The organism is Teichococcus deserti (genome assembly GCF_001982615.1).
GTDB classification, from domain to species: domain Bacteria; phylum Pseudomonadota; class Alphaproteobacteria; order Acetobacterales; family Acetobacteraceae; genus Pseudoroseomonas; species Pseudoroseomonas deserti.
Map to the genome: position 1 here is coordinate 1 of NZ_MLCO01000019.1, position 54,659 is coordinate 54,659.

Consider the following 54,659-nt stretch of genomic DNA (forward strand, 5'->3'; position numbering starts at 1 on the left):
CTATGAGTCCCAGCTTCAGGACGCTTGCGCGCCGCATCATCGGGAACCCTCCACTGGCCCAAGCCGCCTCCCTAACGCCGGCAGGGCCCGTCGGGCAGGGGGGGTGGGTGAAGTTTCCATGACGGTCCCCCCATGTTTACAGGGCCAGGGTGCGATCTTATGACGAAGCTCCCCGTCGAGGCGCCAGAAGGGCCCGGCGGGCCATGCACAAACGGGAGGGCTTGCAGGCGATGGATACGGACAACGACATCCTCTTCGACCGGCTGGACGGCGGGATCAGCCGCGTCACCTTCAACCGGCCGCAGGCGCGCAACGCCTTCACCTTCGCCATGTATGAGCGCCTGGCCGAATTCTGCCAGCAGGTGGCCGAGGACAAGTCGGTCCGCGCCATCATCCTGACCGGCGCCGGAGAAAAAGCCTTTGCCGCGGGCACGGACATCAACCAGTTCCGCGCCTTCAAGTCCCCCGAGGACGCCATCGCCTATGAGGAGCGGGTCGGCCGCGTCATCGCGACGCTGGAATCCTGCCCCAAGCCGACCATCGCCGCCATCGCCGGCGCCTGCACCGGCGGCGGCGGGGCGCTGGCGGCCGCCTGCGACATCCGCATCGGCGCCGCCAATGCCCGCTTCGGCTTCCCCATCGCCAAGACGCTTGGCAACATTCTGTCGATGGGCGCCTTCTCCCGCCTGGTCGCCCTGATCGGGCCGTCGCGCGCCAAGGAGATGATCTTCACCGCCCGCCTGGTCGAGGCCGAGGAAGGCAAGGCCATCGGCCTGCTGCACGAGGTCCTGCCCGAGGGCGCCGACCTGCAGGCCCGCGCGCTGGAGGTGGCCCGCACCGTCGCCGCCAACGCCCCCCTGACCTTGCGCGCCACCAAGGAGGCGATCAGCCGGCTGCGGCCTGCCATCTCCTCGGAGGAAGGCAAGGACCTGATCCTGATGTGCTATATGAGCCAGGATTTCCGCGAGGGCATGGATGCCTTCCTCAACAAGCGCCCCCCCGTCTGGAAGGGCGAGTAAGGCTTAACGACCGCATGATCCCGCGCCTCGCAGACCTGCCCGCCCCGGCCGCGCCCGCCCTGGCCTTCCTGGACGAGCTGCGTCTGCGCGGCTTCGCGGGTGACATTTCCGCCGGCTTCGACGACCGGTTGATGATGGCCACCGACAATTCCATCTACCAGCGCCAGCCGCAGGCGGTGGTCTTCCCGCGCGGGGTCGAGGATCTGCAGCGGATCGCGCGCGTCAGCGCCGATCCGCGCTTCCATGGCGTGGCGGTCGGCCCGCGCGGCGGCGGCACCGGCACCAATGGCCAGTCGCTGACCGACGGCATCGTCGTCGACGTCTCCCGCCACATGAACCGCATCCTCGAGATCAACGCCGAGGAAGGCTGGGTCCGCGTCGAGCCCGGCCTGGTCAAGGATGCGCTGAACGCCGCCATCAAGCCGCTGGGCCTGTTCTTCGCGCCGGAGTGCTCGACCAGCAACCGCGCGACGCTGGGCGGCATGATTTCCACCGATGCCTGCGGCCAGGGCTCTTGTCTGTATGGCAAGACGCGGGACCATGTCTTGGCGTTGTCCGTCGTGCTGATGGACGGGACGCTGTGGGAAAGCCGGCCGCTGACCGATGCGGAGCTGGCCCCCATCGCCCGCCGCCAGGACATGGTCGGCGCCATCCACCGCGTCGCCGACGGCATCTTCCGTGAACACGCCGCCCTGATCGCCGAGCGCTTCCCGCCGCTGAACCGCTGCCTGACCGGCTACGACCTGGCGCATCTGCGCGACGAGCAGGGCCGCTTCAACCTGAACTCTTTGCTCTGCGGCTCGGAAGGCACCCTGGCGATGATCGCCGAGGCGCGCATCCAGGTCCTGCCCATCCCGAAGCGCAGCGCCCTGGTCAACCTGCGCTACGCCAGCTTCGACGCCGCGCTGCGCGACGCCCAGCTGCTGATGGCGCTCGGCGCCGCCTCGGTCGAGACCGTCGATTCCAAGGTGCTGGGCCTGGCCCGCGGCGACATCGTCTGGTCCGGCATCGCCGAGTTCTTCCCCGACGACCCGGAAGGCGCCGCCGCCGGCATCAACCTGATCGAATTCGTCGGCAATTCCGAGGAAGAGGTCCGCCGCACCCTCGACCCGGTCGAGGAAAAGCTGAAGGCCGAGATCGGCACCGCCGGCCGCCGCGGCTACACCGTCGCCTGGGATGCCGCCGGCGAGCGCATCCAGGGCATGCGCAAGCGCGGCGTCGGCCTGCTCGGCAACATGAAGGGCGACAAGCGGCCGATCCCCTTCGTCGAGGACACCGCCGTCCCGCCGGAGAACCTGGCCGACTATATCGCCGAGTTCCGCGCCGCCCTCGACCGCCGCGGCCTGGAATACGGCATGTTCGGCCATGTCGATGCCGGCGTCCTGCACGTCCGCCCGGCCATCGACATGAAGGCCGAAGGCGCCGAGCAGCTGATCCGCGCCGTCTCCGACGAAGTCTTCCACCTGACGCGGAAATACGGCGGCCTGCTCTGGGGCGAGCACGGCAAGGGCGTCCGCTCGGAATACGTGCCCGAGGTCTTCGGCCCGCTCTACCCCTGCCTGCAGGCGGTCAAGGCCGCCTTCGACCCGCGCAACCAGCTCAACCCCGGCAAGATCGCCGCCCCCGATGGCGAGGCGCTGCTGGCCATCGACCGCGTCCCCATGCGCGGCCAGCTGGACCGCACCATCCCGGCCGGGGTGCGCGCCGCCTATGACGAGGCGCTGCACTGCAACGGCAACGGCGCCTGCTTCAACTACGACCTGCAGGACGCCATGTGCCCGTCCTTCAAGGTCACCGGCGACCGCCGCCATTCGCCGAAAGGCCGCGCCAGCCTGTTCCGCGAATGGCTGCGCCAGCTTTCCGCCGCCGGCATCGACCCGACGCAGGAGGCCGCCCGCCTGGACCGCGGCGCCAGCCTGCGCGACTGGCCGGCCCGCCTGCGCGCCACCCTGGCGCTGAAGCGCGGCGAGGAAGACTTCTCGCATCAGGTCAAGGAAGCCATGGATGGCTGCCTGGCCTGCAAGTCCTGCACCGGGCAATGCCCGATCAAGGTCGACGTGCCGAGCTTCCGGGCCAAGTTCCTGGAGCTCTATCACGGCCGCTACCTACGCCCGCTGAAGGACCACCTGCTTGGCCAGATGGAGCGCGCGCTGCCCTTCGCCGCCCGCATGCCCGCCTTGGCCAACTTCGCCCTTGGCAGCCCGCTGGGGAAGGCGATCGGCAAGAAGCTGGGACTGGTGGACGCCCCGCTGCTGACCGGCATCGACCTGCTGCGCCAGGCCGCCCGCCGCGGCGTCCTGCTGGCCTCCCGCGAGGCCCTCGCCGCCATCCCCGCCGCCGAGCGCGAGCGCCACGTCGTCATCGTCCAGGACGCCTTCACCAGCCATTTCGAGACCGGGCTGGTGCTCGACCTGGCCGAGGCCCTGAGCCGCCTGGGCTTCACCCCCTGGCTGGCGCCCTTCCGCCCCAACGGCAAGCCGCTGCATGTCCACGGCTTCCTCGGCGCTTTCCGCCGCCAGGCCGGCGCCAACGCCGCCATGCTGCGCGAGCTGGCGGCCACCGGCATCGGGTTGATCGGCCTCGACCCCTCGATGACGCTGGCCTATCGCAGCAGCGACTATGCCGGCCTCGACGCGCCCGAGGTGCTGCTGCCGCAGGAATGGCTGGCCCGCCGCCTGGCCCTGCTGCCCCAGCTGCCCCCCGGCGAAGGTTTTTCCCTGCTGCCCCACTGCACCGAGCGGACCAACGCCACGGCGTCGCTGAAGGACTGGCAGGCCGTCTTCATGCGCCTGGGCACGCCGCTCACCATCCTGGCCTCCGGCTGCTGCGGCATGGCCGGCACCTACGGCCATGAGGCCGACCACCAGGAAACCTCCGCCCAGCTCTACGCCCTCAGCTGGCAGAAGCACGTGGCCAAGCACGGCGACCGCCTGCTGGCCTCCGGCTATTCCTGCCGCAGCCAGGTGAAGCGGCTGGACAAGCAGCTTCTGCAGCACCCGATCCAGGCGCTGCTGGCGCGCCTCCAGCAGGCGCCGGGCGAACAGCTGCCGAAGGCAGCGTAAGAGCCGGGGGGGAGAATGAATTCTTCCCCCCGGAACCCCCCATCATCTTTTTCTGCAAGGCTGCCGCAGTCTCCCGAATAGGCGGGACGCGGCAGGAAAAACCCAATGAGCGATGAATACATCTACGACGAAGCCACCGGCGAATGGCGCCCCGCCAGCGAGGTCGCCGCCGCGGCCGAAGCCGCGAAGCCTCAGGCCAGGGACGCCTCGGGCAACCTGCTCGCCGACGGCGACGCCGTCACCCTGATCAAGGACCTCAAGGTCAAGGGCACCAGCCAGACCGTGAAGCAGGGCACCGTCATCCGCTCCATCCGCCTGACCGACGACCCGGAGCTGATCGACTGCCGCCACGACACCATCAAGGGCCTGGTCCTGCGCACCGAATTCGTGCGGAAGAAGTAGCTCAGGCCTCCAGGAAGGCCCGCACCAGCCGGGCCCGCGCGCTGCTCCGCTGCCACAGCACGCCGATGCGCCGCGGCGGGCAGGGCCGGGGCAGGGCGATCCGCGCCAGCTTCAGCCCCGCCGGCCAGGGCGGCGCCCAATCCGGCACCAGCGCCACCCCCAGCCCCCGGTCGACCATCACCGCGATCGCATCCAGCGCGTCCAGCTCATAGCGCTCCCGCGGCCGGATCCGCGCCTCGCGCAGATAGCGGTCGGCGATCCGCCCGCCCCATTGGTCGCGGTCGTATCGGATGAAGGGCTGCGTCGCCAGCAGCCCATGCGGCTCGGCGCCCGCCATCGCCTCCGGCGCCAGCAGCACCAGCGGTTCTTCTCGTAAAAGGTGCCAGGCGCAGCTCTTGGGGGGAGAAAAATCGGGCTGCACGATCAGCGCCGCATCCAGCTCCCCCACCAGCACGCGGCGATACAGCTCGGCCGAGATGCCGGGCGAGATATGCGCCTCCATCCCCGGATAGCGTGCCGCCATCCGCGCCAGCAGCCCCGGCAGCAACCCGGTCAGCCCGGTGGCGATGGCGCCCAGCCGCAGCTCGCCCGCCAGCCCCTCGCCGGTGGCGGAATCCCGCAGGTCCCGCACCTCGCGCAGCAGCGCGCGCGACCGATCGAGGATCGCGAGGCCAGCCTCAGAGGGTGCGACCGCCCGCCCGGCGCGCAGCAGCAGCCGCGCCCCCAGCTCCTCCTCCAGCGCGCGGATCCGCTGGGCCAGGGCGGCGGGGGTGAGGTTGAGGCGGCGGGCGGCGGCGGCGATCGAGCCCTCCTCGACCACGGTGACGAAGCTGTCCAGGAATCGCGTGTCCATCGTAAAGGAAAACTATCTTCCGAAAGCAGGAAAGGAAGGGTTTTCTGATGGGGACGCAGCCCGCACACTGCGCCCCATCGCGGCCATCGGCCGCCTCAGGACGGACAGGGCAGAAACATGGATCTCGGATTGAAGGGGAAGGTCGCCCTGGTGCTGGGCGCCGGCGGCGGCCTGGGCAGCGCCATCGCGGCCAGCCTGGCGGCCGAAGGCGCCAGGCTGGCGCTCGCCGATGTCAGCGCCGACAGCCTGGCCCGCACCGAAGCCGCGGCGAAGGCCGCCGGCGCCGAGGCCATCAGCCTGGTCTGGGACCTGGCCGACCTCGCCGGCGTCGAGACCAGCGTCGCCCGCATCGAGGCCGAGCTCGGCCCGGTCGCCATCCTGGTCAACAACACCGGCGGCCCGCCGCCGACCCCGGTCTCCGGCCAGGACCCGGCCGTCTGGGCCAAGCACTTCAACGCCATGGTGCTGTCGGTCATCGCCCTGACCGACCGCGTCCTGCCGGGCATGAAGCAGGCCGGCTGGGGTCGGATCATCACCAGCACCTCCTCCGGCGTGGTGGCGCCGATCCCCAATCTCGGCCTGTCCAACGCGCTGCGCTCGACCCTGCTCGGCTGGTCGAAGACCCTGGCGCGCGAGGTCGGCGGCCACGGCATCACCGCCAACATCATCCTGCCCGGCCGCGTCGCCACCGACCGCATCAAGTTCCTCGACGAGCAGAAGGCCAAGCGCGAAGGCCGCCCCGTCGAGCAGGTCTCGGCCGAGAGCACCGCCACCATCCCCGCCGGCCGCTACGGCCGCCCCGAGGAATACGGCGACACCGTCGCCTTCCTGGCCTCGACCCGCGCCTCCTACATCAACGGCTCGGTCATCCGCGTGGATGGCGGGCTGATCGCCAGCATCTAAGGGTTAAAAAGCATGTCCGTCGAAGTCGCTCCGCTCGACCAGAAGATCATCGACACCCTTTCCGGCATCTCCACCGCCACCCTGACCACGGTGCTGCTGAAGAAGGGCCTGCGCAACGTCTGGATGCGCGGGACGAAGCCGCTGAAGCCGGGCCAGCCGCGCCTGGTCGGCCGCGCCTTCACCCTGCGCTTCGTCCCCGCCCGCGAGGACCTGGCGACGCCCGCCAGCTGGTCCAACCCGATCTCCACCCGCAGCGCCATCGAGGCGATGCCGGAGGGCGTCATCGTCGTCGCCGACGCCATGGGCAGCACCGATGCCGGCATCTTCGGCGACATCCTCTGCGCCCGCATGGCGAAGAAGAACGTCGCTGGCCTGGTCACCGACGGCGTGGTGCGCGATGGCGCCGGCGTCATCGGCACCGGCCTGCCGGTCTGGTGCCAGGGCAATGCCGCGCCGCCGTCGGTGGCCGCGCTGACCTTCATCAACTGGCAGGAGCCGGTCGGCTGCGGCGGCGTCGCCGTCTTCCCGAACGACGTCGTGGTGGTCGATGACGACGGCGCCGTGCTGATCCCGCAGGCGATCCTGGAGGAGATCACGGCGCTGGCCGCCGAGCAGGAAGCCCAGGAAAGCTGGATCATGGGCGAAGTCGAAAAGGGTGCGTCGCTGCCCGGCCTGTATCCGCCCAACGCGGAGAACAAGGCCCGCTACGAGGCTTCTCGTAAGAAGTAATGTCTGTCCGCTCCGCCCGGCGCTGCCGGGCGGAGCGGCGCGAATGGGGCAGGGGGCCATTTCCCCTGCGCTGAAAGAACACCTGGAAGCAGGCACGGCTCCCGCCGATGAGGGGCTGGCCCGCTGCCGGGACCGGGAAAAGGAAAACCGTTCATGACTGTCACCCGCCGCAGCCTGGCTGCGCTGGGCGCCGCGAGCCTGCTCGCGCCGCGCATCGCCTCCGCCGCCGCCTGGCCGGCCGAGCGCCCCATCGTCTGCTACGTGCCCTTCCCGCCGGGCGGTGGCGTCGACCAGATGGCGCGCGTCTTCCTGCCGCATGTGCAGCGGCATCTGCCCGGCGCCACCTTCATCGTCGAGAACCGTCCCGGCGCCGGCAGCCAGATCGGCATGGAGGCGACCTTCAACGCCAAGCCGGACGGCTATGTCATCGGCGCGGTCACCTCGCCGGCGATGATGACCATTCCCTATGAGCGCCAGGTGCGCTACCGCGTCGCCGACTTCTCCTACCTCGCCAATGTCGTCGACGATCCGGGCGGGCTCTGGGTCAAGGCGGACTCGCCGATCAAGGACCTGAACGACCTGATCGCGCGCGCCAAGAAGGACCGCGGCGCGCTCAGCTTCGGCACCACCGGCATCGGCTCCGACGACCATCTGGTGATGCTGGAGCTGGAGCAGGCGCTGCCCGGCGTCGAGTTCAGCCACGTGCCCTTCAATGGCGCCGCCCCGCTGCAGACGGCTGTGCTGGGCGGCCATATCGATGTCGGCTGCTTCAATGTCAGCGAGGGCAATCCGGGCTTCCGCGACGGCCGCTTCCGCTGCCTGGCCCAGGCCGGCGCGGCACGCGACCCGGCGCTGCCGGAGATCGCGACCCTGACCGAGCAGGGGGTGAAGGTGGTGGCCGGCGCCCAGCGCGGGTTGGTGGCGCCCCCGGGCCTGCCGCCCGAGGTTTCGTCTCGCCTGGCCGACGCCTGCGGCAAGGCGCTGGCCGATCCGGCGTTCCTGGCCGATGCGCAGCGCCTGGCGCTGCCGGTCAAGGGCGCGGTGGGCGAGGATTATCGTCGGCAGGTGCTGAGCCTGGCCAACCGGCTGCAGGAGATGTGGTCCCGCAAGCCCTGGAAGGATCAGTAACCTTCCGGGATGGGGCAGCGGCGACGCCGCTGCCCCATGCGGGTCTCAGACGGCCTTGCGCAGGTTCGGCGAGGCCTTGAAGCGCACCGTCTTGCCGGCCTTGATCTTCACCGCCTCGCCGGTGCGCGGATTCATGCCCTTGCGCGCCTTGGTCTTGCGCACCGTGAAGGTGCCGAAGCTCGGCAGGGTGAAGCCGCCCGACTTCTTCATTTCCTTGACGATGGCAGCGATCAGGTCGCCGGCCGCGCGGTTGGCGGCAACGCCCGTGCAGCCCGTGGAATCCTGCAGGACCTGGGAGATGAAGGCTTTGGACATGCTGGTTGTGACTTTCGTTCTGTCTGGCGTGTGTCTGGCGAGTTGATTGATGTTTTTTTGTCGGAAGACGGCAAGTAACGGTTGCGGTGCTTAGCAACCCTTTGCGCGCATTTCTAGGACCAGACTGCAACTTCGGCGAGGCGGAAGCCGAAGTTTACGCGGCAGGCCGGCGACCAGAGGCCGCCGGCCCGGACAGAAAGTCAGATCGCCTGGGCCAGCGGGCTGGCTGCCTTCCAGGCCCGCATCCGCTGCAGCGCCTCCTCCAGCACCGCCTCCCGCTTGCAGAAGGCGAAGCGGACGAAGTGCTTCGGCGCGTCGGCCCCGGCATAGAAGGCGGAGACCGGGATGGCGGTGACCTTGGCGGTCTCCGTCAGGTGGCGGCAGAAGGCGATGTCGTCGCCGGCGAAGCCCAGCGGCGTGAAGTCGCAGGTGATGAAGTAGCTGCCCTGGGTCGGCAGCACGCCGAAGCCGAGCTCGACCAGCCCGGCCGCCAGCAGGTCGCGCCGCGCCTGCAGCTCGGTCGACAGGCTTTCGAAGTAGGCATCGTCCTTGGCCAGGCCCACCGCCACCGCGCGCTGCAGGTTCGGCGCGGTGGTGAAGGTCAGCATCTGGTGCGCCTTGGCGACATTGGCCGCCAGGCTGCGGTCGGCGGTGATGTAGCCGACCTTCCAGCCGGTCAGGCTGAAGGTCTTGCCGGCCGAGCCGATGCGCATGCAGCGCTCCCGCATGCCCGGCAGCGTCATCAGCGGGATGTGCTTCCAGCCATCGAAGGTCAGGTGCTCATAGACCTCGTCGCAGACGGCATAGGCGTCGTGCCGCTGGCAGAGCTCGGCGACATAGGCCAGCTCGGCGGCGGTGAAGACCTTGCCGGCCGGGTTCATCGGCGAGTTCAGCAGGATGGCCTTGGTCTTCGGCCCGAAGGCGGCGGCGAGCTCCGCCCGCGGCAGCTCCCATTTCGGCGGGCTGAGGCGCACCACCCGCGGCACCGCGCCCAGCAGCTTCACCACCGGCAGGTAGGTGTCGTAGAGCGGCTCGAGCAGCACCACCTCGTCGCCCGGGTTGATCACCGCCATCAGCGAGGCGGCCAGCGCCTCGGTCGCGCCGGAGGTCACCACCACCTCCGCGTTGGGGTCGATCTCCAGCCCGTAGAAGCGCCGATTCGCCGCCGCCACCGCCTGGCGCAGCTCGGGCAGGCCGGTCAGTGGCGGATACTGGTTGCGGTTGTCGAGCAGCGCCTCGGCGGCGGCGCGCACCACATCCTCGGGCCCCTCGTAGTCGGGGAAGCCCTGGCCGAGATTGATCGCGCCGTGCTGCACGGCCAGCGCCGACATCACGGTGAAGACGGTGGTCCCGGTGGCGGAGAGCAGGTCGTTCTGCGGCTTCATGGGCGGATGTCTGTCCAGCACGGCCCCGACGCGGGGAGCGCAGGGGAACAAGGCGGCCCGCTGCTTCAGGGGCACCGCCCCCCGCCCCGGCCCCGGGCGCGGGAGGATAATGCTGGCGCGGCGCAGGGGACGCAACCTTGCTGCGTGCATGCCTGCCACTTCTGCAGGCAGCCTGCCTCAACTCCGGGCGAAGCAGGGCCTGGAGGGGCTTGCAGGGGGTGGAAAAAGCCGCTGCCCGGCATTGCCGGGCAAGGCCATGGCATGCAACACACCACTCAAGCCGCGCCGGGCCGGACACCAGCCTCCGGACAGCGCGGAAGACCCGGGAGGAAGGAAGGACGGTGCCAGCCTTTCCGGGCTGTGCCGTGGACGGAGCCGATGAAAAAGATCGAGGCGATCATCAAGCCCTTCAAGCTCGACGAGGTGAAGGACGCGCTGCACGAGATCGGGCTGCAGGGCCTGACCGTGGTGGAGGCGAAGGGGTTCGGCCGCCAGAAGGGGCATACCGAGCTGTATCGCGGCGCCGAATACGTCGTCGACTTCCTGCCGAAGGTGAAGATCGAGGTGGTCTGCTCCGACGACCTGGCCGAGCGCGCCATCGAGGCCATCCAGGCCGCGGCCCGCACCGGCCGCATCGGCGACGGCAAGATTTTCGTCTCCGACGTGCAGGAAGTCATCCGCATCCGCACCGGCGAGCGCGGCGAGGACGCGGTCTGACCGCGCGCGCGCCAGGCGGCGGCCGCCCTGGGCTCGGGGGAGCCTGAGGCGCGGCCATCGCGGCGCGACAGCTTTCCGGCCGCCCCGGCGCCCCGCGCCAGGCCGGCCGGCCAGTGTCGAGGCAGGACAGCGCCGATCGCGGCCGCTGCTGCCCCGCGGCCGGGAACACCCCGCGCCGCGTGACTACCGAGAGTGTCTTAGGGAACAGGACCACACACGATGGCGAAGAAGCCCGCAGCTGCCGTAGCGCCCAGCGCTGTCTCCAAGGTCATGGACATGATCAAGGAGAACAGCGTCGAGTACGTGGACTTCCGGTTCACGGACCCGAAGGGCAAGTGGCATCACACCGCCCAGCACGTCTCCACCATGGAAGAGGAGATGTTCACGGACGGGATCATGTTCGACGGCTCCTCGATCGCCGGCTGGAAGGCGATCAACGAGTCTGACATGATCCTGATGCCGGACGCCGCCTCGGCCTGCATGGATCCGTTCTCGGCCAAGCCGCAGCTGATCCTGTTCTGCGACATCATCGAGCCCTCGACCGGCCAGTCCTATTCGCGTGACCCGCGCTCGACGGCGAAGAAGGCCGAGGCCTACCTGGCCTCGACCGGCATCGGCGACACGGCCTTCTTCGGCCCGGAAGCCGAGTTCTTCATCTTCGACAACGTCAAGTTCGGCACCGGCGGCAACTTCGGCCACTACTCCCTCGACAGCATCGAGGGCCCGGGTGCCAGCATGAAGGACTACCCGGAAGGCAACATGGGCCATCGCCCGGTGGTCAAGGGTGGCTACTTCCCGGTGAACCCGGTCGACAGCGAGGTCGACCTGCGCGCCGAGATGCTGTCGACCATGATCGAGATGGGCGTCGCCGGCGAGAAGCACCACCACGAGGTGGCGCAGTCGCAGCATGAGCTGGGCACCAAGTTCGGCCCGCTGGTGCAGCAGGCCGATCACATGCAGATCTACAAGTATGTGATCCACAACGTCGCCCACAGCTACGGCAAGTCGGCCACCTTCATGCCGAAGCCGATCTACGGCGACAACGGCTCGGGCATGCATGTGCACCAGTCGATCTGGAAGGCCGGCAAGCCGATCTTCGCGGGCAATGGCTATGCCGACCTGTCCGACTACGCGCTGTGGTACATCGGCGGCATCATCAAGCATGCCAAGGCGCTGAACGCCTTCACCAACCCGTCGACCAACTCCTACAAGCGCCTGATCCCGGGCTTCGAGGCCCCCGTGCTGCTGGCCTACTCGGCCCGCAACCGCTCGGCCTCCTGCCGCATCCCCTATGCGACCAACCCGAAGGCCAAGCGCGTCGAGGTCCGCTTCCCGGATCCGACCGCCAACCCCTACCTGGCCTTCGCCGCCATGCTGATGGCCGGCCTCGACGGCATCAAGAACAAGATCCATCCGGGCGACGCCATGGACAAGGATCTGTACGACCTGCCGCCGGAAGAGCTGAAGGGCATCCCGACGGTCTGCGGCTCGCTGCGCGAAGCCCTCGAGGCGCTGGCCGCCGACCACGAGTTCCTGCTGGCCGGCGACGTCTTCTCGAAGGACCAGATCGAGAGCTACATCGATCTGAAGTGGCAGGATGTGTACAAGTTCGAGCACACCCCGCACCCGGTCGAGTTCGAGATGTACTACTCGGTCTGATCGTTCCACGATCAGCGCCGGAAGCCGGGGGAGAGCAATCTCCCCCGGTTTTTTGTGCCTTGATGGCGGGAAGAGAAGGCAGGGCAGGTCGGGGGAATGAATTCCCCCGAACCCCCATCTTCTTTCTGATGACCGGCCTTGGCCGGACTTGCGCTTCAACGGCACTCACATCAGGGCGTCATGGCGGGACGCCGCGTGCATAAAAAAACAGCACGACCGCAAAGGTCGTGCTGTGAACCGGCCGTTTCACGTCCCGTTGCCACGTGGACATGGCAATCTGACAGAAAGAAGAAGGGGTCCAGGGGAATTCATTCCCCTGGCCTGCCCCTGTCTTCTCTTTCCCTGTCTAACCTCTACGCCTCCGCCAGATGCTTCGCCCCATGCTTCAGGGAGTAATCGCTGATGCGGATGCCGAGCCCCGGCATGTCCGGCACCACCACTTCGCCGTTGGCCTGCGGGATGCGCTCCTCGAGGACGTCCTCGGTCAGCACGTGGTGCGGCATGTAGAACTCGCAGCCCAGCGAGATGCCGGGCGTCGCCGCGATCAGCTGGGTGCCGGCGGCGAGCGCGATGCCGCCTTCCCACAGCGTGCCGCCATAGCCGGGCAGGCCGGCCGTGTCGGCGATGGCCATCAGCGCCTGCGCCTTCAGCATCCCGCCCACCTTCATCAGCTTCACGCTGATGGCGTCGGCGGCCTGGCGGCGGATGATCTCCATCAGGTCGGTGGCGTCGAAGCAGCTTTCATCGGCCAGCACCGGCGTGTCGAGGGCCGCGCTGAAGCCGGCCATGGCGTCGAGGTGACGGCGCGGCACCGGCTGCTCGATGAAGGTCGGGCGGAAGCGGTCGACGTCGCGCAGCACGGTCATGGCGCGGAACGGCTCCAGCGCCTGGTTGTAGTCGAGGCGCAGGTCGATGCGGTCGCCGAAGGCGTCGCGCATCGCTTCCAGATGCGCCATGTCCTCGGCATGCGGCTTCACGCCGGTCTTCACCTTGAACAGGCGGTGGCCCTCGGCGACCATCGCGTGCATCCGCGCCAGGTCGGCGTCGAAATCGGGATCGGCGATGGAGAAGGAGAGGGGGATGGTGTCGCGCACGCGGCCGCCCAGAAGCTCCGACACGCCGAGCCCGGTCTGCCAGCCGAGGATGTCCAGCATCGCCATCTCGACGGCGACCTTGGCTTCCGGATGGCCGGTCAGGGCGCGGTCCATCTTCGCCATCAGGCTGCGCAGCCGGCGCACCGGCGCGCCCATGACGATCGGGCGCAGATAGAGGTCGAGGCCCAGGAAGGCGGCTTCCGGCGTCCCGGTGAAGACCTCCCACGGCGCAGCCTCGCCCCAGCCGACGGTGCCGTCGCTGGCGGTCAGCTGCAGCAGCACGCGACGCACGCTGCCCTTGACCGAGCCAACGCCCTGGGCGCGGGCCATCTTGATCGGGCTTTCGACCAGGAAGACACGCATGCGCTCGATGGTGGGACCGGCATTCATGGGCGATCAGGCCTCGCGCTGGCGGTGGAAATGGGAGAGGAAGGCCTGCGTCGCGGCCTCCCGCGGGGAGTCGATCACCTGGCGGGCGGGGCCGTCCTCCAGGATGACGCCGTCGCGCAGGAAGACGACGCGGTCGGCGACCTCGCGGGCGAAGGCGATCTCGTGGGTGACAATGACCATGGTCATGCCCTCGGCCGCCAGCGCCTGCATGACGCCCAGCACCTCGCCGACCAGCTCGGGGTCGAGGGCGCTGGTCGCCTCGTCGAACAGCATCACCGCCGGTTCCATCGCCAGCGCACGCGCGATGGCGACGCGCTGCTTCTGGCCGCCGGACAGGCGCGACGGATACTGCTCGGCCTTGTCGGACAGGCCGACCTTGGCCAGCAGGCTGCGCGCCAGGGTCTCGGCCGCCGGGCGGGCCATGCGGCGGACGGTCAGCGGGCCTTCCATGACATTGGCCAGGACGGTCATGTGCGGGAACAGGTTGAACTGCTGGAAGACCATGCCGGTGGCGGCACGGAACTTTGCGAGCGCCTGGGTGCCCGGCAGCCTGGCGCTGCTGCCGAAGGCGAAGCTGAGCTCGCCGACCCGCACGCGGCCGCCATCGGGCACCACCAGCAGGTTCAGGCAGCGCAGCAGCGTCGACTTGCCGGAGCCCGAGGGGCCGATCAGCGCCACCACCTCGCCGCGCGCGACCTTCAGGTCGACGCTGCGCAGCACGGTGTTCTCGCCGAAGGTCTTGCTGAGGGCTGCGACCTCGATCATGGGCTGTTCGCTCATCGCCATTCCCCTCAGTCGGCCCGCGCCAGGCGGCGCTCCAGACGGTTGACCAGCAGCGTCAGCGGGAACAGCACGACGAAGTAGATCACGGCGACCACGGTGTAGATCTCGAGCGGGCGGTAGCTGTCATGCGCCGCCGCCTGGCCCTGGTAGAGCAGGTCGGGCACGGCGAGCACCGAGACCAGCGAGGTGTTCTTCAGCTGGATGATCGACTGGTTCATCAGCGGCGGCACCATGCGCTTCAGCGCCTGGGGCAGCACGATGCGCCGCATCGACTGGGCCGGCGTCATGCCCAGCGCCAGCGCCGCCTCGCTCTGGCCGGTCTCGATCGAGGCGATGCCGCCGCGCACGATCTCCGAATAGAAGGCGCCGCCGTAGAGCGAGAGCGCCAGGATGCCGGCGGTCGTCGCCGTCATCTCGATGCCCGCCAGCATCGGCAGGGCGTAGTAGAACCAGACCAGCTGCACCAGCACGGGCGTGCAGCGGAACACCTCGACATAGCCCTGGGACAGCCAGCGGAGCGGCGCGAAGGAAGAAAGCCGCGCCAGGCCCGAGACCAGCCCCGCCAGCAGCCCGAGCACCACGATCGCCAAGGTGAAGGCCAGCGTCACGCCGAGCCCGTTCACGAAGAGCCAGCGGTAGCTCCAGACGACGGCGAAATCCCATTGGTACATACGTCGATCCCGTAAAGGCGCGCCGCCGGGACGGAGGTCCCCGGCGGCGCGTGGCAGTCAGTCCGTCAGGCGAAGGTCAGAGCGTCACGCCGGGCGGGAAATCGGCCTCGGAGATGCCGACCAGCTCCATGTTGGTGACGATGGCGCTGCGCACCGCGCCCAGGCCCTTGTTGAACTCGATCCAGGTGTTGACGTAGTCGCGCCAGGTCTTGTCGGCCTCGCGGCGGAAGCCGGCATTCGACGTCGTGGCGAAGATCGGCGTCGGCACGGCGACGCCGCCCAGCGACGGGATCTTCTTCGCCGCCGCCATGGCGAGGATCAGCACCAGGCACTGCGCGTCGGCGCGGCCGGACTGCACCGCCATGGTGGCCTCGTCGGCGCTCTTGAAGCGGGAGACAGTGGCCTTGGGCAGCAGCCGCGTCACCACCTGGTCCTGCGAGGAGCCGGTGTCGACGGCGATCTTCACCTCGGGCCTGTTCAGCTCGTCCCAGGTCTTGGGCTGGAAGCCGCGCTTGACCAGGAAGGAGAAGGCGTTGCTGAAGCAGGGGACGGAGAAGTCCACCACCAGCGCCCGCTTCGGCGTCGGGTTCAGGCCGAAGAAGATGTCGATCTTGTTCGACTGCAGGTCGAGGACCGCGTTGCCCCAGGTGGTCTCGGTCAGCTCGAGCTCGCACTCCAGCTCCTCGGCCAGCATCTTCAGCAGGTCGATGTAGAAGCCGCGCCACTGACCGCTGGCCAAGTCCTTGTGGTAGTAAGGGGCGCCGCCCGGCACCGCGGCGCTGCGCAGCTTCTTGGTGCGGCGGATGCGCTCGAAGGTCGATTCGCCCGGCGCGCCCTGCGCCACGGCGGGCGCCGCGGAAGCCGCGGCCATCGCCACGGCCAGGCCGGCCGCGCTGCCCATCATGCGACGTGAAACCATGGTCAGTCTCCATGTTGCGGCAGCCCGGCCCGGATTCCCGGTGCGCGAGCCTGCCGATTGCCCAAAAGCATCCCCGTGGCGGCGGCTTTGCCAACACTCTTAGCGGGATGATGCAGTGGTGGGGAGGGAGACTGAGAGGCTTAAGAAAAAGAAAGGCTGGAGAAAAAGAAAGGCCGGGGGAAGGAATTCCCCCGGACCCCCATCTTTTTTCTGTCAGTCGGCGTCCGCGAAAAACGCCTAGTTGGCTTCGGCCAGCTCCAGCAGCGCGCGGCCATCGCGGCGCGCGCGCGCCACCTGGGTGCGGCCGCAATCGGGCGAGCCCAGCACGTCGGAGGCAGGGTTGACCACCTGCAGCTTGGCATCGACCCGGCAGACCAGCTTCATCGAGGCCGCCCCGCCACCATTCCAGCGCCGCAGCGCGTCGGTCCAGTTGCCGGTGGTCTCGTAATGCATCCGCAGGTACCGCGCGGCCCAATCGGCCGAACGCTCCGGATCCAGCGGCCAGTCGCTGCCGTTGCGGGCATGCACCCGGGCATTGACCTGGACGCAGCCCGCCATCACCGAGGCCCGCGCCGGCGCGCGCACCAGCAGGGCCCGCGCTTCCGACCGGCTGTCGGGATAATAGGCCCGGCCACCGATGCTCAGCGCATGCGCGTGAAGGCCGGATTCCGCCAGAGCGACGGAGACCAGCAGCCCCTCGGGCAGGTCGTATTTCACTTCAGCCGCACGCACCGCCTCGAGGCATGCATTGCGGGGACCGGCCTCGGCCGGCTTGCTGAAAGCGACGGGAGCAGCGAGCAAGGCGGCTCCCAGAAAGAACATCCCCAACCACCTTCTTGGTGGTGCCTTGCGGGGTCGCGTGGTGCCTCTCTGGCGAGGCGTGAAGGCGCTCCGTGCCGAATGGACCGGGAACGCCGCGGAGCGTGGATGGTGCGGGGGCACCTTCCGGCGGATCGCGGACGTCATGCAACTGTCGCTACCACAGGCGGTTCCCGCTCCAAAGGAAAAACTTGCCGCGAGAAAACATCGATCACCTCATCAAGATATCAGCATGTCTTGATGCAACTTCCTGCCAGGACGGCAAAAATGGCAGCGATTTCGCCGTTCACGCGATTTCCCGCACCAGCTTCGCGCGCAGGGCGCGGGAAAAGTCGGCGCGGCCATCGGCGCTCAGCACGAAGGCGCCGGGACCGCCGATCACCTCGGCGCGGTAGCTCTCCACCAGCCCCGGGCGGCTGCGCAGGATGGCCAGGGCGTTGACGGTGATCCCGGCCGCCACCGCCACGTCGCGGGCCAGCGGCGCGCGCCGGTATCCGCGCATGTCCGGCCCGTCGCCGGAGACGTCGATCACCTGCCGCGTCGCCTCGAAGGGGCAGGCCTCCAGCAGGGCGCGGGCATGGTCGATGGCGTCGCCGATGGCGTTCCAGCTCTGCGCCGAGCGCGGCGCGTCGCGGAACCGCGCGGCCAGCGCCGCGGCGTCGGCGGCATCCCCCACCGCCTGCCAGCCGACCACGGTCGCGGCGGCGCCCGGCGCGCCCCATTCGACCATGGCCAGGGCGACGCGTCCCAGCGGCCCGCCGCGGATGGCGGCCAGCACGGCGGGATGGGTGACGGCCTCGGCGCAGCCTTCGCGCTGCAGGCGGAACTCGTCCTCGCCGATGCTGCCGGAGGCATCAACCGCCAGCACCAGAGCGACATCGACGGCGGGCTCGGCGGCCTGGACGGCGGCGGCCGAGAACAGGCCAGGCACGGCGAGCAGATGGCGGCGGCGCATCGCTTCGGTCTCCGGCTGAACGGGAGAGACCGTCCAACGCTGCGGCGCGGCAGGTCAAGCGCAAGCCGCCATCGCCGCCGCGGCAGGCAGGCTTGCCGCCGGCTTGGGCAAACCGCGGCCGCTGCGGCGCCAGGACCGGCCGCGACGTGTCGATGGCGGCTTGCGCGAAGCCGGCCCGGCTTGCTCAATGGCGGCCAGGGCGCCGCCGCGCCTGACCCCTGATGAGGACGCCGGAACCACGTGGCCGATCGCCCTGCCGCTGCCTTCGACGAGATGAACGCCGAAGGCGTCATCCGCCCGCCCTATGCCGAGATGGCGCGCTTCCTCGACGCCACCGGGCAGGAGGCCCTCGACCAGAAGCGGCGGGAGGCCGAGGTGCTGTTCCGTCGCATCGGCGTGACCTTCGCCGTCTATACCGAGGGCGGCGACCCGGAGCGGCTGATCCCCTTCGACGTCATCCCGCGCATCCTGTCGCGCGCCGAATGGGACCGGCTGGGCCAGGGGCTGGAGCAGCGGGTGCGCGCGCTGAACGCCTTCCTGGCCGATGTCTATGGCCCGAAGGAGATCATCAAGGCCGGCCGCATCCCGGCCGAGCTGGTGCTGGAGAACGAGGGCTACCTGAAGCAGATGGAGGGCTTCACCCCGCCGGGCGGCGTCTACACCGTGATCAGCGGCATCGACCTGGTGCGCACCGGCGCGGACGAGTTCTACGTGCTCGAGGACAATTGCCGCACGCCGTCCGGCGTCAGCTACATGCTGGAAAATCGCGAGGCGATGCTGCGGCTCTTCCCGGAGCTTTTCACCCGGCACCGCATCGCGCCCGTCAGCCATTATCCGGAAGAGCTGCTGGAGACGCTGAAGAGCATCGCGCCCGCCGGCGCCGGCGCCGAGCCCAAGGTCGTCGTGCTGACCCCGGGCCCCTACAACAGCGCCTATTACGAGCATTCCTTCCTGGCCGACGAGATGGGCGTCGAGCTGGTAGAGGGCGCCGACCTTTTCGTGCGCGACCTCCAGGTCTTCATGCGCACCACGGCCGGGCCGCAGAAGGTCGACGTCATCTACCGCCGCATCGACGACGACTATCTCGACCCCGAGGCCTTCCGCGCCGACAGCGCGCTCGGCGTGCCCGGGCTGATGGCGGCCTACAAGGCGGGCAACGTCGCCCTGGCCAATGCCCCCGGCGCCGGCATCGCCGACGACAAGGCGGTCTACCCTTACGTCCCCGAGATGGTGCGCTTCTATCTCGGCGAGGAGCCGATCCTCTCCAACGTGCCGACCTTCATGTGCGAGCGCGAGGCCGACCGCGAGCATGTCCTGGCCAACCTGGACAAGCTGGTGGTGAAGCTGGCGCGCGGCTCCGGCGGCTATGGCATGCTGGTCGGGCCGCATGCGACCGAGGAGCAGCGCGCCGACTTCGCCGCCCGCATCCGCGCCAGGCCGGGCGACTACATCGCGCAGCCGACGCTCGCCCTGTCGACCGTGCCGACGCTCTGCGAGGAGGGCTTCGCGCCGCGCCATGTCGACCTGCGGCCCTTCGTGCTGTTCGGCAGGACGGTGCGCATGGTGCCGGGCGGGCTGACCCGCGTCGCGCTGCGCGACGGCTCGCTGGTGGTCAATTCCAGCCAGGGCGGCGGCACCAAGGACACCTGGGTCGTTGAGGATTTCTTTGCGCAGCAGAGCCAGACTCTGGGCGGCATGACGCAGACCCAGACCCTGACGACGATTCCTCCCGCGGCCACGTCCGGAGAAGACTGAAAAAATGCTGTCCAGGACGGCGGATTGCCTCTTCTGGCTGGGGCGCTATTCGGAGCGTGCCGGCAATGTGGCGCGCGGGCTCGCGGCCACGCTGCGCATGGCGCTGCTCGCCAACCCGCTGAGCGCGGCCGATGACGAATGGCGCGCCCTGCTGATCGCCACCGGCTGCGAGCCCGGCTTCCGCGAGCGCCATGCGGGGCTGACCCAGGATGCCGCGGTGCAGTGGCTGACGCTCGACTCCGGGAATCCGGGCGGCATCGCCGCCGGCATCGAGGCGGCGCGGCGCAACGCCCGCACCGTGCGCACCGCGCTGACCGTCGACATGTGGGAGGCGATCAACGACACCTGGATCGAGTTCCGCCGGCTCGATTCCAGCGCCATCCGCGGCGACCGGCTGCCGGGCTTCCTCGACTGGGTGCGCTCGCGGACGCTGCTGTTCAACGGCGCCGCGGCCGACACCATGCTGCGCAACGATGCCTGGCGCTTCTGCCACCTGGGCACCATCCTGGAGCGCGCCGACAACACCGCGCGCCTGCTCGACGTGCGCCACCCGGCCTTCGCCGCCGAGGCCGCCGAGGATGCCGCCAATTACGCGCAGTGGCAGGCGGTGCTGCGCTCGGTCTCAGCTTTGCGCGCCTTCCAGCATGTCTATCACGCGCGCCTGAGCCCGGCCCGCGTCGCCGAGCTGCTGCTGCTGCGGCCGGAGCTGCCGCGCTCGCTGCTGGCCTGCTACCGCCGGGTCGAGCAGACGCTGGACGCCATCGCCGAGGCCAATGGCGGCCAGCGCGGCGAATGCCACCGCCTGGCCGGGGCGCTGCATGGCCGGCTGCGCCAGGGTGATGTCGACGGCATCCTCGAGGCCGGGCTGCATGACTTCCTGACCGGCATCATCGACCAGAACATGCTGCTGGGCCAGGAGATCGGCCAGTTCTACCTGAACGGGCGGCAGCCGTGACCTATTGCGTCGGGCTCTGGCTGGAGCGGGGGCTGGTCATGCTCTCCGACACCCGCACCAATGCCGGCGTCGACAACATCTCGACCTTTTCCAAGATGTACACGGCGATCGCGCCGGGTGAGCGGATGCTCTGCATGCTGGCCGCCGGCAACCTGGCCATCACCCAGGCGGTGTGGAACCGGCTGCAGGAAGGCCTGCTGCTGGAGGGCGACCGCCACACCCTGCTGACCGTGCCCAGCATGTTCCGCGCGGCGCAGCTGGTCGGCGCCGCCATCCGCGCCGTCTACGAGATCGACGGGCCGATGCTGAAGGCCCAAGGGGTGGGCTTCGACGTCTCGGTGATGCTGGGCGGGCAGATCGCCGGCGGGCCGGTGCGGCTCTACCTGGTCTATGCCGCCGGCAATTTCATCGAGGCGACACCCGAGACCCCCTTCCTGCAGATCGGCGAGCACAAATACGGCAAGCCGATCCTCGACCGCGCCCTGCTGCACCAGACCAGCCTGGAGGATGGGGTGAAGCTGACCCTGGTCAGCATGGACAGCACGCTGCGCTCCAACCTGACCGTCGGCCTGCCGCTCGACCTGCTGGTCTACCAGGCCGGCACGCAGGAGATCCGGCTGCAGCGCCGCATCACCGAGGAAGATCCCTATTTCAAGGCGCTGCGCGACGACTGGTCGACCGCGCTGCGCGAATCCTACCGCCGGATGCCGGAGCCGGACTGGTTGCTCGGTTCTTAGAGCATGGTGGCTCGAGGTCGAATCCTCGAAAAGCGTGACAGACGCGACGGAACAGGGTCCTGAAGCCGGCCGGCTTCGCCTGTTCGAAGCCAATGGGCTCTAGTCGCACTGATAGACGCCGCGGGCGGCGCCGAAGCGGCGGGCCAGCAGCGCCTCGCGCGGCAGCATCACATGGGTGGTGCCGTCGCCGCCGATCTCGGAATTGGGCAGGCGGGTGCCGCCGTAATACTCGCCGCCCCAGCTGAAGACATGGCGGATGCGGTCGTCGCCCGGCGCGAAGCCGGGGGCGGCCTCGGGCAGCTCGGCCTCCGGATCGGACTGGATCGGGTCAGGCCAGCCGCCCAGCCGGTCGGCGAACCAGCCGACCTGGCCGTCGCCCGGGCCGGGCTCGCCCTGCAGCACCAGTTGCTGGCTCGGCTGGCGCAGCAACTGAAACAGACGTTCGTCGCGCCAGCCGCTGGCGGTCAGCCAGCGATGCGGCAGGGTCAGCGCGGCCTGGGGCTCCAGCAGCTCGGCCTGGTCCATCGACGCCCAGGGCATCGCCGGCTCCAGCGCGTCGGACAGGGCGATGATCTCGGCCGGCACCGCGCGGCGTTCCAGCGCGGCGATCGGCCCGTCATGCCAGATCAGCCGGGTCTCGTGGCCGGAGCCGTCGCCGGTCAGGTCCTCGAAGATGCTGAGCAGCCCGTGCCGCGGCAGGTCGGCATCGAAGCCCGGCAGCTCCGACAGCGCCTGCAGGTCCAGCTGGGCACGGAAGGCCAACGGGAAGGGGCGGGAGAAGCTTTCGATCAGCAGGGCGTCATGGGCGGCGCGGCGCGGCTCCCGCGCCAGGCCGCGCGAATCGAGAAAGGCGTCCAGCCTCGCCCGCTGCCGCCGCACCGAGTCTTCCCAGGCTGCCGCGTCGGGCCGCGCCAGACGGCTCGGCCAGGGGCGGCCGGGCGGCCAGTCCGGCAGGCCGCCCATCTTGCTGGCGCCGACAGGCAGGTCGTCGTCGCGCCGCTGCCGGCGCAGGAAGAGCTGCGCCGGACGGGCGGTGGCGAGCAGCTGCCCGGCCATCGCTTCCAGCCCGGCCTCGGCGATGGCAGCGCGCAGCTGCGCCTCATCGCGGAAGGCGATCATGCCGGCAAGGCCAGGGCATGGAAGCGGTCCCATTCGACCGCCGCCGTGCCGCGCATCGCCGCGGCCCGCAGCAGGATGTTCACCTCCCTTGCCGATTGCCGGTCGGGATGCGGATCGAAGCCCGGCGCGCCCAGCATGAAGCCGTGCAGCCAGAGAGGCGCGTTGCGGTAGGCGACATTCTCGCCGTCGGTGAAGGGCTGATCGCCCAGCGCACGGGACAGGGCGGCCACCGCCTCGATCCGCGGCGCCTCGAACAGCGCGACGCCGCCCAGATGGATCGGCGGCCCGTCGCAGGGCGCCATGATCTCGGCCAGCGCATCGTCCTGGAAGGTCAGCATCAGCCCGCAGCCGCGGTGCTCCTGGACCATGCCCTGCTGGACATGCGCGACCTCCGCCATGGCGGCCTTGGTGGCGGCGACGTCCTCGTCGGAGATCCAGGCGCCGAAGGGCTGCAGCAGCGCGGCGATGTCGCCCATGCCGGCGCCCAGGTCGTTCTCATAGGTGATCGGGCCGAGCTGCCCGGCCAGGGAGGCAACCTCGGCGCGGGTCATGCCGAACTGCAGCCGGCCGATGCCGGTGCGCGGCCGCACCTCCCAGCTGTCATCCATGCCTTGCATCCTCTGCTACCGCTTCCATCATCCGGGACCGGCGCCGTGAAGCGCGAATGACAAGGGCTTGTGCAGCCGAAGCCCGCGCCCAGCTGTTACCAGGCCATGGCCGCGCCGCACCCCGAGAGCTGGATCCGTGTCACCCCCCAGGGGCTCTATTGCGAGCCCGGGGATTTCTTCGTCGATCCCGCCCTGCCGGTGGCGCGGGCGGTGATCACCCATGGCCATTCCGACCATGCCCGTCCCGGCCATGACGCCGTGCTGGCGACGCCGGAGACGCTGGCCATCATGGCGGCGCGGCTGGGCGAGGGCGGCCCGCGCAGCCCGCAGCCGCTCGCCTATGGCCAGAGCGTCACGCAGAACGGGGTGCGCGTGACGCTGGTGCCGGCGGGGCATGTGCTGGGCTCGGCGCAGGTGGTGCTCGACTGGCAGGGCAGCCGTCTGGTCGTCTCCGGCGACTACAAGCGCGAGGCCGATCCGACCTGCGCCCCCTTCGAGCCGGTGTCCTGCGACGTCTTCGTCACCGAGGCGACCTTCGCCCTGCCGGTGTTCCGCCACCCGCCGGCCAGCGGCGAGGTGCGGCGCCTGCTCGACAGTGTGTCCCTGTTCCCCGATCGCGCCCATCTGGTCGGCTGCTACGCGCTGGGCAAGTGCCAGCGGCTCATCGCGCTGCTGCGCCAGGCCGGCTGGGACCGGCCGATCCACCTGCACGGCGCCCAGGCCAGCATGTGCGAGCTCTATGGCCGCTTCGGCATCGCGCTGGGCGAGCTGCGCCCGGTGCCGCGGCCGCAGAAGCGCGGCGAGACGGTGCTGCCGGGCGAGATCGTCCTCGCCCCCCCCTCGGCCGAGGCCAGCCCCTGGATGCGGCGGCTGGCCGATCCGGTGACGGCGGTGGCCAGCGGCTGGATGCGGGTGCGGCAGCGCGCCAAGGCGCGCGGCGTCGAGCTGCCGCTGATCGTCAGCGACCATGCCGACTGGGACGACCTCCTCGCCACCATCGCCGAGGTGGGCGCGCCGGAGGTCTGGGTGACGCATGGGCGGGAGGAAGCGCTGATCCATGCGCTGGCCGGCCGTGGCGTGCGCGGCCGCGCGCTGCACCTGCTCGGCCGCGAGGAGGACGAGGACGCCGCCCCCGAGCCCGAGCCCGAGCCGGCGGAAGGCGCCAGCGCATGAGCCTGCCCGCCTTCGCCGAGCTGCTGGAGCGGCTGATCTTCACCCCCGGCCGCAACGCCAAGCTGGCTTTGCTGAAGCGCTGGTTCGCGACGCAGAAGGACACCGACCGCGGCATCGGCCTGGCCGCCATCGCCGGCGAGCTTTCGTTCACCGCGGCGAAGCCGTCGATCGTGCGCGACCTGGTGCGCACCCGGGTCGACCCCGAGCTGCTGGCGATGAGCCACGACTATGTCGGCGACCTGGCCGAGACGGTGGCGCTGATCTGGCCCGAGCCGCCGAACCGTCCCAACCGCCCGCCGCCCGACCTGTCGGAGGTGGTGGAAACCCTGGAACTCGCGCCCAAGGACCGGATCCCGGGGCTGCTGGAGGACTGGCTGGACACGCTCGACCCCGGCGGGCGGATCGCACTGATCAAGCTGGTCACCGGTGGCCTTCGGGTCGGCGTCTCCGGCCGGCTGGCGCGGCAGGCGCTGGCCGATTGGTCCGGCCAGCCGGTCGAGGAGCTGGAGGAAATCTGGCACGGGGTGCCACCGCCCTATCTGCCGATGTTCGCCTGGCTGGAGGGCAGGGGCCCGCGTCCCGACCCGCGCGACGCGCCGGTCTTCCGCTCGCCGATGCTGGCGCAGCCGCTGGAGGCGTCCGATATCGCCGCCCTCGACCACCGCGACTTCCGCGCCGAGTGGAAATGGGACGGCATCCGGGTGCAGGCCTCGTCCGGCCCGGGCGGGCGGCGGCTGTGGTCGCGCACCGGCGAGGACATCTCGCAGTCCTTCCCCGAGATCCTCGAGGCGATGGAGTTCCACGCCGTGCTGGACGGCGAGCTGCTGGTGATGCGCGACGGCGAGGTCGCGCCCTTCGCCGAGCTGCAGCAGCGCCTCAACCGCAAGGTGGTCGGCCCGAAGATGCTGCGCGACTACCCGACGGGCCTGCGCGTCTACGACATCCTGTTCGAGCAGGGCGAGGACCTGCGCCCGCTGCCTTTCGACGCCCGCCGCGAGCGGCTGGAAGCCTGGTTCGCCGCGACCAGGCCGGCGCGCATGGACCTGTCGCCGCAGATCGCCTTCGTCTCGCTGGAGCAGCTGGAAGCCCTGCGCGAAGGGGCGCGTGCCGCCGGCATCGAGGGGCTGATGCTGAAGCGCGGCGACGCGCCCTATGTCGCCGGCCGGCCGAAGGGGCAGTGGTGGAAGTGGAAGCGGGCGCCGCTCTCGGTCGATGCCGTGCTGATGTATGCGCAGCGCGGCCATGGCAAGCGCAGCAGCACCTATTCCGACTATACCTTCGGGCTGTGGCGCGAGGACGATCAGGGCGGCCGCGAGCTGGTGCCGGTGGGCAAGGCCTATTCCGGCTATACCGACCAGGAGCTGGTCTGGCTCGACCGCTGGATCCGCAACCACACCACCGGCCGATTCGGCCCGGTGCGCGAGGTGGAGAAGGCGCTGGTCCTCGAGATCGTCTTCGATGCCGCGCAGCTGTCGGGGCGGCACAAATCCGGCGTCGCCATGCGCTTCCCCCGCATCGCCCGGCTGCGCGCCGACAAGCCGGCCGCCGAGGCCGACCGGCTGGAGACGCTGATGGCCATGGTGGAGAACCGCGCCGGCTGAATTTTTGCCGCCAGCGGGAACTGGGCCGCCCGCGCCGCGTTGCCCCGCCAGGGTCAACCAGGGGAGTGGACCATCATGCTGAAATGGGCGCTGATCTGCCTCGTCATCTCGATCGTCGCCGGCGCGCTGGGCTTCACCGGCGTCTCGGCGGTGGCCGGGCGAATCGCCAAGATCATCTTCGGCGTCTTCCTGCTGCTGTTCATCCTGGTGCTGGTGATGGCGCTGATGGCGGGCGAGCTGATCTTCTGACGCTTTTGCCGCGCGCTGCCTGTTGACGCCAGCGCGCGCGCGGCTTATTTCCCGCGCCACCTCGAAGCCCGCTGGTCAGCCGGCGGGCCCGGGGGGAAGGTGGTTATGGCGGCCTTAGCTCAGTTGGTAGAGCGCCACGTTGTGGTCGTGGATGTCACGGGTTCGAGCCCCGTAGGTCGCCCCACTTCTTCCCCCGTCCAAGAGGTTCCCCGACAATGCAATTATCCCTGGCCGGCCGGCACGCGCTGATCACCGGCGGTTCCAAGGGCCTTGGCCTTGCCATGGCGCGCGCCTTCATCGCGGCCGGCGCCCGCGTCGCCATCGTCGCGCGCGACCAGGCCACCCTGCAGAAAGCCGCCGCCGAGACCGGCGCCACCCCGGTCGCCGCCGACATCAGCACCGCGGAAGGCTGCCAGGCCGCCTATGACGGCGCCGTCGCCGCCTTCGGCCAGCTCGACATCGTCGTCAACAATGCCGGCACCAGCCAGCGCGGCCGCTTCGCTGAGGTGAGCGACGCGCTGTGGCAGAACGACCTGGACCTGAAGCTGTTCGCCGCCATCCGCCTGACCCGCCTGGCCTGGGGGGGCATGGAGCAGCGCCGCTGGGGCCGGGTGATCAACGTCCTCAACATCGGCGCCAAGGCGCCCCCGGCCGAGGGGGCCCCCACCGCCGTCACCCGCGCCGCCGGCATGGCCCTGACCAAGGTCCTGGCCAATGAAGGCGCGCCGCATGGCATCCTGGTCAACGCCCTGCTGGTTGGCATCATCGAGAGCGACCAGTGGGTCCGCCGCCACGCCGCCGACCCGCGTGGCCTGAGCTTCGACGAGTGGAAGGCCGAGCAGGGGCGCACGGTGCCGATGGGCCGCCTCGGCAGGCCCGAGGAATTCGCGGCGACGGCGCTGTTCCTGGCGAGCGACGCCGGGGGGTACATCACCGGCACCGCGCTGAACGTGGATGGCGGCAAGAGCCCGGTGGTCTGACCGGGCATGTCCCGAAGCAGGAGGAAGAAGAAATTCTTCCTCCGGCCGCAATCCGATGAATTTCATGGCGACGACGTCTGGTGGTCTATTCACCAGCCGGCGGATCATCGCGCTACCCCTCTGGTCTCGGTCATGGAATGATCGGTGATCAACAGGGGAGGCGGATGAAATCCGATGAAGCTTCAGAGCGCGGTGGCGAGCTGGCCAGGTTTCTGTCCGATCTGCCTGCGGGAGACCCGCTTCACCGCCCGGGACGCCTGGTTCCGCGATCATCTGTTCTGCGAAAGCTGCGATGGCGGGTCGATCCCGCGGGAGCGGGCGCTGATGCTGGCGATCCGCCAGCTGCTGCCGCATTACGCCCAGCTTGCCATCCATGAGAGCTCGCCGGCTTCGCGCGGCGTGTCGCGGCTGCTGGCCGCCGAGGCGCCCGGCTACGTGCCGACGCAATTCTTCCCGGGCCTGCCGCTGGGCAGCCTGCAGGATGGGGTGCGCTGCGAGGATCTGGAGGCGCAGACCTTCGCCGATGAAAGCTTTGACCTGGTGGTCACCCAGGATGTCATGGAGCATGTCTTCCATCCCGAGCGGGCGTACCAGGAGATCTACCGCACGCTGCGCCCGGGCGGCTGCCACATCCACACCACGCCGATCTACAAGTGGAACACCGAGACGGCGCAGCGGGCGCGGCTGGAGCCGGACGGCCGGGTCACGCATCTGGCCGAGCCGGAGTATCACGGCAATCCGATCAGCGGCGAGGGCTCGCTGGTGACCTTCCATTACGGCTACGACCTGCCCGAGCTGATCACGCGCTGGACGGGATTCGACGTCGAGATCCGGCGCCACTGCGACCGCACGCATGGCATCGTGGCGGAGTTCACCGAGGTGATCGTCTGCAGCAAGCCCGCTTTCTGACAGAAAAAAGATGGGGTCCAGGGGAATTCCTTCCCCTGGCCTGGCTTACTTTCGCAGGCGATCCAGCGCCATCAACGCCCCGCCCGCGACGAGCCCCCAGAAGGCCGCCCCGATCCCGAAGATCGCCAATCCGGATGCGGTGGTGGCGAAGGTGGTGACGGCCGGCAGCCGCTGGCGTTCGTCGGCGAGGGCCGAGGTCAGCGCCCCGCCCAGGCTGGCCAGCAGCGCCAGGCCGGCCACCGTCTGGATCAGCAGCGGCGGCGAGGCGGCGATGAAGGCCACCGCGAAGCTGGCGCCGAGGCCCAGCAGGATATAGGCGCCGCCGCAGGCCAGCGCCGCGATCCAGCGCTTCTGCGGGTCGGGATGGGCGTCGCGGCTGGCGCAGAGCGCGGCGGTGATGGCGGCCAGGTTCAGCGAATGGCCGCCGAAGGGCGCGATCGCCGCGCTGACCAGGCCGGTGGCGGTGAAGATCGGCCCGGGCGCCGGGCGGTAGCCATGGGCGTTCAGCACCGCGAGGCCCGGCACGTTCTGCGAGGCCATCGTCACCAGGAACAGCGGCATGGCGATGCCGATGGCCGCACCGGCCGAGAATTGCGGCGTCACCCATTCCAGATGGGGGGCGATCTCGGAGAGCGCGCCATGGGGCAGGGGGGTGGCCAAGACGATCAGCACCGCGGCGACGGCCACCGCGATCGGCACCGCATAGAGCCGGGCGAAGCGCCAGGCCAGGGCCCAGGCCGCGATGATCGGCAGGGCCAGCAGCGGCATGACGCCGACCGCGCGCATCGGTGCCAGGCAGATCTCGAACAGGATGCCGGCCATCATGGCATTGGCCAGGCTGGGCGGAATGGCGGCCACCGCCCGGCCGAAGGGCTTCCACAGCCCGGCCAGCAGGATCAGCAGCCCGGCCATCAGGAAGGCGCCGGCCGCCACGGGGAAGCCGCCCTCGGGCATGCCGGTCGCGACCAGCAGCGCGGCGCCCGGGGTCGACCAGGCGATGATGATCGGCAGCTTCAGCCGCCAGCTCATCCAGATCGCCAGCACGCCCTGCATGACGCAGAGCGCCAGCAGCCCCGAGGCCGCCTGGGCCGGCGTCGCGCCGACCGCACGGAAGCCCTGCAGCACGATGGTGAAGGAACTGGCGAAGCCGACGATGGCGGCCAGCATGCCGGCGACCAGGGGCTGCACCAGGCCGGCGCGGGGGGTGGATGCGGACACGGGCCTGGAGCTCCCTCTGGCTTCGGGGCGGCAGGGTAGCGTAATGTTGGATCCAATCAACGGCCGGATCGTGGATGCCCGCCCTGTGACTGCTGCAGAGATCTCTCCCCTGGACTGCCTGGCGCCGGAGCTGGCCGGCGGCTGGCGCACCGCGACGGAATATGTCGAAGGCATCCTGAAGGCCGCCATCCTGGATGGCCGCCTGCCCGGCGGCACCGCGCTGCGGCAGGAGGAGCTGGCCACCCGCTTCGGCGTCAGCCGCATGCCGGTGCGCGAGGCGCTGCGCCAGCTCGAGGCGCAGGCGCTGGTCGACGTGCTGCCGCATCGGGGCGCGGTGGTCACCGCCATCTCGGCCTCGGACGCCGCCGACGGCTATGCCATCCGCCGCGCGCTGGAGGTGGCGGCGCTGCGCCGCTCCATCCCCAACCTGACCGCGGCGCAGCGGGCCGAGGCGGCGACGCTGATCGCGGCGATGGACGCCGAATCCGACCCGGCGCGGATGGGCCAGCTGAACCGGCGCTTCCACATGGCGCTCTATGCCGCGGCCGGCCATGCCCGCATGCTGCAACTGGTCGAGCAGGAACTGTCGGCGTTTGACCGCTATCTGAGGTTCCACCTCGCGGCGCATGGACGGGGGGAGATGGCGCAGCACGACCACCGCGCCATGCTGGACGCCGCCGACCGTGGCGATGTCGAGGCTGCGGTCGCCGTGCTGGAGCGCCATCTGGACCAGGCGGCGGCCACGATCGCGCGTTTCTTCCGCAGCCGGGGTGGCTGAAGCGCCACGGGTCGCTTGAAGCCGCTGCCCGCCAGGGCAATCTGTTCTGCATGCGACGCCATGCCCGGTCCGCGGCGCCCTCCGCCGGACTTCCCCTTGCCGATCGGCTGGAAAGCCGCCTCGTGGCCCTGCTGCCGGAACGGCTGCGGCGGGAGAGCCCGCTCGGCCGTGCCGCCGGCTTCGTCCTGCTGGGGCTGTCGCTCTGGCTGGTCTCGCTGATGGCGCTGTTCCGCGCCATCATCGGGGTGTTTTCCTGATGTTCCGGCAGTTTCGCGGCACCATGCTGGTGCTGGTGGCGCTGCCGCTGGCGCCGGCGCTGCTGGTCAACCTGATCTCCGGGGCGCAGCGGCCGCTGCTCGGCCTGCTGCTGGGGCTGGGTCTGCTGGGGCTGGCCCTGCACCGGCTGCGCCGCGGCAGGATCGCCCGGGCGGCGCTGCTGGCCGGCGTCGCCACCGGGCTGATCGCCGGCATGGCAGCCGGCGTCCCGCCGCTCGGCGCCGTGGTCTTCGGCCTGATGGGCTTCTTCGGCGCCAAGCTGCTCTATGCCGAGGCGCCGCCCGCCGTGGTCGAGCCACCGGCGCCGCCACCGCCGCCCGCGCCCGACCTGCTGGAGGTGCCGCGCGCCCGCCTGGCCGCCCTGGCCGCCAGCGACGCCCGGCTGCGCCCGGCGGTTGCCGCGCTGCGCGAGCTGATGGCAGAGCTGGCGCTGCGCCCGTCCGGCCTCGGCGAGGCGCGGCGCTTCATGAACCTGCAGCTCGACGGGCTGGAGCGGATCGACACCACGCTGGGCCGCGGCGCCGAGCCGCCGCCGCGGCTCGACACCCTGGTCGAGGACATGGCGCGCGGCAGCATCCAGCTGCGCGACCGGCTGCGCGCCGCCGAGACCGAGGCGCTGGAGATCCAGGTCAAGGTGCTGGCCGACCGACTGCGAGAGGAGGGTTACGCATGAGCCAATCCGCCGGGGTGAAGACCACCGAGACGCTGAGCCGCGAGACCATCGCGCCGGAGCGGGTGACCGCGCTGGCCGCCGAGATCGACCTGCGCGACCCCTCCACCATCCTGCGCTTCGGCGCCGAGGCACAGACCCGCGCGGCCACGGCGGCGGATGCCATGCTGGGCGCCGTGCGCAACCAGTCGACCGGCGAGGCGGGCGAGGCGCTGTCCGGCCTGCTGACCACGCTGCGCGGCTTTGACGTCACCGCGCTGGGCGAGAAGCCGAGCTTCTTCGCCCGCGTCTTCCGCAGGGCGGGCGCCGAGGCGGCAGTGGTGCTGCAGCGCTACGAGACGGTGCGCGGCCAGATCGAGACCATCGGCGACAAGCTGGACAACCACCGCACCCGGCTGATGGAGGATGTCGAGCGGCTGGAGCGCCTCTACGGCGCGACGCTCGACTGGTTCCATGCGCTGGCCGAGCATATCGCCGCCGGCGAGACGGTGCTGGCCCGCACCGACGCGGAGGTCATCCCGCGCGCCGAGGTCTCGGCCGCCGACGCGACCAACCCGCTGGGCCCGCAGCGGCTGCGCGACCTGCGCGCGGCGCGGGACGAGCTCGACCGGCGGGTGCACGACCTGCGGCTGACGCGGCAGGTGGCGATGCAGTCGCTGCCCGGCATGCGGCTGATCCAGGAGAACGACAAGGCGCTGGCGTCCAAGATCCATTCGGTGCTGGCCAACACGGTGCCGCTGTGGCGCACCCAGCTGGCCCAGGCGCTGGCCATCCAGAACATGCGCGAGGCCAGCGGCGCCGTGCGCGCCGCGACCGACCTGACCAACAAGCTGCTGACCGCCAATGCCGAGACGCTGCGCCAGGGCAATGCCGAGGCGCGCATCGAGGTCGAGCGCGGCGTCTTCGACCTGGCCGCTGTGCAGCAGGCCAATGCCGCGCTGGTGGCGACGCTGGAGGACAGCCTGCGCATCGCCGAGGAAGGCCGCGCCGCCCGCCGCCAGGCCACCACCGAGCTGGCCAAGGCGGAAGCCGAGATCCGTCGCGCGCTGAGCGCCGCCGGCGCGCCGCCGCGCCGGGCATGATCCTGCCGGCGGGGGCTTGACCCGCCGCGCGCCAGGGTTTCCCATCCCTTGAGTCCAAGAAGGGAGTAGGAACCATGCGTGGCTGGGCCGTGGTCGAATGCGGGGAACCGCTGCAGAATATCGAGCTGCCGCTGGCCGAGCCGGTCGGCGAGGAAGTGCTGGTCGAGGTGACGCATTGCGGCGTCTGCCATTCCGACCTGCATATCTGGGAAGGCAGCTACGACATGGGCAGCCGCGGCAAGATGTCGCTGAAGGACCGCGGCGTGGTCCTGCCGCTGGCGATGGGGCATGAGATCGTCGGCCGTGTCGCCAAGCTCGGCCCGGATGCGAAAGGCGTGAAGGTCGGCGACCTGCGCATCGTCTTCCCCTGGCTCGGCTGCGGCAAGTGCAACCGCTGCCAGTCGGGCCAGGACAATATGTGCCAGGTGGCCGCCCGCAGCATGGGCGTGTTCCAGAACGGCGGCTATGCCACCCATGTCATGGCGCGCAGCCCGAACCACCTGATCGCTTTCGACGGCATCGATCCGGCGGTGGCGGCGACCTATGCCTGCTCGGGCGTCACCGTCTACTCCGCCATCCAGAAGGTGCTGCCGCTGCCGCCCGAGACGCCGATCGTCGTCGTCGGAGCCGGCGGCCTTGGGCTGAATGCCATCGAGATCCTGAAGGCGCTGGGCCATAAGCGCATCGTCTCGGTCGACATCTCGGCCGAGAAGCTGGACGGCGCCAAGAAGGCCGGTGCCACCGACACGCTGCAGGCCGGCGGCGAGGACACCACCGCGCGCCTGGTCGCCCTCTGCGGCGGCCCGGTCGAGGCGGTGATCGACCTGGTCAACGGCACCCAGACCGCGCGCTTCGCCATCGACGCGCTGGGCAAGGGCGGCAAGCTGATCCAGGTCGGGCTGTTCGGCGGCGAGATGAACGTGCCGCTGCCGCTGATGGCGACCAAGGCCCTGACCATCCGCGGCAGCTATGTCGGCAACCCGCAGGAACTGCGCGAGGTCGTCGGCCTGGCCCAGCAGGGCAAGCTGTCGCCGCTGCCGGTCAGCACCACGCCGGCCTCGGAAGTGAACAACGTCCTCAACCGGCTGAAGGACGGGAAGATCAACGGGCGGGTCGTGCTGACGGCTGCCTGACGCGAAGGCAAGCCAAAGGTCGGGGGAATGAATTCCCCCGAGCCCCCATCTTTTTTCTGTTCTGTTGGCCGTTGCGGGGTCAGCGCCCTTTCTGCGGCAGCACCAGGGCGTTGCGGCCGGGCCGTGGCGCGTCCGTCTCCACGCGGACATGGCAATTAGAGAGAAAAAAGAAGGGGTCCAGGGGAATTCATTCCCCTGGCCTGTCTTCCCTTTACTTTCCGATGTTCCCTTTACTTTCCGATGACCGTCTCGACCCACTGCGCCCACCCGAGAAGTGCTGCATCCCAGCCGAAGGGCGCGACCAGCTGGATGCCCAGCGGCATCCCCGCCGGGCCGCGGGCGGCGTCCAGGGTGATGCAGGGGCCATGCAGCGCGGTCCACAGCGCGTTGCAGACCGGCTCGCCGGTCCAGTCGAGGCCTTCGGGCGCTTCGCCGGGGGCCGAGGCGGTCAGCAGGATGTCGTGATCCGCCATGAGATCGGCGAAGGCGGCGCGGCCGGCGGCAAAGGTGGCGCGGCCCTGGGCAAGGGTCGCGGCGGTCATCTTCTCGGCCCAGTCGAGGCGCTCGTTCAGCACTTCGGACATCTGGCCGCGATGGTGGGCGCGTTCCCAGGCCAGGGCCTGCAGCGTTTCGCCATGCATGACGGTGGGATGGGCCTGGTCCACGGCCAGGACGGCCTCGGGCAAGACCAGCGTCGTCACCTTGGCGCCGGCGGCGGAAAGGCGATGGGCGGTGTCGTCCAGCAGGGTGCGGGTCTCGGGCGTCAGGCGGCCCTCGGCGGGACCGGAGCACAGCGCGATGCGCGGCGCGGTCTCGGCGACGCCAGAGAGATCCTGGTTGGTCAGGACACCGGCAAAGAGCGCGCAATCCGCGGCCCTCTTGCCGAAGACGCCGATGGTGTCGAGGCTTTCGGCCATCACCTTCATCCCCGCCCGGTGGATCAGCCCATGGCTGGGCTTGAAGCCGGCGACGCCGCAATAGGCGGCCGGGCGCAGGATCGAGCCGGCGGTCTGGGTGCCGAAGGCCAGCGGGAAGAAGCCGGCGGCGACGCCGGCCGCGGAGCCGGAGCTCGACCCGCCCGGGGTGCGCGTCGCGCCATGCGGATTCGTCGTCGGGCCGGCGCGGCGGGTGGCGAATTCGGTGGTCACCGTCTTGCCGATGACGCGGCCGCCGGCCGAGCGCGCGCGGCTGACGGCGAAGGCATCGGCCTTCGGCTGGTGGCCGGTCCAGATCGGCGAGCCGTATTCCGTGGGCAGGTCGCCGGTGTCGAGGACATCCTTGACGCCGACAGGCAAGCCGCCGAGCGGGCCGGCGATCGCGGCCGGCACCGCGGCGGTGCGGGCGGTGAAGGCGCGCACCACCGGCTCGCGCTCTGCGATGCGCTCCTGGCAGGCTTCCCACAGGGCGTCGGCGGTCAGCTGCCCGGCGGCGATGCGCCGCAGGGCCTCGGTGGCGGAGAGATCGGCGGGATGGGTCATGCCGCCGATGCTAGGCCATATGCGGGGCAGGTCCAGCGTGAAGGGCAGGGGCCTCGGATTTCGTTTCTTCCTGCTCGGCGTGGGAGGCATAGCGACGCGCCAGGGCCGCGCAGGCGAAGAGCTGCAGCTGGTGGAACAGGATCAGCGGCAGCACGATCAGGCCGATGCTCGCCGCGGGGAACAGGATGTTGGCCATCGGGATGCCGCTGGCGATGCTCTTCTTCGAGCCGCAGAAGACGGCGACCACCTCGTCGGCGCGCGACAGGCCCATGCGGCGGCTGACCAGGCGGGTGGCGCCCAGCACGGCGGCCAGCAGCGCCGCGTTCAGCGCCACGATCAGCGCCAGGGTGGTCAGGTCCATCTGCTGCCAGATGCCGGCATTCATGCCCTCGGAAAAGGCGGTGTAGACCGAGATCAGGATCGAGCCACGGTCGACCAGCCCGACCACCAGCTTGTTGCGCTTCAGAAAATTGCCGATCCAGGGCCGCGCCGCCTGGCCGAGGGCGAAGGGCAGCAGCAGGTGCAGCGCGATGTCCTTGACGATGTCGGTGGAGAAGCCGCCGGCGCCGCTGGTCCGCATCAGCAGCGCCACCAGCAGCGGCGTCAGCAGCATGCCGACCAGGTTGGACAGCGTCGCCGCGCACAGGGCGGCCGGCACGTTGCCGCGGGCGACTGCGGTGAAGGCGATCGACGACTGCACCGTCGACGGCAGCACGCAGATGAACAGGATGCCCAAAGCGAGCATCGGCGGCAGGAAGGGCTTCAGAGCGAAGGTCAGCGCCAGGCCCAGGATCGGGAACAGCAGGTAGGTGGAGCCCGCCACCAGCGCCTGCAGCCGCCAGTGCAGCAGCCCGTCCAGCACCGCCTTGGGCGCCAGCTTGGCGCCGTGCAGGAAGAACAGCAGCGCGACGGCCAGCGAGGCGACATGGGTCATGGCCTCCGCCGCCCGGCCCTGGGCCGGCAGCAGCGCCGCCAGGATGACCGTCGCCACCAGCTGGATCAGGAACGGGTCGATGCGCAGGCGGCGCAGGAAGGCGGGCATCGCGGCGGCTCCGGTTGCGGCGCAACCCGATCAGGCCGGTTGCGGTGCAGCAGGACTAGACCCACGCGCCCTCATTCCGCGAGGGAATGTTTTTGATATCAGTCAACGCGATCCGTGATAACGGAGGTGTATGGTCCCGCCGCTGCTGCTCCGCTCCTTCCTGGCCGTCGCCGAGACGCGCAGCTTCACCCGCGCCGCCGGGCGGCTGGGGCTGCGCCAATCCACCGTCAGCCAGCACATCCGCAAGCTGGAGGAGCAGCTGGGCCGCGCCCTCTTCGCCCGCGACACCCATGCGGTCGGGCTGACCCCGGATGGCGACGCCCTGGTCGACTTCGCCCGGCAGGTGCTGGAGGCCCATGCGCGGATGCAGCGCTTCTTCGAGGGCAGCCAGCTGCGCGGCCGAATCAGGCTCGGCGCCTCGGAGGATTTCGTGAGCGCCCAGCTGGCCCAGGTGCTGGCCGAGTTCACCCAGGCGCATAGCGCGGTCGACCTGGAGCTGACCGTCGGGCTCAGCGGCATCCTCTACGAGCGCTATGACGCGGGCGAGCTCGACGTCATCGTGGTCAAGCGCCGCGCCGGCGACCCGCGCGGCCAGCTCGCCTGGCGCGAGGCGCTGGCCTGGGTCGGCCGCCCCGGCTGGCGCCCGGACCCGGCGCTGCCGCTGCCGCTGGTGCTCTATCCGCCGCCCTCGATCACCCGGGCGCTGGCGCTCGCCGCGCTGGAGGCGGCCGGGCGTTCCTGGCGGGTCGCCTGCTCCAGCGCCAGCCTCAGCGGGCTGCGCGCCGCAGCCCAGGCGGGGCTTGGCGTCGCGCCGCATTCGCGCCGGCTGCTGCCGCCGGGGCTCGCCCCCCTGCCGCCGTCGCGACACCTGCCGCCGCTCGGCGAGATCGAGTTCGTCGTCATCGGCCCCGGCCCGCAGCACCGCGTCGCCGCCGCCCTGATCGAGGCGCTGCTGGCGCGCCCGCCGGAATGGCAGCCGGAGGGCTGACACGCCGCCCCCTGGCGAAGGGCCGGCCGAACCCCCATTTTCGGCGCCATGTCCGATGCCCGCCAGCGAGATGCCACCGGGGGCGCCATCCGGGTGGCAGTCGGCGCCGACGGGGCGCTGCTCTATGCCGTGCCCGGCGGCCCCGAATCCCTGCCCGCCGTCGCCCCCCGCGCCCTGAGCCTGGCCTGGGACGCCGCGCGCGCCGCCGCCGCCGCCGAGGCCTGGGGGCCGCATCGCAGCCTGGCCTTCTCCTCCGGCGTGGTGCTGGCGCTGGCCGATGCCGACGCCGCCTGCTGGGCCGAGGCGGTGGATCGCAGCGTCGGGCTGGAGCGGGTCGAGGGCCTGGCGCTGTGCCTGCGGCTGCTGGCGCTGGTCGAGCTGATGGGCCGCGCCCGCTGGCTGCGCGGCCTCTTCGCCATCGGCGCCGAGGGGATCGAGCTGCACCCGGCGCTGCTCTCGGCCGCCGCGGTGCAGCCGCTCGATGCCGGGGGGCGGTTCGACGAAACCGCCATGAAGCGGCTATTGTCCAACCGCATAGCCGGCACGGCCGGCGCGGCGGTCTCCGGGGAGGGGGCAGGGCGCATCGCTGCGCCCTGATTTCTTTTTCCATTTGGGGGGCTGCGCGCCGGCCGCGCCCCTGCCAGAATCACACCGCCTATTCCGCCGGAGCGCGCCATGAAACGCCTTGTCCTTCCCCTGCTGCTGTTGACGGGCGCCTGCGCCGTGGCCCCGCGCAGCGCCGAGGAGCAGCAGAACGACGCCGCCCGCGCCGCCTGCCGCGCCGATGCCGAGCGGCAGATGCGCTATCGCGAGCGCGGCCAGACCATGCGGGTGGACGAAGCCGAGTCGCGCATGGGCAGCGGCGCCTATATCGGCAATCCGATGGAGCGCAGCCAGCTCGGCGCCCGCTTCGAGATGGAGCAGATGATCACCGAGTGCCTGCGCGGCGCCAATGCGCAGCAGCAGGCCGCCCCGGCCGCCATCGTCGACACGCCGGCCGCGCCGGCGCCGACGCCCGCCGCCACCCCGCCGGCCCGGAGCCGGCGAGGCCGCTGACCTGCCGCTGTTCCGGTCGCCCTTCGGCGCGCTGTCCCGCGCGCTGGCGACCCGGAATGCGCGGATCTTCTTCGGCGCCAGCCTGACCTCCTGGACCGGCCTCTGGATGCACCGCATCGCGGTCGCCTGGCTGGCCTGGGAGATGACCCGCAGCGCGTTGTGGGTCGGGCTGGTCGCCTTCAGCGACCTGGCCCCCGCCGCGGTGATCAGCCCGATCGCCGGCGCGGTCGCCGACCGGCTCGACCGGCTGAAGCTCGCCACCATCTCCCAGGCGGTGATCGGGATCGAGGCGGCGGCGGTCGCCACGCTGGTCGCCACCGACAACATTTCGATCGGCCTGCTGGTGGCGCTCGAGCTCTGCAGCGGTACGGCGGCCAGCTTCGCCCAGCCGGCGCGGCAGACGCTGATGTCGGGCATCGTGCCGCGCGCCGACCTGCCCGCCGCCGTCGCCTGCAACTCGCTGGTCTTCAACGTCGCCCGCTTCATCGGCCCGGCGCTGGCCGGCCCGGTGATCGCGGTCTTCGGCGTGGCGCCGGCCATCGCCTGCAACGCGCTGGCCTATGGCAGCGCCGTGCTGACCATGCCGATGCTGCGCGTCGACCCGGCGCATCGCCGCGGCCATCCGGCCACCGCCAGCTTCATCGGTGAGGTGCGCGAGGGTTTTCTCTACGTCGCCCGCCACCCCGGCCTCGGGCCGCTGCTGGCCTATGCCGCCAGCATCGGCGTCATGCTGCGCTGCGTGCAGGAGCTGCTGCCGCCCTTCGTCGAGCGCAATTTCGGCCGCGGCGCCGAATCGCTGGCCTTGTTGACCGCCTGCTTCGGCATCGGCGCCCTGGTCGCCGGCTTCTGGCTCGCCGCGCGCGGCCGCACCGCGGGGGCCACCCGCATCGCCATCCGCGCCGGCATGCTGCAGGCGGTCGCCACCATCGGCTTCGTCGCCACCGGCTGGTTCCCGGTCGGGCTGGTCTGCGCCGCGCTGATCGGCGCCAGCGCCTCGCTGCACGGCATCTCGGTGCAGCAGCTGGCGCAGACGGCGGCCGATCCGGCCATGCGCGGCCGGGTGCTGGCGCTGTGGGGGATGATCACCCGGGCCTGCCCGGCGCTGGGGGCGCTGCTGCTGGGCGCCTCGGGCGAGGTCTTCGGCCTGCGCTGGCCGACGCTCGCCTTCTGCGCCCTGGCGCTGGCCATCTATGCCTGGGGCTATGCCCGGCAGCACAGGATCGAAGCGGTGCTGGAAGGCCCGCCTGACGACGGAGAGAACAGATGAGCCTGCAGGCCGCCATCATCGGCATGGGTCGCTGGGGTCGCACCCTGGTGGACAGCGTCCAGGGAAGAAACGAGGCAGGGATCCGCTTCGTCGCCGGCAGCACCGGCACCCCGGACAAGGCGCGCGACTGGGCCGCTGGCCAGGGCATCCGCCTGCATGACAGCTACGAGGCGGCGCTGGCCGACCCCGAGGTGCAGGCCGTCGTGCTGGCGACGCCGCACAAGCTGCACGCCGCCCAGGTCGAGGCCGCCGCCGCCGCCGGCAAGCATGTCTTCGTGGAGAAGCCCTTCACCCTCGACAAGGCCAGCGCCGCCGCGGCCGTCGAGGCCTGCCGCAAGGCCGGCGTGGTGCTGGCGCTCGGCCACAACCGCCGCTTCCTGCCCGCCGTGGCCGAGCTGAAGGCCATGCTGGCCGATGGCCGCATCGGCACGCTGCTGCATGTCGAGGGCCATTTCAGCGGCCCGGGTGCCGCGGCCTACAAGCCGGGCATGTGGCGTGCCGACCGCTCGGAAAGCCCGCTCGGCGGCATGGGCGGCATGGGCATCCACATGATCGACATGATGGTGAACCTGGCCGGCCCGATCGCCGAGGTCGCGGTGACCAGCACCGCCCGCGTGCTGACCAACGGCCTAGACGACACCACCGCCATGCTGTGCCGCTTCGCCTGCGGCGCCACCGGCACCTTCGCGACGCTGGCCTATGCGCCGCGCTGCTGGCGCGTGGCGCTCTATGGCAGCGAAGGCTGGGCGGAGCTCACCGACCACGAGCACCTCGTCTACCGCCCGCGCGAGGGCGAGACGGTGGTGCGCGACTTCCCCAAGGTGGATATCGAGCGCGCCGAGCTGGAAGCCTTCGCCAGCGCCGTCGCCGGGGGGGCGACCTACCCGCTGCCGCTGGACCAGGCGATCCACGGGGTGTCGGTCTTCGAGACGATGATCGTCTCGGCGGCCTCGGGGGGGAGCCACGCGGTTCCTTGAAAAGGTTGGGGGAATGAATTCCCCCAAACCCCCATCTTTTTTCTGGTCACCGGCCGTGGCAGGACCTGCGCATCGCCAGGGCGTCACGGCGGGCCTCCTTTCATAATGTGCGCAGCCTGCGCAGCCGCCGGGTACGGCCTCCCACCCGGAGTTTGGGCAGCGGCAGCATGGACAGGAAAACGAAGGGGTCCAGGGGAATTCATTCCCTGGCCTGCCTCTCCGCTTCCATCGTCGCTGACTTCACCTTGTCTTTTCCCGCTGCCCCCCACCTTGCCGCGTGGCAGGCCCAGCCTTAGAAGCGGCGGGTCTCGTGTCGCTGGCGTTGCGCCGGCGGCTTCACCGCAGGGAGCGCGACGATGAGCAAGATCACCCGTCATGACAGCAACGCGGTTCTTTCCGGCGCTGTCGAGTATCATGGTTTCGTCTTCCTGGCGGGCATGACCGCCGACGACCTGTCCCAGGACGTGCTGGGCCAGACCAAGCAGGTCCTGGCCAAGATCGATGCCGCCCTCGAGGGTCATGGCACCGACAAGACCCGCCTGCTGCAGGCGCAGATCTGGCTGAAGGACATTCGCGACCGCGACGCGATGAACAAGCTGTGGTCGGCCTGGCTGCCGGAAGGCGGCGCCCCGGTCCGCGCCTGCGTCCAGGCGAACATGGCCGACCCGCGCCATCTGGTTGAGATCATGATCACCGCCTGCCGCTGATTGGTTTTTCCAGGGGTTCCTGAAGGAGCTCCTGGCTTGGCCAGCGACGAATCGGCGTCTCGGGGGCAACCTTGAGGCGCCGTTTTTGTTAACGGATTGAAGCACTTGCAGACCCTGTTGCGGATTTGTCGCAACAGTGTGGCTTCACATGCGGTTGAGCCGCTTCGTAGGATTTACTTCTCATTAAGGCGCGGTTCACAGCAGGTGAATTCGCGAATCACGCCGCATTTCGAGCTGTAACATACCCAGCAGTTGCCCGGCCTCGCGCCGAGTTGGTAGCCCAGGGTCATCGCGACGCAAGTCGTGATGGGGGCAGTTGTTGGGGGTTTCATGCGAGGCAAGAGCACAGCGGTGGCATTCGCCGTCCTGTTGGGTGCGTTCTGCACGGGTCATTCGGCCGATGCCGCGACCAGTCGGAACGCCCGGGAGACGGTGAAGCAGCAGCCGCGGGCCGCCTCGACCCAGCATGCCGCGGCGGCCAGCCGCAGCGCCAAGCCGACCACCGCCAAGCCGCAGCAGGTCGCCCGCCGCGCCGGTATCCCGGCGCAGAGCTTCGCCGGCATCTCCTGCGTTCCCTATGCCCGCTCGGTCACCGGCATGGAGATCAGCGGCAATGCTTATGCCTGGTGGGCCAATGCCGCCGGCGTCTATGCCCGCAGCCAGCGCCCGGAGCGCGGCTCGGTGCTCAGCTTCCGCTCCTCGGGCGGCATGCGCTCGGGCCATGTGGCCGTGGTCTCCCGCGTGCTTGGCCCGCGCGAGGTGCTGATCGACCACGCCAACTGGGAAGGCCCGGGGATCCGCAAGGGCACCGTGATGCGCGGCGTCTCGGTGATCGACGCCTCCGAGAACAACGACTGGACCTCGGTCCGCGTCCAGGTCGGCTATAGCGACGCCAATTACGGCCGCGCCTATCCGACCAACGGCTTCATCCACAACCGCGCCGTCGGCTCGGTGCGCACCGCCGCGGCGAATGGCTTCGAGGAGGTCGCCGAGGCCCCGGCGCCGGCCCGCGCCCATGCCGAGCACCTGGCCGGCGCCATCCAGAACATGGCGCGCGACGCCGCCCGCTAAGGCGTCTCCCGACGCCAGACTGCTCCGGACCGGACCGGGCCTCTCGCCCGCCGGTCCGGCCCCCCTCCGCCCGACGCGCTTGCCGCGGGGCAGGGCTCCAGCCGACCGGGCTGGAACACGGCTTTTCCCATCGCTTTCGCGCTGCCGCATCTTTCTTCCGCCGCCGTCGCGGCGCATTCTCCGCCGCCGCCGGGGTTGAAGGAGTGTCGCACCATGGCCGTCATCAAGCCGCATGCCGCGCATTGGGGCAGCTACGACGCCGTGGTCGAGGACGGCCGCGTCACCGGCATCCGCCCCTTCGCGCGCGACCCCAATCCCGGCGCGCTGCTCGGCGCGGTGCCCGACGCGCTCTATTCCAGGGCGCGCATCGACCAGCCCTATATCCGCGCCGGCTGGCTGCGCGGCGAGCGCCGCGGCGCCGAGCGCGGCGACCGCGACTTTGTTCCGGTGTCCTGGGATCGCGCCATCCGCTTCGCGGCTGAGGCCAGCGCGCAGGTGCGGGCAGAATCCGGCCACACCTCGATCATGGGCGGCTCCTATGGCTGGAGCTCCGCGGGGCGCTTCCATCACGCCAAGAGCCAGCTGCAGCGCTTCCTGGGCCTGGGCGGCGGCTACACCACCCAGGTGACCAACTATTCCTACGGCGCCGGCATGACGCTGATGCCGCATGTCCTCGGCACCAACGACGTCATCCAGGGGCCGGTGACCGACTGGTCCAGCATCCTGAAGCACACGCGGCTGATGCTCTGCATCGGCGGCCTGCCGCTGAAGAACGCGCTGGTCACCGCCGGCGGGGCGGGGGCGCATGAATATGTCCCCTGGCTGAAGCAGATCGCCGAGGCGGGCGTCCGCTTCGTCAATATCTCGCCCTTCCGCGGCGATGCGCCGGACTTCCTGGACGCCGAATGGGTGCCGATCCGGCCCAACACCGACACCGCGCTGATCCTGGCGATGATCCACACCCTGGTGGAAGAAGGGCTGGAGGATCGCGGCTTCCTGGCCACGCATTGCACCGGCTGGGACAGGCTGCGGCCTTACGTGATGGGCGAGGCGGACGGCCAGCCGAAGACCGCCGCTTGGGCTTCGGCCATCACCGAGGTGCCGCTGGAAAAAATCCGCGCCCTGGCCTTCGAGGCGGCGCGGCTGCCGACCATGCTGACCGCCACCTGGTCGATCCAGCGCGCCGAGCATGGCGAGCAGCCCTGGTGGGCGCTGGTCGCGCTGGCCGCGGCGCTGGGCGGCATCGGCAAGCCGGGGCAGGGTGTCACCTTCGGCTATGGCTCGATGAACGGCATGGGCACGCCGCGGCGCGAGATCCCCTCCGTCTCCATGCCGGCCAGCCGCAATGCCGGCGGCCTGTCGATCCCGGTCGCGCGCGTCACCGAGCTGCTGGAGCGCCCGGGCGAGATCCTGCAATACAACGGCCGCGACATCACCCTGCCGGATATCCGCATCATCTGGTGGGCCGGCGGCAATCCCTTCCACCACCACCAGGACCTCAACCGGCTGCTGCGCGCCTGGAACCGGGCCGAGACCATCATCGTGCAGGAGCCGTGGTGGACCGCCGCGGCGCGCCATGCCGACATCGTCCTGCCGGCGACGACGACGCTGGAGCGCAACGACATCGCCTCCTCCTCGCGCGACCGCTTCGTCCGCGCCATGCACCAGGCGGTGGCGCCGGTCGGCCAGGCGCGGCACGACCACGACATGCTGGCCGACATGGCCGAGCATCTGGGCTTCCGCGACCGCTTCACCGAGCAGCGCGACGAGGGCGCCTGGCTGCGCCACCTGTATGAGCGCTGGCGCAATGCCTGCCGCCACTTCGATTTTGCGCCGCCCGGCTTCGAGGAATTCTGGGAGACCGGCCATGTCGAGGTGCCGCCGCCCGAGCAGGACTTTGTCCTGTTCGAGGACTTTGCCCGCGACCCGGCCAACCATCCGCTGAACACGCCCTCGGGCAAGGTCGAGCTGTTCTCGGACACCATCGCCGGCTTCGGCTACGAAGAGATCGGCGGCCATCCGCGCTGGCAGCCGCCGATCGAGTTCCTCGGCGCCGAGCTCGCCGCGCGCTTCCCGCTGCACCTGCTGTCCTACCAGCCGGCGACCCGGCTGCACGGCCAGCTCGACACCGGCCGCGTCGCCGCCGCCAGCAAGATCCAGGGCCGCGAGCCGCTGCTGATGAACCCGGCCGATGCCGCGGCCCGCGGCCTGGCGGACGGCGCCATCATCCGCGTCTTCAACGACCGCGGCGCCTGCCTGGCCGGGCTGCAGGTGACCGACGGCATCCGCCGCGGCGTCGTCGCCATGGCCACCGGCGCCTGGTGGGACCCGGAGCAGCGCCCGGGACGTCTCGACGTGCACGGCAATCCGAATGTGCTGACGCATGACTACGGCACTTCGCGCCTCGGCCAGGGCAGCGCCGCGCAATCCTGCCTGGTCGAGATCGAGGCCTTTGCCGAGGCGCTGCCGCCGGTGACCGTGCATGACGCGCCGCGCCCGGTCGCGGACTCTCCCATGGCCTTGGCGCTGTCGTGACCCGCCGCCGCGCCCTGCTGGCGGGCGTCGCCGGCCTGCCCTTGCTGATGCGCGCCGCGGCGGCCCAGGTGGTCAGCCTGGACATGCCGCCGCTTCGCTTCCCGGTGAAGCTGGATGACAGCCTGGCCCCCGGCTATCGCCGCGAGGTGCTGGTGCGCTGGGGCGACCGCGTCACCTACGACGCCCGCCCCTGGGACCCGCGCCGGCCCTCCGCCGAGGCGGTCTCGACCCAGTTCGGCTGGGACGGGCGGATCTGCGGCATGATCCTGTCGCCCGCCGGCGCCGACGGTCTGTCGCGCGGCGTGCTGGCCGTGGCCCATCCCACCGTCGACCCGGCCATGGTCTATCCCGACGGGCGCGACCGGCCGGCGGTCTCGGCCCAGCTGCAGGGTGCTTCCCTGTTGAACATCGAGAAGCAGGGCGGCCGCTGGGTCGTTGTCGATGGCGGCTTCCAGTCGCGGCGGCTGGCCGGCGACACGCTGTGCCGCCTGACCGGCCCGGCCGCGGAAGCGGTCGGCACCGCCATCCAGGGGCTGCTGGGCCTGTCCGGCGGCTGCGCCACGCCCTGGGGCACGTTGCTGCTGGCCGAGGACGACCCGGCCCCCTGGGTCGCCCGCCTGTCGCGCCTGGACCCGCGCTTCGCCGATGGCACCCGCTTCGGCTGGGTGGCCGAGCTCGACGCCCTCGACCCGGCCGCGGTGCCCGCCAAGCGCACGGCGCTGGCCCGCTTCCCGCGCGGCGACGTGGCGGCGGCCCTGACCCGCGACGGCCGCGCCGTGGTCTATCTGTCCGACCACCGCGCCTTCGGCTTCCTGTTCCGCTTCGTCTCGGCGGGACCGGCGACCGAGCGGGATGCGCTGGACCGCGGCACGCTCTCCGTCGCCCGCGCGACGCGCCAGGGGCTGGCCTGGGAAGCGTTGCCGGCCGGCGCCGGGACGTCCCTCAATCCCATCGCCGCGGCGGGCCAGGCGGCGGCGACGGCCTTCGACCTGCCGGCCGGGCTGGTGGTCGAGCCGCGCTCCGGCCGGCTCTACCTGGCCTGCAAGGGCAATTCCGCCCGCCGCCCCGACCAGGTCGATGCGCTGAACCCGCGCGCCGGGTCGAATGCCGGGCAGGTCCTCGAGATCGTCCCCGCCGGCGGCGACCATGGCGCGGCGACGGCCTCGGCCTCGATCCTGCTGCTGGGCGGCCAGAAGCGGCCGGGCGCCGGATCCTGGCCGGAGGCGCCGTCCACCCTGGCGGTCGACCCGGCCGGGCGGCTGTGGATCGGCACCGACCATGACGGCCGCGTCGGCGCGGAGCCCGACATCCTGTTCGGCTGCGACACCGAGGGGCCGGGCCGGGGCTTCGCGCTGCCGCTCTATGGCGCGCCGCGGGGGGCCGCCATCGGCGGCGCGGCGATGTCGCCCGACGGGCTGGCGCTCTTCGCCCTGGTGCGCACCCCGGGCGCCGAGCCCGGCGCCAGCTTCGACCGCCCCGGCACCCGCTGGCCGGCCTTCGACCCGGCCGTGCCGCCGCGCAGCACCCTGGTCACCCTGCTGCGCGATGGCGGGCAGCGGGTCGGCGGCTGACTTCCCGGCCCCGGTCGCGCGGTGTAGATTGTATAAAATGACTTGGACAGACGCATGACGGAACAGTTGGGGGCGGTGCTGGACAGCCCGGTGCCGGCCATCACCGTGGCGGAGGCCGAGGCCTTCGCCCGCGACGCCTTCGGCCTGGACGGCGCCATCCGCCCGCTGACCGCCGAACGCGACCGCAATTTCCTGCTCGTCGCCCGCGACGGGCGCGAATACGCCATGCGGGTGATCAACGCGGCCGAGGACCCGGCGGTCTCCGACTTCCAGAGCCGCGCGCTGATGCATGCCGCCGCCGCCGATCCGACCCTGCCGGTGCCGCGGCTGCACCTTCCGCTGGCGGGTGACGCGGCCGAGGCGGTCTGGCAGCCGGCCGACGCCGGCCCGCCCTGCCGCGTGCGGGTGCTCGACTATCTGTCCGGCCGGCCGCTGCACCTGACCGCGCCGGACCGCGCCCAGCGCACCGCCATCGGCCAGTGCCTGGCGCGGCTGGACCGGGCATTGTCCGGCTTCCGCCACCCGGCCGAGAGCCATGTGCTGCTCTGGGACATCCAGCGCGCGCTGCAGCTGCGCGGCTTCGCGGAACAGCTGCCGGAGCCCGCCGACCGCGCGCTGGCGCTGGGCATCCTCGACCGGCTGGAGCGGCACGCCCTGCCGCTGCTGCCCGGCCTTCGCCCGCAGGTCATCCACAACGACTTCAACCCGCACAACATCCTGGCCGATGCGGTGGACGACCAGCGGATCACCGGCATCATCGATTTCGGCGACATGGTGCGCGCGCCGCTGGTGCAGGACCTGGCGACCGCCGCCGCCTATTCCCTGGCGCCGGAAGGCCATCCGCTGGAAGGCCCGGCCCAGATCATCGCTGCCTTCGACGCCGCCTGCCCGCTCTGGGAGGAGGAGCTCGAGGTGCTCGCCGACCTGATCGCGACACGGACGGCCGTCTCGGTCATCATCAGCGGCTGGCGCGCCCTGCGGCAGCCGGAGAATGCGGCGTACATCCTGCGCAACTACCCCCGCAGCCTGTCCGGGCTGCGCCGCCTGGGGGCGCTGAGGCGCGAGGATGCAAGGACCTATCTGCGGGAGGCACTCGGCCGATGACCATGATCAACGCCTATGATTCGCGCGCCATCAACGGTGTGGCGGAGCGCGAGCGCGCCCTGATCGCCCGGCGCGAGCGGCTGCTCGGGCCCGCCTACCGGCTGTTCTACGCCAATCCGGTGCATCTGGTGCGCGGCGAGGGGGTCTGGCTCTACGACCCCGACGGCAACCCCTATCTCGACGTCTACAACAACGTCGCTTCCGTCGGCCACTGCCACCCGCATGTCGTGGCGGCGCTGGCCCGCCAGGCCTCGGTGCTGAACACCCACACCCGCTACCTGGGCGAGGGCATCCTCGACTACGCCGAGAAGCTGCTGGGGTATTTCCCGCCCGAGCTCAGCCACGTGATGTTCACCTGCACCGGCAGCGAGGCCAATGACCTGGCCTATCGCGTCGCGCGGTCCTACACCGGCGGCACCGGCTTCATCGTGACCAGGCTCGCCTATCACGGCGTCACCGTCGCCATCTCCGAGATGTCGCCTTCGCTCGGCAACGGCATCACCCTCGGTGAGAACGTCCGCACGGTGCCGGCGCCGGATGGCTATCGCGGCGGCCCGGGCGTGGCCGAGCGCTTCGCCGCCGATGTCCGCGCGGCCATCGCCGAGATGCAGGCCGCCGGCATCACCCCCGCGGCGCTGCTGGTCGACACCGCCTTCACCAGCGATGGCGTCTTCACCGACCCGGCCGGCTTCCTGGCCCCCGCCGTCGAAGCCATCCGCGAGGCCGGCGGATTGTTCATCGCCGACGAGGTGCAGCCCGGCTTCGGCCGCACCGGCGATGCCATGTGGGGTTTTTCCCGGCATGGTCTGGTGCCCGACATGGTCACCATGGGCAAGCCGATGGGCAACGGCCATCCGATCGCCGGCATGGTGGCGCGTCCGGAGATTTTGGCCCGCTTCGGCGAGCGCACCCGCTATTTCAACACCTTCGGCGGCAACCCCGTCTCCTGCGCCGTCGGCCAGGCGGTGCTCGAGGTGATCGAGAGCGAAGGCCTGGTCGAGAACGCGCGGACCACCGGCGCCTATCTGATGGACGGCATCCGCCGCCTGGCCGGGCGCTTCGAGGTGATCGGCGATGTCCGCGGCGCCGGTCTGATGGTCGGCGTCGAGCTGGTTGCCGACCGTGCCAGCAAGGCCCCCGGCACCGCCGCGGCCGCGGCCCTGGTGAATGGGCTGCGCGAGCGGCGGGTGCTGATCAGCGCCTCCGGCCCGCATGCGAACGTGCTGAAGATCCGCCCGCCGCTGGTCTTCCGCCCCGAGCATGCCGACCACTTCCTGGCCGCCATGGAGGCGGTCCTGCCCAGCCTGCCGCGCGGCTGAGGACCGCAAACCGGGGAGGGGTCGTTACGAAACCCCTCACCAAAAAGTTTCCCGCTTTGTTCTTTTTCTGGGGCGGCTGTGGCGGGCCTGCGCTTGCGGCTATGTTCTTTTTCTGTTCCCATTTGCCCATGCCGAGCACCTCCTTTTCCCCGCCTGCGCCATTCTCCTGGACCCCGCCGCACACCCCTGTGGCGCCCCCCTCCTGGCGGATCGCCCCGCGGAACGGGCGGCGTCCCGGCTGGGCGCGGGCGGGCGAAGCTGGCCTGCCCGCGCTTCCCCCGATCCTGCGGTCGCGCGACGCCGCGCGCCTGGCCCTGGCGGCGCTGCCCTGGAAGCGGTGGCACCGCGCCAGCCGGCAGGTGATGCTGGCGGTGGTGCTGGGCATGGGCGGCGGCTGGTTCGTCGGCCGGCTGGCGGTCTTCGCCATCGGCGTGTGAGGCGGCCCCCTCACAGCGCCGCCCCGGCGAACACCGCGCCCACCCAGTCGAGGAAGACGCGAAGCCTGGGCGGCACCAGGCGGCGCTGCGGATATAGGGCGGAGAGCGGCATCGGCAGAGGCGGGTGGTCGGGCAGCACCTCGACCAGCCGGCCGGCCGCGAGATCCTCGGCGAAGCGGTAGCGCGGCGCCTGCACCAGGCCGAAGCCGAGCCGCGCCAGCTCGGCCAGGCTGTCGGCATTGTTCACCGTCAGCCGGCAGGGCAGCCGGACCAGCTTGACGCCGCCGGGGGTGGTGAATTCCAGCGGCATCACCTCGCCGCTGCGCGAGGAGAGGAAGCCGACCATCTGGTGGCCTTCCAGCGCCTCGATGCTCTCCGGCGCTCCCTGCGCGGCCAGGTAGCCGGGGCTCGCCACGGTCACCTCGCGGATCTGGCCGAGCGGCCGGCGGATCAGCCCGGATTCCTCCGGCTCGCCGGCGCGGATGGCGCAGTCGACGCCCTCGCGCAGCAGGTCGACCAGCCGGTCGCCCTGGCCGAGCTGCAGGCTGATCAGCGGATGCCGCGCCATGAAGTCGGGCAGCGCCGGCAGCAGGAAGCTCTGGGTCAGGCGGGGATGGGCGTCGATCCGCAGCAGCCCGCGCGGCCGGGTGTCGCGCAGCATGTCCTCGGCCTCCTCGACCTCGGCCAGGATGGCGGTGCAGCGCTCGTAATAGGCCTGCCCCTCCAGCGTCGGCGCGACATGCCGGGTCGAGCGTTCCAGCAGCCGCACGCCGAGGCTGGCCTCCAGCTGCTGCAGCGCCGCCGTCGCGGTGGAGCGCGGCAGGCCGAGATCGGCGGCGGCGGCGGTGAAGCTGCGGCGCTCCACCAGCCGGGCGAAGAGGCGCATGCGGTCGAAGCGGTCCATGCCGGCATTATTCAGCAAGCCTGAAAAGTGATGGCAAGTTCCGGTCGATTATTCAGCGCGACCCCAATGCCATTCTCCGCTCACCCAAGCATGGAGAATGATCATGACCGACAGGAAGGTGGCGATCGTGACCGGCGCCGGCCAGGGCATCGGCGCGGCGCTGGCCGAGCGGCTGGCGCAGGACGGGATGGCGGTGATCGTCAACTACGCCCGCAGCCAGGCCCCGGCCGCGGCGCTGGTCGCCCGCATCCAGGCCGGCGGCGGCGCGGCCCGGGCGGTGCAGGCCGATATCGCGGCGCCCGGGGGCATGGCGCGGCTGTTCGACGCGGCCGGGGCCGCCTGGGGCGGCGCCGACGTGCTGGTGAACAATGCCGGCATCATGCAGCTGGCGCCGCTCGCCGAGGTGGGCGATGCCGATTTCGAGCGGCAGGTCGCGGTCAATCTGGGCGGCGTCTTCCGCGGGCTGCGCGAGGCGGCGCGGCGGCTGCGCGACGGCGGGCGGATCGTCAGCTTCTCCTCCAGCGTGGTCGGGCTGTGGCAGCCGGGCTATGGCGTCTATGCCGCCACCAAGGCGGCGGTCGAGGCGATGACCCATGTGCTGGCCAAGGAGCTCGGCGGGCGGCGGATCTCGGTGAATGCCGTGGCGCCCGGCCCGGTGGAGACGGCGCTGTTCCTCGACGGCAAGCCGGCCGAGCTGGTCGAGAGCATCCGGCGCGGCCATCCGCAGGGCCGCCTCGGCCAGCCGCAGGACATCGCGGGCGTGGTCAGCTTCCTGGCCGGGCCGGATGGCGGCTGGGTCAGCGGCCAGGTGATCCGCGCCAATGGCGGCGTGGTCTGAGGGGGGCGGCAGCATGGCCACCCCGAAGCGGATCCTGATCACCGGCGCCTCCAGCGGCTTCGGCGCCATGGCGGCGCGGCGGCTGGCGCGCGACGGCCACCGGGTGTTTGCCAGCATGCGCGACCTCGCGGCCCATGGCGGCAAGCCGGCGGACGAGATGCGCGCCCTGGCCGCCGAGGAAAAGCTGGCGCTGCTGCCGGTGGCGCTGGACGTCACCGACGATGCCTCGGTCGAGGCGGCGGTGCGCCAGCTGCTGGACCAGGCGGGCGGCATCGATGTGCTGGTGCAGAATGCCGGCCATATGGGCTTCGGCCCGGCCGAGGCCTTCTCGCCGGCGCAGCTGGCCCGGCTCTACGAGGTCAATGTCGTGGGCGCCCACCGGCTGTGCCGCGCCGTGCTGCCGGCGATGCGCGCTGCCGGCCAAGGTTTTCTTCTGTGGGTCGGTTCCAGCAGCACGCGGGGCGGCACGCCGCCCTTCCTGGCGCCCTATTTCGCCGCCAAGGCCGGGATGGACGCGCTGGCGCAGAGCTATGCGCTGGAGCTCGCCCGCTTCGGCATCGAGAGCAGCATCCTGGTCCCCGGCGCCTTCACCCGCGGCACGGAGCATTTCGCCCATGCCATGGCGCCGGAGGATGCCGCCCGGGCCGAGGCCTATTGGCAGGGCCCCTATGCCGGGGTCGACCGCGCCGCGCTGGAGGGGCTGGCGAAGCTGGAGCCCGCGGATGCCGATCCGCAGAGCGTCGCCGAGGCGATCGCCGCGCTGGTTGCCCTGCCGCACGGGACGCGCCCCTTCCGCCGCCATGTCGACCCGGCCCAGGACGGCGCCGAGGTGGTCAATGCGGTGGCCGACCGGCTGCGCGCCCAGCTGCTGGAGCGGATCGGCCTGGCCGACCTGCTGCGCCCTGGCGCTGCCGCGCCTCAGACCGACAGGTAGCGCGCCCGCAGCCCGGCATCCGCCATCACCGCGGCCATCGGCCCGTGATGGCGGATCTGGCCGGTCTCCAGCAGATAGGCGCGGTCGGCGATGCTGGCGGCGAAGCCGGGATTCTGCTCGGAGAGCAGGATGGCGAGGCCTTCCGCCTTCAGCCCCAGCAGCGCCTCGGCCAGGCGGTCGACCACCACCGGGGCCAGGCCTTCCGAGGGCTCGTCCAGCAGCAGCAGCCGCGGATTGCCCATCAGCGTCCGGGCGATGGCCAGCATCTGCTGCTCGCCGCCGCTCATCCGCCCGCCGGGGCGCTTCTTCATCGCGCCGAGGCTGGGGAACAGGGCGTAGAGGCGCTCTGCCGTCCAGGGCGCCTGGCCCGGGCGGGGCGGGCGGCGGCCGACCTCGAGATTCTCCTCGACCGTCAGATCCGGAAAGATCCGACGCTCCTCGGGCACATAGCCGAGGCCGATCCGCGCCACCGCATGCGGCGCCAGCCCGTCCAGGTCGCGGCCCTCGAAGCGGACGCTGCCACCGGTCGGCGGCAGCAGGCGCATGATGGCTTTCATCGTGGTGCTCTTCCCGGCGCCGTTGCGGCCGAGCAGGCAGGCCACCTCGCCGGCGGCGACGTCCAGGCTGACCCCGTGTAGGATATGGGCGCGGCCGTAATGCGCCTGCAGGCCGTCCACCGCCAGCATCAGCCCTGCTTCCCCAGATAGCTTTCGCGCACCCGCGGATCGGCGCGGACGGCTTCCGGCGCGCCCTCGGCGATCAGGCGGCCGCGGTCCAGCACCATGACCCGTGCGGCATGGCCGAAGACGACATCCATGTCGTGCTCGGTGAAGAGCACGGCGATCTTCTCCGCCTGTGCGATGGCGGCGGTCTGCGCCATCAGCGCCTGCCGGGCCTCGGGCGCCATGCCGGCGGTGGGCTCGTCCATCAGCAGCAGGCGCGGGCGGTTGGCCAGCGCCATGGCCAGCTCCACCCGCTTCAGGTCGCCATAGGCCAGCACGCCGCATGCTTTTTGCAGTTGGGCCGCCATGCCGACGCGGTCGAGCAGTTCCTTCGCTTCCTCGGCGAAGAGATCGCCGGAGGGCCGGAGGAAGGAAAACACCCGCCGGTGGTGCGACAGCAGGGCCAGCCGCACATTCTCCGCCACGCTCAGCGAGGCGAAGGTCGCGGTGATCTGGAAGGTCCGCCCGACGCCCCGCCGCCAGAGCTTGCGCGGGGGCAGGCCGGTGACATCGTCCCCCGCCAGCCGCACCCGCCCGGCATCCGCGCGCACCTGGCCGTTGAGCAGGTTGAAAAGAGTGCTTTTCCCGGCGCCGTTGGGGCCGATCAGCGCCAGCATCTCGCCGGGGGCCAGGGCGAAGGAGACGCCATCCACCGCCCGCACCCCGCCCCAGGTTTTGGTCAGCCCCTCGGCCTGCAACACGGGCGTGGTCATGCGTCGCGCCGCCGGAAGGCTCCGGCCAGGCCGCGCGGGAAGAACAGGACCAGCGCCAGGATCACCACGCCCAGCACCAGCCGCCAGCAATCGGTCAGCCGCGCCAGCTGCTCCTGCAGCCCGGCATAGGCGATGGCGCCGACGATCGGGCCCGTCAGCGTCTGCACCCCGCCCAGCAGCACCATCAGCAGCGCATCGACGCTGCGGGGGATGCCGAGGAAGGAGGGAAACACGCTGCCCTTGCCATAGGCGAAGAGCGCCCCCGCCAGCCCGGCCAGCGCCGCGCTGACCGCGAAGGCGATCCAGCGGAGAAGAAAGCCGTCCAGCCCGATGGCCTCGGCGCGCAGCGGAGAATCGCGTTGCGCCCGCAGCGCCAGGCCGAAGGGCGCGCGGATGATCCGGCGCAGCAGCAGGACGCCGGCCGCCGACAGCGCCAGGCTCAGGTAGAAGAAGACCAGCCGGCCGCGCGCCCAGCCGCTCGGCCAGACGCCCAGGATGCCGTTGTCGCCGCCCGTCACCTCGACCCACTGAAAAGAAATGCTCCAGGCGATCTGGGCGAAGGCCAGGGTCAGCATGGCGGCATAGACACCCGACAACCGCACGCAGAACCAGCCGAAGAGCAGCCCGACCAGCCCGGCCGCGAAGGGGGCTGCGATCAGCCCGACCTCCATCGGCGCGGCGAGGTGCTTGAACAGCAGCGCCGCGGCATAGGCGCCGGCGCCGAAATAGGCGGCGTGGCCGAAGCTCGCCATGCCGCCCGGGCCCATGATCAGGTGCAGGCTGGCGGCGAACAGGACGAGGACAGAGAAATCCGCCAGCAGGATCAGCGGATAGTCGCCGAGAAATGGCGCCACGCCGACCAGCGCCACCGCCGCCGCGATCGCCGCCCATCGCAGCGGCCCCGGCATCGGCCCGGGCAGCGGCGGGGCAGGGGCGGCGACCGGGGCGGTGGCCGCACCACGCCCCAGCAGCCCCTGCGGCCGCAGCACCAGCACCACCGCCATCACCAGGAAGACCAGCACCAGGGTGATGCGCGGGAAGACCAGGATGCCGAAGGCATGCAGCTCGCCGATGATCAGCGCCGCCAGCGCAGCACCGCCGAGGCTGCCCAAGCCCCCGATGACGACGACCACAAAGGCCTCGACGATGACGGCCATGTCCATGTGCAGGGTGACGGCCTCGCGCGGGATCTGCAGCGCGCCGCCGAGGCCCGCCAGCCCCGCCCCCAGCGCGAAGACCCCGGTGAAGAGCCGCTTCTGGTCGACGCCCAGGGCTGCCACCATCTCCCGGTCATGCGTCGCGGCGCGCAGCAGGATGCCGAAGCGGCTGCGGTGAAGCAGCAGCCAGAGCAGCCCCAGCACCACCGGCCCGACCGCGATCAGGAACAGCTCGTAGAGCGGAAAGCGCGCGCCGAAGATCTCGGTGGCGCCGCGCAGCAGCGGCGCCCGCGGCCCGAACTTGTCGTCGGGCCCCCAGAGCAGCAGCGCCACGTCCTGGACGATCAGCACCAGGGCGAAGGTGGCCAGCAGCTGGAACAGCTCGGGCGCCTGGTAGAGCCGGCGCAGCACCAGCATCTCGACCAGCGCGCCCAGCGCCGCCACGGTCAGCGCAGCGGAAAGGATAGCGCCCCAAAACCCCCAAAAACCGCCGAGCTCGGCGAAGGGGCCATGCGCCGTCAGCGTCCAGGCGAGGTACGCGCCCAGCATGTAGAGGCTGCCATGGGCGAAATTGACGATCCGGCTGACCCCGAAGATCACCGTCAGCCCCGAGGCCACCAGGAACAGCGACGAGGCGCTGGCCAGCCCGTTCAGCCCCTGGACGACCAGCCCCTGCCAATCGAAGGCCAAAAGCCTCAGTCCTGCGGCCGCCAGGCGCGCACCTCGGCCTCGCCGGGCAGGTAGTCGGCGCCGTCGGCATAGCGCCAGTCGACCATCCTGCCGCGCTTGCCCT

54 protein-coding genes and 1 tRNA gene (1 of these 55 running past the window's edge) are annotated in these 54,659 nt (G+C 70.9%); 36 read left to right on the top strand and 19 right to left on the bottom strand.

All coding sequences use genetic code 11. The features are described 5' to 3' along the window. Window positions 1-230: 230 nt before the first annotated feature. The 3 genes from BKE38_RS02865 to BKE38_RS02875 all read left to right on the top strand — a co-directional run bounded on the left by BKE38_RS02865 (window position 231) and on the right by BKE38_RS02875 (window position 4,483). Complete coding sequence (locus BKE38_RS02865; protein WP_083747258.1) at window positions 231-1,019, top strand: enoyl-CoA hydratase/isomerase family protein; 789 nt, start codon at window positions 231-233, stop codon at window positions 1,017-1,019. A gap of 14 nt (window positions 1,020-1,033) precedes the next feature. Next, entirely contained in the window at window positions 1,034-4,081 is a 3,048-nt protein-coding gene (ydiJ, locus tag BKE38_RS02870) for a D-2-hydroxyglutarate dehydrogenase YdiJ (RefSeq protein WP_076955866.1), read from the top strand. A gap of 105 nt (window positions 4,082-4,186) precedes the next feature. After that, on the top strand, window positions 4,187-4,483 hold the full coding sequence (locus BKE38_RS02875) for an alkylphosphonate utilization protein (protein ID WP_076955867.1): 297 nt from the start codon (window positions 4,187-4,189) through the stop codon (window positions 4,481-4,483). Between the two features lies 1 nt (window position 4,484). Here the strand turns inward: BKE38_RS02875 and BKE38_RS02880 are convergent, their stop codons facing one another. Continuing rightward, window positions 4,485-5,336: a LysR family transcriptional regulator gene (locus BKE38_RS02880; protein WP_076955868.1), complete on the bottom strand. Its 852-nt coding sequence runs from the start codon at window positions 5,334-5,336 to the stop codon at window positions 4,485-4,487. 117 nt (window positions 5,337-5,453) lie between these two features. On the opposite strand from BKE38_RS02880, the gene BKE38_RS02885 reads away from it, so the two are divergent. The 3 genes from BKE38_RS02885 (at window position 5,454) to BKE38_RS02895 (ending at window position 8,096) form a co-directional block, all read left to right on the top strand. Beyond that, window positions 5,454-6,239: an SDR family oxidoreductase gene (locus BKE38_RS02885; protein WP_076955869.1), complete on the top strand. Its 786-nt coding sequence runs from the start codon at window positions 5,454-5,456 to the stop codon at window positions 6,237-6,239. Window positions 6,240-6,251: 12 nt separating this feature from the next. Further along, complete coding sequence (locus tag BKE38_RS02890) at window positions 6,252-6,968, top strand: ribonuclease activity regulator RraA (RefSeq protein ID WP_076955870.1); 717 nt, start codon at window positions 6,252-6,254, stop codon at window positions 6,966-6,968. A 153-nt stretch (window positions 6,969-7,121) separates the two neighbouring features. Further along, on the top strand, window positions 7,122-8,096 hold the full coding sequence (locus BKE38_RS02895; RefSeq protein ID WP_083747259.1) for a Bug family tripartite tricarboxylate transporter substrate binding protein: 975 nt from the start codon (window positions 7,122-7,124) through the stop codon (window positions 8,094-8,096). Between the two features lie 45 nt (window positions 8,097-8,141). Here BKE38_RS02895 and BKE38_RS02900 read toward each other — a convergent pair whose 3' ends face one another. Together BKE38_RS02900 and BKE38_RS02905 are read right to left on the bottom strand one after the other, a co-directional pair. Further along, window positions 8,142-8,411, bottom strand: a complete 270-nt coding sequence (locus BKE38_RS02900) for an HU family DNA-binding protein (RefSeq protein WP_076955871.1) — start codon at window positions 8,409-8,411, stop codon at window positions 8,142-8,144. Between the two features lie 200 nt (window positions 8,412-8,611). Beyond that, window positions 8,612-9,796 carry an aminotransferase gene (locus tag BKE38_RS02905; RefSeq protein ID WP_076955872.1) on the bottom strand — a complete coding sequence of 395 codons (1,185 nt, stop codon included), beginning with the start codon at window positions 9,794-9,796 and terminating at the stop codon, window positions 8,612-8,614. A 378-nt stretch (window positions 9,797-10,174) separates the two neighbouring features. Between BKE38_RS02905 and BKE38_RS02910 the strand changes: the two genes are divergently transcribed. Continuing rightward, complete coding sequence (locus BKE38_RS02910; protein WP_007002535.1) at window positions 10,175-10,513, top strand: P-II family nitrogen regulator; 339 nt, start codon at window positions 10,175-10,177, stop codon at window positions 10,511-10,513. 219 nt (window positions 10,514-10,732) lie between these two features. Continuing rightward, complete coding sequence (gene glnA, locus BKE38_RS02915) at window positions 10,733-12,172, top strand: type I glutamate--ammonia ligase (protein ID WP_076955873.1); 1,440 nt, start codon at window positions 10,733-10,735, stop codon at window positions 12,170-12,172. A 353-nt stretch (window positions 12,173-12,525) separates the two neighbouring features. Here glnA and BKE38_RS02920 read toward each other — a convergent pair whose 3' ends face one another. From BKE38_RS02920 to BKE38_RS02945, 6 genes are all read right to left on the bottom strand, one after another. Further along, a complete protein-coding gene (locus tag BKE38_RS02920; RefSeq protein ID WP_076955874.1) occupies window positions 12,526-13,656 on the bottom strand; it encodes an enolase C-terminal domain-like protein in 1,131 nt (376 codons plus the stop codon). A 6-nt stretch (window positions 13,657-13,662) separates the two neighbouring features. After that, the gene (locus tag BKE38_RS02925) at window positions 13,663-14,436 is read right to left on the bottom strand and encodes an amino acid ABC transporter ATP-binding protein (protein ID WP_076955920.1); all 774 of its coding nucleotides are present in this window, start codon (window positions 14,434-14,436) and stop codon (window positions 13,663-13,665) included. An 11-nt stretch (window positions 14,437-14,447) separates the two neighbouring features. Further along, window positions 14,448-15,110, bottom strand: a complete 663-nt coding sequence (locus BKE38_RS02930) for an amino acid ABC transporter permease (RefSeq protein ID WP_076955875.1) — start codon at window positions 15,108-15,110, stop codon at window positions 14,448-14,450. Window positions 15,111-15,186: 76 nt separating this feature from the next. Then, a complete protein-coding gene (locus BKE38_RS02935; RefSeq protein ID WP_076955876.1) occupies window positions 15,187-16,029 on the bottom strand; it encodes a transporter substrate-binding domain-containing protein in 843 nt (280 codons plus the stop codon). A gap of 237 nt (window positions 16,030-16,266) precedes the next feature. After that, entirely contained in the window at window positions 16,267-16,830 is a 564-nt protein-coding gene (locus BKE38_RS02940) for a transglycosylase SLT domain-containing protein (RefSeq protein WP_242662142.1), read from the bottom strand. Window positions 16,831-17,134: 304 nt separating this feature from the next. Beyond that, window positions 17,135-17,803 (bottom strand): DUF1194 domain-containing protein, encoded by a 669-nt coding sequence (locus BKE38_RS02945; protein ID WP_076955878.1) that lies wholly within the window; start codon window positions 17,801-17,803, stop codon window positions 17,135-17,137. Window positions 17,804-18,043: 240 nt separating this feature from the next. Here BKE38_RS02945 and BKE38_RS02950 point away from each other — a divergent pair, with 240 nt between their 5' ends. From BKE38_RS02950 to BKE38_RS02960, 3 genes are read left to right on the top strand one after another with little or no spacing between them, the layout of a single operon-like run. After that, window positions 18,044-19,558, top strand: a complete 1,515-nt coding sequence (locus tag BKE38_RS02950) for a circularly permuted type 2 ATP-grasp protein (RefSeq protein ID WP_474104343.1) — start codon at window positions 18,044-18,046, stop codon at window positions 19,556-19,558. Between the two features lie 4 nt (window positions 19,559-19,562). Next, the gene (locus BKE38_RS02955; RefSeq protein ID WP_076955879.1) at window positions 19,563-20,513 is read left to right on the top strand and encodes an alpha-E domain-containing protein; all 951 of its coding nucleotides are present in this window, start codon (window positions 19,563-19,565) and stop codon (window positions 20,511-20,513) included. Beyond that, window positions 20,510-21,250 carry a proteasome-type protease gene (locus BKE38_RS02960; protein ID WP_076955880.1) on the top strand — a complete coding sequence of 247 codons (741 nt, stop codon included), beginning with the start codon at window positions 20,510-20,512 and terminating at the stop codon, window positions 21,248-21,250. Before BKE38_RS02955 ends, BKE38_RS02960 begins: the two co-directional genes overlap by 4 nt. Window positions 21,251-21,349: 99 nt before the next feature. Here BKE38_RS02960 and BKE38_RS02965 read toward each other — a convergent pair whose 3' ends face one another. Together BKE38_RS02965 and BKE38_RS02970 are read right to left on the bottom strand one after the other, a co-directional pair. Beyond that, a complete protein-coding gene (locus BKE38_RS02965) occupies window positions 21,350-22,369 on the bottom strand; it encodes a DUF1963 domain-containing protein (protein WP_076955881.1) in 1,020 nt (339 codons plus the stop codon). Beyond that, window positions 22,366-22,977, bottom strand: coding sequence for a hypothetical protein (locus tag BKE38_RS02970; RefSeq protein ID WP_076955882.1), 612 nt, complete (start codon window positions 22,975-22,977; stop codon window positions 22,366-22,368). The genes BKE38_RS02965 and BKE38_RS02970 overlap by 4 nt, the downstream gene beginning before the upstream one ends. Window positions 22,978-23,082: 105 nt before the next feature. Between BKE38_RS02970 and BKE38_RS02975 the strand changes: the two genes are divergently transcribed. The 6 genes from BKE38_RS02975 (at window position 23,083) to BKE38_RS03000 (ending at window position 27,889) form a co-directional block, all read left to right on the top strand. Beyond that, window positions 23,083-24,150, top strand: a complete 1,068-nt coding sequence (locus BKE38_RS02975; RefSeq protein WP_076955883.1) for a ligase-associated DNA damage response exonuclease — start codon at window positions 23,083-23,085, stop codon at window positions 24,148-24,150. After that, window positions 24,147-25,751, top strand: coding sequence for a cisplatin damage response ATP-dependent DNA ligase (locus tag BKE38_RS02980; protein WP_076955884.1), 1,605 nt, complete (start codon window positions 24,147-24,149; stop codon window positions 25,749-25,751). Before BKE38_RS02975 ends, BKE38_RS02980 begins: the two co-directional genes overlap by 4 nt. 75 nt (window positions 25,752-25,826) lie before the next feature. Beyond that, window positions 25,827-26,000 carry a DUF1328 domain-containing protein gene (locus BKE38_RS02985; RefSeq protein WP_076955885.1) on the top strand — a complete coding sequence of 58 codons (174 nt, stop codon included), beginning with the start codon at window positions 25,827-25,829 and terminating at the stop codon, window positions 25,998-26,000. 108 nt (window positions 26,001-26,108) lie between these two features. Next, a tRNA-His gene (locus BKE38_RS02990) sits at window positions 26,109-26,184 on the top strand. A gap of 31 nt (window positions 26,185-26,215) precedes the next feature. After that, window positions 26,216-26,980, top strand: coding sequence for an SDR family oxidoreductase (locus BKE38_RS02995; RefSeq protein ID WP_076955886.1), 765 nt, complete (start codon window positions 26,216-26,218; stop codon window positions 26,978-26,980). A gap of 174 nt (window positions 26,981-27,154) precedes the next feature. Next, a complete protein-coding gene (locus BKE38_RS03000) occupies window positions 27,155-27,889 on the top strand; it encodes a class I SAM-dependent methyltransferase (protein ID WP_076955887.1) in 735 nt (244 codons plus the stop codon). A gap of 45 nt (window positions 27,890-27,934) precedes the next feature. Here the strand turns inward: BKE38_RS03000 and BKE38_RS03005 are convergent, their stop codons facing one another. Then, on the bottom strand, window positions 27,935-29,107 hold the full coding sequence (locus tag BKE38_RS03005; RefSeq protein ID WP_242662143.1) for a benzoate/H(+) symporter BenE family transporter: 1,173 nt from the start codon (window positions 29,105-29,107) through the stop codon (window positions 27,935-27,937). An 85-nt stretch (window positions 29,108-29,192) separates the two neighbouring features. Between BKE38_RS03005 and BKE38_RS03010 the strand changes: the two genes are divergently transcribed. The 5 genes from BKE38_RS03010 to BKE38_RS03025 all read left to right on the top strand — a co-directional run bounded on the left by BKE38_RS03010 (window position 29,193) and on the right by BKE38_RS03025 (window position 33,046). Continuing rightward, complete coding sequence (locus BKE38_RS03010) at window positions 29,193-29,885, top strand: GntR family transcriptional regulator (protein ID WP_242662144.1); 693 nt, start codon at window positions 29,193-29,195, stop codon at window positions 29,883-29,885. A gap of 122 nt (window positions 29,886-30,007) precedes the next feature. Further along, window positions 30,008-30,142 carry a hypothetical protein gene (locus BKE38_RS33575; protein WP_278247598.1) on the top strand — a complete coding sequence of 45 codons (135 nt, stop codon included), beginning with the start codon at window positions 30,008-30,010 and terminating at the stop codon, window positions 30,140-30,142. Then, window positions 30,142-30,834, top strand: a complete 693-nt coding sequence (locus BKE38_RS03015) for a hypothetical protein (RefSeq protein WP_076955888.1) — start codon at window positions 30,142-30,144, stop codon at window positions 30,832-30,834. Before BKE38_RS33575 ends, BKE38_RS03015 begins: the two co-directional genes overlap by 1 nt. Then, the gene (locus BKE38_RS03020; protein WP_076955889.1) at window positions 30,831-31,913 is read left to right on the top strand and encodes a toxic anion resistance protein; all 1,083 of its coding nucleotides are present in this window, start codon (window positions 30,831-30,833) and stop codon (window positions 31,911-31,913) included. The genes BKE38_RS03015 and BKE38_RS03020 overlap by 4 nt, the downstream gene beginning before the upstream one ends. Before the next feature lie 74 nt (window positions 31,914-31,987). Beyond that, entirely contained in the window at window positions 31,988-33,046 is a 1,059-nt protein-coding gene (locus tag BKE38_RS03025; protein WP_076955890.1) for an alcohol dehydrogenase, read from the top strand. 230 nt (window positions 33,047-33,276) lie between these two features. Here BKE38_RS03025 and BKE38_RS03030 read toward each other — a convergent pair whose 3' ends face one another. Together BKE38_RS03030 and BKE38_RS03035 are read right to left on the bottom strand one after the other, a co-directional pair. Then, a complete protein-coding gene (locus BKE38_RS03030) occupies window positions 33,277-34,524 on the bottom strand; it encodes an amidase (protein WP_076955891.1) in 1,248 nt (415 codons plus the stop codon). A gap of 10 nt (window positions 34,525-34,534) precedes the next feature. Next, window positions 34,535-35,566 (bottom strand): bile acid:sodium symporter family protein, encoded by a 1,032-nt coding sequence (locus BKE38_RS03035; RefSeq protein ID WP_076955892.1) that lies wholly within the window; start codon window positions 35,564-35,566, stop codon window positions 34,535-34,537. Between the two features lie 130 nt (window positions 35,567-35,696). Between BKE38_RS03035 and BKE38_RS03040 the strand changes: the two genes are divergently transcribed. The 12 genes from BKE38_RS03040 to BKE38_RS03095 all read left to right on the top strand — a co-directional run bounded on the left by BKE38_RS03040 (window position 35,697) and on the right by BKE38_RS03095 (window position 48,598). Further along, complete coding sequence (locus BKE38_RS03040; protein WP_076955893.1) at window positions 35,697-36,554, top strand: LysR family transcriptional regulator; 858 nt, start codon at window positions 35,697-35,699, stop codon at window positions 36,552-36,554. A gap of 48 nt (window positions 36,555-36,602) precedes the next feature. Beyond that, window positions 36,603-37,151 (top strand): hypothetical protein, encoded by a 549-nt coding sequence (locus BKE38_RS03045; RefSeq protein ID WP_076955894.1) that lies wholly within the window; start codon window positions 36,603-36,605, stop codon window positions 37,149-37,151. Window positions 37,152-37,229: 78 nt separating this feature from the next. Then, window positions 37,230-37,610: a hypothetical protein gene (locus BKE38_RS03050; RefSeq protein WP_076955895.1), complete on the top strand. Its 381-nt coding sequence runs from the start codon at window positions 37,230-37,232 to the stop codon at window positions 37,608-37,610. Between the two features lie 7 nt (window positions 37,611-37,617). Beyond that, on the top strand, window positions 37,618-38,877 hold the full coding sequence (locus BKE38_RS03055; RefSeq protein WP_278247600.1) for an MFS transporter: 1,260 nt from the start codon (window positions 37,618-37,620) through the stop codon (window positions 38,875-38,877). Next, on the top strand, window positions 38,874-39,854 hold the full coding sequence (locus BKE38_RS03060) for a Gfo/Idh/MocA family protein (protein ID WP_076955896.1): 981 nt from the start codon (window positions 38,874-38,876) through the stop codon (window positions 39,852-39,854). Before BKE38_RS03055 ends, BKE38_RS03060 begins: the two co-directional genes overlap by 4 nt. A 356-nt stretch (window positions 39,855-40,210) precedes the next feature. Next, on the top strand, window positions 40,211-40,561 hold the full coding sequence (locus tag BKE38_RS03065) for a RidA family protein (RefSeq protein WP_076955897.1): 351 nt from the start codon (window positions 40,211-40,213) through the stop codon (window positions 40,559-40,561). Between the two features lie 351 nt (window positions 40,562-40,912). Continuing rightward, window positions 40,913-41,632, top strand: a complete 720-nt coding sequence (locus tag BKE38_RS03070; protein ID WP_242662154.1) for a CHAP domain-containing protein — start codon at window positions 40,913-40,915, stop codon at window positions 41,630-41,632. A 213-nt stretch (window positions 41,633-41,845) separates the two neighbouring features. After that, the gene (locus BKE38_RS03075) at window positions 41,846-44,167 is read left to right on the top strand and encodes a molybdopterin-dependent oxidoreductase (protein WP_076955899.1); all 2,322 of its coding nucleotides are present in this window, start codon (window positions 41,846-41,848) and stop codon (window positions 44,165-44,167) included. Next, a complete protein-coding gene (locus BKE38_RS03080; protein ID WP_076955900.1) occupies window positions 44,164-45,738 on the top strand; it encodes a PhoX family protein in 1,575 nt (524 codons plus the stop codon). The genes BKE38_RS03075 and BKE38_RS03080 overlap by 4 nt, the downstream gene beginning before the upstream one ends. Window positions 45,739-45,792: 54 nt before the next feature. Further along, window positions 45,793-46,842 carry a phosphotransferase gene (locus BKE38_RS03085; protein ID WP_076955901.1) on the top strand — a complete coding sequence of 350 codons (1,050 nt, stop codon included), beginning with the start codon at window positions 45,793-45,795 and terminating at the stop codon, window positions 46,840-46,842. A 2-nt stretch (window positions 46,843-46,844) separates the two neighbouring features. Continuing rightward, window positions 46,845-48,161, top strand: coding sequence for an aspartate aminotransferase family protein (locus BKE38_RS03090; RefSeq protein ID WP_420014291.1), 1,317 nt, complete (start codon window positions 46,845-46,847; stop codon window positions 48,159-48,161). A gap of 188 nt (window positions 48,162-48,349) precedes the next feature. Further along, window positions 48,350-48,598 (top strand): hypothetical protein, encoded by a 249-nt coding sequence (locus BKE38_RS03095; RefSeq protein ID WP_076955903.1) that lies wholly within the window; start codon window positions 48,350-48,352, stop codon window positions 48,596-48,598. 10 nt (window positions 48,599-48,608) lie between these two features. On the opposite strand, the gene BKE38_RS03100 is transcribed toward BKE38_RS03095, so the two are convergent. Then, complete coding sequence (locus tag BKE38_RS03100) at window positions 48,609-49,502, bottom strand: LysR family transcriptional regulator (protein WP_076955925.1); 894 nt, start codon at window positions 49,500-49,502, stop codon at window positions 48,609-48,611. Window positions 49,503-49,605: 103 nt separating this feature from the next. Between BKE38_RS03100 and BKE38_RS03105 the strand changes: the two genes are divergently transcribed. Together BKE38_RS03105 and BKE38_RS03110 are read left to right on the top strand one after the other, a co-directional pair. Further along, window positions 49,606-50,340, top strand: coding sequence for an SDR family oxidoreductase (locus BKE38_RS03105; protein WP_106409118.1), 735 nt, complete (start codon window positions 49,606-49,608; stop codon window positions 50,338-50,340). Between the two features lie 13 nt (window positions 50,341-50,353). Beyond that, window positions 50,354-51,274, top strand: a complete 921-nt coding sequence (locus BKE38_RS03110; protein WP_076955905.1) for an SDR family oxidoreductase — start codon at window positions 50,354-50,356, stop codon at window positions 51,272-51,274. On the opposite strand, the gene BKE38_RS03115 is transcribed toward BKE38_RS03110, so the two are convergent. The 4 genes in view from BKE38_RS03115 to BKE38_RS03130 are tightly spaced (at most 5 nt apart) and all read right to left on the bottom strand, a layout consistent with a single transcriptional unit that may run on beyond the window. Beyond that, window positions 51,259-51,960 carry an ABC transporter ATP-binding protein gene (locus tag BKE38_RS03115; protein WP_076955906.1) on the bottom strand — a complete coding sequence of 234 codons (702 nt, stop codon included), beginning with the start codon at window positions 51,958-51,960 and terminating at the stop codon, window positions 51,259-51,261. The two genes, BKE38_RS03110 and BKE38_RS03115, sit on opposite strands and share 16 nt — an antisense overlap. Continuing rightward, window positions 51,960-52,709, bottom strand: a complete 750-nt coding sequence (locus tag BKE38_RS03120; RefSeq protein ID WP_076955907.1) for an ABC transporter ATP-binding protein — start codon at window positions 52,707-52,709, stop codon at window positions 51,960-51,962. The genes BKE38_RS03115 and BKE38_RS03120 overlap by 1 nt, the downstream gene beginning before the upstream one ends. Next, window positions 52,706-54,556, bottom strand: a complete 1,851-nt coding sequence (locus BKE38_RS03125; protein ID WP_083747262.1) for an ABC transporter permease — start codon at window positions 54,554-54,556, stop codon at window positions 52,706-52,708. The genes BKE38_RS03120 and BKE38_RS03125 overlap by 4 nt, the downstream gene beginning before the upstream one ends. 5 nt (window positions 54,557-54,561) lie before the next feature. Beyond that, a protein-coding gene (locus BKE38_RS03130; protein ID WP_076955908.1) for an ABC transporter substrate-binding protein crosses the window boundary here: on the bottom strand, window positions 54,562-54,659 show its 3' portion. 1,123 nt of this gene lie beyond the right edge of the window; 98 of the gene's 1,221 nt are visible here — the last part of the coding sequence; its start codon lies off the right edge, out of view — the gene reads right to left on this strand; the stop codon is at window positions 54,562-54,564.

What these genes read in the sequence shown, in the direction of transcription:
- BKE38_RS02865 (WP_083747258.1), top strand. Translation starts at nt 231, where the DNA reads ATGGATACGGACAACGACATCCTCTTCGACCGGCTGGACGGCGGGATC.
- ydiJ (WP_076955866.1), top strand. Translation starts at nt 1,034, where the DNA reads ATGATCCCGCGCCTCGCAGACCTGCCCGCCCCGGCCGCGCCCGCCCTG.
- BKE38_RS02875 (WP_076955867.1), top strand. Translation starts at nt 4,187, where the DNA reads ATGAGCGATGAATACATCTACGACGAAGCCACCGGCGAATGGCGCCCC.
- BKE38_RS02880 (WP_076955868.1), bottom strand. Translation starts at nt 5,336, where the DNA reads ATGGACACGCGATTCCTGGACAGCTTCGTCACCGTGGTCGAGGAGGGC.
- BKE38_RS02885 (WP_076955869.1), top strand. Translation starts at nt 5,454, where the DNA reads ATGGATCTCGGATTGAAGGGGAAGGTCGCCCTGGTGCTGGGCGCCGGC.
- BKE38_RS02890 (WP_076955870.1), top strand. Translation starts at nt 6,252, where the DNA reads ATGTCCGTCGAAGTCGCTCCGCTCGACCAGAAGATCATCGACACCCTT.
- BKE38_RS02895 (WP_083747259.1), top strand. Translation starts at nt 7,122, where the DNA reads ATGACTGTCACCCGCCGCAGCCTGGCTGCGCTGGGCGCCGCGAGCCTG.
- BKE38_RS02900 (WP_076955871.1), bottom strand. Translation starts at nt 8,411, where the DNA reads ATGTCCAAAGCCTTCATCTCCCAGGTCCTGCAGGATTCCACGGGCTGC.
- BKE38_RS02905 (WP_076955872.1), bottom strand. Translation starts at nt 9,796, where the DNA reads ATGAAGCCGCAGAACGACCTGCTCTCCGCCACCGGGACCACCGTCTTC.
- BKE38_RS02910 (WP_007002535.1), top strand. Translation starts at nt 10,175, where the DNA reads ATGAAAAAGATCGAGGCGATCATCAAGCCCTTCAAGCTCGACGAGGTG.
- glnA (WP_076955873.1), top strand. Translation starts at nt 10,733, where the DNA reads ATGGCGAAGAAGCCCGCAGCTGCCGTAGCGCCCAGCGCTGTCTCCAAG.
- BKE38_RS02920 (WP_076955874.1), bottom strand. Translation starts at nt 13,656, where the DNA reads ATGAATGCCGGTCCCACCATCGAGCGCATGCGTGTCTTCCTGGTCGAA.
- BKE38_RS02925 (WP_076955920.1), bottom strand. Translation starts at nt 14,436, where the DNA reads ATGAGCGAACAGCCCATGATCGAGGTCGCAGCCCTCAGCAAGACCTTC.
- BKE38_RS02930 (WP_076955875.1), bottom strand. Translation starts at nt 15,110, where the DNA reads ATGTACCAATGGGATTTCGCCGTCGTCTGGAGCTACCGCTGGCTCTTC.
- BKE38_RS02935 (WP_076955876.1), bottom strand. Translation starts at nt 16,029, where the DNA reads ATGGTTTCACGTCGCATGATGGGCAGCGCGGCCGGCCTGGCCGTGGCG.
- BKE38_RS02945 (WP_076955878.1), bottom strand. Translation starts at nt 17,803, where the DNA reads ATGCGCCGCCGCCATCTGCTCGCCGTGCCTGGCCTGTTCTCGGCCGCC.
- BKE38_RS02955 (WP_076955879.1), top strand. Translation starts at nt 19,563, where the DNA reads ATGCTGTCCAGGACGGCGGATTGCCTCTTCTGGCTGGGGCGCTATTCG.
- BKE38_RS02965 (WP_076955881.1), bottom strand. Translation starts at nt 22,369, where the DNA reads ATGATCGCCTTCCGCGATGAGGCGCAGCTGCGCGCTGCCATCGCCGAG.
- BKE38_RS02970 (WP_076955882.1), bottom strand. Translation starts at nt 22,977, where the DNA reads ATGGATGACAGCTGGGAGGTGCGGCCGCGCACCGGCATCGGCCGGCTG.
- BKE38_RS02975 (WP_076955883.1), top strand. Translation starts at nt 23,083, where the DNA reads ATGGCCGCGCCGCACCCCGAGAGCTGGATCCGTGTCACCCCCCAGGGG.
- BKE38_RS02980 (WP_076955884.1), top strand. Translation starts at nt 24,147, where the DNA reads ATGAGCCTGCCCGCCTTCGCCGAGCTGCTGGAGCGGCTGATCTTCACC.
- BKE38_RS02985 (WP_076955885.1), top strand. Translation starts at nt 25,827, where the DNA reads ATGCTGAAATGGGCGCTGATCTGCCTCGTCATCTCGATCGTCGCCGGC.
- BKE38_RS02995 (WP_076955886.1), top strand. Translation starts at nt 26,216, where the DNA reads ATGCAATTATCCCTGGCCGGCCGGCACGCGCTGATCACCGGCGGTTCC.
- BKE38_RS03000 (WP_076955887.1), top strand. Translation starts at nt 27,155, where the DNA reads ATGAAGCTTCAGAGCGCGGTGGCGAGCTGGCCAGGTTTCTGTCCGATC.
- BKE38_RS03015 (WP_076955888.1), top strand. Translation starts at nt 30,142, where the DNA reads ATGTTCCGGCAGTTTCGCGGCACCATGCTGGTGCTGGTGGCGCTGCCG.
- BKE38_RS03020 (WP_076955889.1), top strand. Translation starts at nt 30,831, where the DNA reads ATGAGCCAATCCGCCGGGGTGAAGACCACCGAGACGCTGAGCCGCGAG.
- BKE38_RS03025 (WP_076955890.1), top strand. Translation starts at nt 31,988, where the DNA reads ATGCGTGGCTGGGCCGTGGTCGAATGCGGGGAACCGCTGCAGAATATC.
- BKE38_RS03030 (WP_076955891.1), bottom strand. Translation starts at nt 34,524, where the DNA reads ATGACCCATCCCGCCGATCTCTCCGCCACCGAGGCCCTGCGGCGCATC.
- BKE38_RS03035 (WP_076955892.1), bottom strand. Translation starts at nt 35,566, where the DNA reads ATGCCCGCCTTCCTGCGCCGCCTGCGCATCGACCCGTTCCTGATCCAG.
- BKE38_RS03040 (WP_076955893.1), top strand. Translation starts at nt 35,697, where the DNA reads ATGGTCCCGCCGCTGCTGCTCCGCTCCTTCCTGGCCGTCGCCGAGACG.
- BKE38_RS03045 (WP_076955894.1), top strand. Translation starts at nt 36,603, where the DNA reads ATGTCCGATGCCCGCCAGCGAGATGCCACCGGGGGCGCCATCCGGGTG.
- BKE38_RS03050 (WP_076955895.1), top strand. Translation starts at nt 37,230, where the DNA reads ATGAAACGCCTTGTCCTTCCCCTGCTGCTGTTGACGGGCGCCTGCGCC.
- BKE38_RS03060 (WP_076955896.1), top strand. Translation starts at nt 38,874, where the DNA reads ATGAGCCTGCAGGCCGCCATCATCGGCATGGGTCGCTGGGGTCGCACC.
- BKE38_RS03065 (WP_076955897.1), top strand. Translation starts at nt 40,211, where the DNA reads ATGAGCAAGATCACCCGTCATGACAGCAACGCGGTTCTTTCCGGCGCT.
- BKE38_RS03075 (WP_076955899.1), top strand. Translation starts at nt 41,846, where the DNA reads ATGGCCGTCATCAAGCCGCATGCCGCGCATTGGGGCAGCTACGACGCC.
- BKE38_RS03085 (WP_076955901.1), top strand. Translation starts at nt 45,793, where the DNA reads ATGACGGAACAGTTGGGGGCGGTGCTGGACAGCCCGGTGCCGGCCATC.
- BKE38_RS03090 (WP_420014291.1), top strand. Translation starts at nt 46,845, where the DNA reads ATGATCAACGCCTATGATTCGCGCGCCATCAACGGTGTGGCGGAGCGC.
- BKE38_RS03100 (WP_076955925.1), bottom strand. Translation starts at nt 49,502, where the DNA reads ATGGACCGCTTCGACCGCATGCGCCTCTTCGCCCGGCTGGTGGAGCGC.
- BKE38_RS03105 (WP_106409118.1), top strand. Translation starts at nt 49,606, where the DNA reads ATGACCGACAGGAAGGTGGCGATCGTGACCGGCGCCGGCCAGGGCATC.
- BKE38_RS03110 (WP_076955905.1), top strand. Translation starts at nt 50,354, where the DNA reads ATGGCCACCCCGAAGCGGATCCTGATCACCGGCGCCTCCAGCGGCTTC.
- BKE38_RS03115 (WP_076955906.1), bottom strand. Translation starts at nt 51,960, where the DNA reads ATGCTGGCGGTGGACGGCCTGCAGGCGCATTACGGCCGCGCCCATATC.
- BKE38_RS03120 (WP_076955907.1), bottom strand. Translation starts at nt 52,709, where the DNA reads ATGACCACGCCCGTGTTGCAGGCCGAGGGGCTGACCAAAACCTGGGGC.